The following is a 55,570-nucleotide window of genomic DNA, read 5'->3' on the forward strand; positions in this document are numbered from 1 at the left end:
GCTCGGGGGGGTTGGTTACGAGGTTTACCGCCGGGGGGGCCGGGGCGCCCGGGGGGGGGGGGGCGCACGGCCCAAGGGGGCGTCAGCGGTTGACGGCCTCAAGGGAACGGAGGGCGTTGTGGGCCTCGGCCACCACGCGCTCGGCGGTCAGGCCGAACTCCTCGAAGAGCACCTTGTAGTCGGCGGAGGCGCCGAAGTGCTCCAGCGAGACGATCCGGCCGTGGTCGCCGACCAGCTCGCGCCAGCCCTGGCCGATGCCGGCCTCGACCGACACCCGGGCCTTGACCGACGGCGGCAGCACACTGTCACGGTAGGCCTGGTCCTGCTCCTGGAACCACTCGAAGGACGGCACCGAGACCACCCGGGTGGCGATGCCCTCGGCCTCCAGCACCTCGCGGGCCTTGACGGCCAGCTGGACCTCGGAGCCGGTGCCCAGCAGGATCACCTGCGGGTCGCCGCTGGAGGCCTCGGCCAGGATGTAGCCGCCCTTCGCGGTGCCCTCGGCGGAGCCGAAGACCTCGCGGTCGAAGGTCGGGACGTTCTGGCGGGTGAGCGCCAGGCCGACCGGGCCCGGGTGGGTGGTCTGGCGCTCGATCACGGTGCGCCAGGCGACGGCCGTCTCGTTGGCGTCGGCCGGGCGGACCATGGACAGGCCCGGGATGGCGCGCAGCGAGGCCATGTGCTCGACCGGCTGGTGGGTCGGGCCGTCCTCGCCGAGGCCGATCGAGTCGTGCGTCCAGACGTAGGTGACCGGCAGCTTCATCAGCGCGGCCAGGCGCACGGCCGGGCGCATGTAGTCGGCGAAGACCAGGAAGGTGCCGCCGTACACGCGGGTCTTGCCGTGCAGCGCGATGCCGTTCATGGTCGAGCCCATGGCGTGCTCGCGGATGCCGAAGTGGATCGTCCGGCCGTACGGGCTGGCGCTCTTCAGCGGGTTGCCCTCGGGGAGGAACGAGCTGTCCTCGTCGATCGTGGTGAGGTTGGACTCGGCGAGGTCGGCCGAGCCGCCCCACAGCTCCGGGATGACCGCGCCGAGCGCCTTGAGGGTCTCGCCGGAGGCCTTGCGGGTGGCGACGTCCTTGCCGGCCGGGAAGACCGGGACGGTCTTCTTCCAGCCCTCGGGCAGCTCGCCGGCCTGGATGCGGTCGAACTCGGCGGCGCGCTGCGGGTCGGCGGCGCGCCAGGCCTCCAGGGACTGCTCCCACTCGGCATGGGCGGCCTTGCCGCGCTTGATGACCTCGCGGGCGTGCTCGATCACCTTGTCGGAGACCTCGAAGGTCTTCTCCGGGTCGAAGCCCAGGACCTTCTTGGTGGCGGCGATCTCGGCGGCGCCGAGCGCGGAGCCGTGCGCCTTGGCGGTGTTCTGGGCGTCCGGGGCCGGCCAGGCGATGATCGTGCGCATCGCGATGATCGACGGACGGGTGGTCTCGGCCTTGGCCGCGGCCAGCGCGTCGGCCAGGACGGCCACGTCGATGTCGCCGTTGGCCTTCGGGGCGACCCGCTGGACGTGCCAGCCGTACGCCTCGTAGCGCTTGAGGACGTCCTCGGAGAAGGCGGTCTCGGTGTCGCCCTCGATCGAGATGTGGTTGTCGTCGTACAGGGCGACCAGGTTGCCCAGCTTCTGGTGGCCGGCCAGCGAGGAGGCCTCGGCGGAGATGCCCTCCTCCAGGTCGCCGTCCGAGACGATGGCCCAGATGGTGTGGTCGAAGGGGGACTCGCCGGCGGCGGCGTCCGGGTCGAACAGGCCGCGCTCGTAGCGGGCGGCCATCGCCATGCCCACCGCGTTGGCGATGCCCTGGCCGAGCGGGCCGGTGGTGGTCTCCACGCCCGCGGTGTGGCCGTGCTCCGGGTGGCCCGGGGTGCGGCTGCCCGCGACGCGGAAGGCCTTGAGGTCGTCCAGCTCCAGGCCGTAGCCCGACAGGTACAGCTGGGTGTAGAGGGTCAGGCTCGTGTGCCCGGGGGACAGCACGAACCGGTCGCGGCCGACCCACGAGGGGTCGGTCGGGTCGTGGCGCAGGAAACGCTGGAAGATCAGGTACGCCGCGGGGGCCAGCGACATGGCCGTCCCGGGGTGTCCGTTGCCGACCTTCTGGACGGCGTCCATGGCCAGGACCCGCGCTGTGTCAACCGTGCGCTCATCCAGTTCGGACCACTCGAATGCGTTCGTCGGCGTCGTGCTCACCCTGTCTCAGGGCTCCTTCCGTTGTGAAGAGTGACCCCGTGAAAGGGGACCGGGTCGGCCACGGCGCTGTGGTCTCGACGCTGGGTGGTGCCGGTCACGGAGGGTAGATCCCGCTTCTGCGTGCGAGCCTACCGTCCGGCCCGGGGCTCACCCTCCGTGCTGGGACAACCAGGAAATCCGTATGGTGATTCCCACCAGGGCGGCCTGCCTGATTTTGTCCCAGACTCTCCTGTTTTACGGCACCCTGCCGCCCCGGTGGTCAGGACGGGTTGCGGCGGCGCGCCGGAACGGCTTCGTGGCTTCACCCAGTCGGTTCACCCGGGGGTGTGCCATCGGCCTCGCCGGGGGACCCCGGAGCCGGATGGGATATATGGAGCGTCTAAGGTGGCGTGGTACGCGCAGAGCGGACGATTTGGGACCCTTCGTTCCTGTGGACGCCTGCGAGGATTCATCTTCAGTTGGGGTGTTAGTGACCGCCGTCGAAACCCGTCCCGCCGGGGTCACCGGGGCGACTCCTGCGCACCGGCCCATCGGGGCCCGTGTCGGCGCCTTCGTCGCACTGACCAAGCCACGGATCATCGAACTGCTGCTGATGAGCACGGTGCCGGTGATGTTCCTCGCCCAACAGGGCGTCCCGAACATGCTGCTGGTGCTGAAGGTCGTGGTCGGCGGCTACCTCTCGGCGGGCGGCGCCAACGCCCTCAACATGTACATCGACCGCGACATCGACGCGGTGATGACCCGCACCGAGCGCCGGCCGATCGTCACCGGGATGGTGTCGCCGCGCGAGGCGCTGGTGTTCGGCATCGTCCTCGCGATCGTCTCGACCCTGCTGCTGGGCTTCGGCGTCAACTGGCTCTCCTCCGGACTGGCGCTCGGCGCGCTGCTGTTCTACGTGTTCGTCTACACGCTGGGGCTCAAGCGGCGCACCTCGCAGAACATCGTCTGGGGCGGCATCGCCGGCTGCATGCCGGTGCTGATCGGCTGGTCCTCCGTCACCAACTCGCTGTCCTGGGCGGCGGTCGCGCTGTTCCTGGTGGTGTTCTTCTGGACGCCGCCGCACACCTGGGTGCTCTCGATGAAGGTGCGCGAGGACTACGAGCGGGCCGGCGTGCCGATGCTGCCGGTGGTCAAGGGCAACGTCGCCGTCGGCAAGCAGGTCGTCGCCTACTCCTGGGTGATGGTGGCGACCTCGCTGGCAGTGTGGCCGCTGGGGCACATGAGCTGGCTGTACCCCGTCACCGCGGTGCTGCTCGGCGGGTTCTGGCTGCGCGAGGCGCACGCGCTGTACGGCCGGGCCAAGGCCGGGGTGGTGGGCGCGAAGCTGAAGGAGATGCGGCTGTTCCACTGGTCGATCACCTACCTGTCGCTGCTGTTCGTGGTGTGCGCGATCGACCCGTTCATGAAGTAAGGCCTGTCCGACGTCGAAGAGCCCCGGTCCGGTGGACCGGGGCTCTTCGCGTTCTCTTCGCGTTCTCACCGTGCCGGCAGCTCGGACGGGCCGACGTGGTCGTCCAGCCAGTCCCGGAGCGGCTGGGAGGCGCGCAGGAAGGCGGTGATCCGGGTGTGGGCGCCGCGGGTGCCGAGCCACTTCGCGGGCGCCCACTCCTGCCAGGCGACCAGGCCCTTGTGGCGCAGCAGCTCGATCCTCGGGTGGTCCTTGGGGAAGCCGCGCGGAGCGGTCTTGAGGGAGTCCCGGCCGTGCACCCGGGGGCCGTCCTGCTCCACCGCGGCAATCACCCGCTCCAGTTCGGCGCCGCTGACGTCCTCGGCGACGGCGGCGCGGTAGCGGTCCAACTGGTCGGGGGCGAGCTGGTACATCCCGTTGCCGCAGGCCAGGCCGTCGGCGGAGAGCTGGACGTAGCCGCCGGTCTCCAGGTGGGCGCCGATGTGTGTCTTGTACGGAGACTTGTCGGCGCTGAACCGGACGTCGCGGTTGGGACGGAAGATCTTCCCGGGCCCGAACTCCGGCTCCAGCTCGGCGAGCAGCAGCTCCATCGGGGTCCGTACGTCGTCGTCGTACTGCTCCTTGTGGGCCTGCCAGAAGGTCTTGGAATTGTCGGCTTCGAGGTGCTCGTAGAAGTCGAGGGCCTCGGCCGGCCAGCCGGAGAAGGTCACGCCTCCAGTATGTGGCCCGGTGCACAGGGCGCTCCCGTCGCCAGCTCGACTACCGGTGGGTAGCATGCGGGCATGAGCAGCGCAGAGACCGCCACCGCCGCCGCGCCGGACGCCCGTACCGAGCGCCGCGCCAAGCGCATCGCCAAGCACCTCAGCAGCTTCGCCCGCCAACACGGGGGCGGCGCCGACGCGGTCGTCGAGTACGTCGGCGCCGTGGCCACCCGGATCGTGGTGGTCGGCGCGGACGGCGCCTGGGGCGACCAGGTGGCCCCGAGCTACGCCGTCGGCCGCCGCGCCGCCGAACTGGCCGGGCTGACCCTGCACGACGACTTCGAGGGCGAGCTGGCCCTCAAGGTGAAGACCGGCCCGTACGAGTGGAAGCGGATGGCCGGCATCCAGCTCGGCGGCTGATCACTTCGGCGCCCACGGCAACGGCCCGGTCCCCTTCGAAGGGGACCGGGCCGTTGCCGTCGTTGGCCGCCCGAGTTGATACGGCGATGGCGCGAGACTGCGTTGAGGAACTTCGATCGCTCGGGGTTTCGGCCCGGAAACAGAGGACGGTGTGACGGTGGCGGTTCGGCTGTTGGACGGCGAGCAGGCGGTCGAGCTGGAGGGCCGGTTGAAGGAGCTGTTCTCGGAGGCGTTCGCGGAAGCCCCCTACGGCGAGGGGCCGACCGATGTGGGGCGGGCGTTTCGCCGGTTCCGCTCGCAGGCGCGTCGGCGGGGGTTCCGGGCGGCCATCGCCTTCGACGGCGACACCGTTGTCGGGATGGCGTACGGCTACCCGCTGTCGGCGAACACCGGATGGTGGGACACCCTGATCGATCCCGTGCCCGAGGACCTCAGGCATGAGGACGGGCAGCGCACGTTCGGTCTCTTCGAGCTGGCGGTTCGGCCCCGGTGGCGCCGCCAGGGCGTCGCCGCCCGCATGCATCGCGCCCTCATCGAGGGCATCGACAGCGCCCGGGTGATGCTGAACACCCGGCCGGAGGCGACTGCCGCCCAGGCGTCCTACCGAGCGTGGGGCTACAGGCGCGTCGGTTCGGCGATCCCGTGGGACGGCGCGGCTCGGCACGACGTGATGGTCCTCGACCTGATCCACCCGGTGGTGCGAGCGTGACGCCACTCCACTCGGTGTCCGTCGCGGGGGGGGGGCACGTCGCCGAGTGTCCGGAGCCACGACGGGCGGCGGTTGTTGTGACACGGCGAAGGCCCCCATCCGAGGATGGGGGCCTTCGACGATGCTCAGACGGTGGCAGCCTGTGGGGTCTGTGCGGGCAGCTGGTCGGGGGCCGCTTCTACCTCGCGGGTGCGTAGGGCGAGGGGGATGCGGAGGGCGGCGATCCAGGTGAGGGTGGCGCCGAGCATGTGGAGGCCGACCATCAGCTCGGGGGCGTCGGTGAAGTACTGGATGAAGCCGAGGACGCCCTGGAGGAGCAGGACCGCCAGCAGTTCCTTGGTGCGGGCCTTCGCCGCCGGCGGGGCCTTGATGGCGGCGAAGACGAAGATCATCGCGATGGTCAGGCCGACCGAGACGAACGCGAGGTCGGCGTGGAACTGGGCCAGCCTGTCGTAGTCGATCGGGATCCGGGGGACGATCTTGTTGTCCTTCGGCGTGCCCGGGTGGTGGCCGGCGCCGGTGACCAGGGTGCCGGCTGCGACCAGCAGGCCGACGACCAGGACCAGCACGTAGGAGAGCTGGTGGATGGGGCGGGCCACGCTGAGCTTCGGGGCTCCGTCGCCCTCCTTGGAGCGCTCCCACATCAGCAGGGCAACCCAGACCAGCGCCATCGCGGCGATCATGTGCAGCGCGACGGTGTAGGGGTTCAGGCCGGTCAGCACGGTGATGCCGCCGAGCACGGCGTTGCTCATCACCAGCCAGAACTGCGCCCAGCCGAGCTTGGTCATGCTGTGCCGCCAGGGGCGGTGGCAGCGGGCGGCCAGGATGGCCCAGCCGACGGCGGCGCTCAGCACGTAGGTGAGCATCCGGTTGGTGAACTCGACGACGCCGTGGAAGCCCATCTCGGCGGTCGGGGTCAGGCTGTCGGCGGTGCAGCGGGGCCACGTCGTACAGCCGAGGCCGGAGGCGGTGAGGCGGACGGCGCCGCCGGTGACGACGATCACCACGCTCATCACCAGCGCGGCGAACGCAGCGCGCCGGACCATCACGGCGGACGGCTGCCAGCGGTCGGCGAGCAGGGAGAAGGGATTAGGCACGGGGCCAATCGTAGGCGGCCTTACAGGGGATCTTGGGGCGGGGCGCGAGCGTGACCCGGGCGCGGGGGTTACCCGGGGTCGGGTGGGTGCAAAACGGACTCTTCGGTCAAGGCGGTCATTGGTCTTGACCAATCACCTGTGAGGCCGAAAGAGTGCGGATTGGTCCATACCTTTTTTCGGACCTCTCCCACTCCTCCCGCACAAGCGGAGACCTGCACATGCGCATACCCACGTCCGCCGCCGCGCTCGCAGTCGGCGGCTCGCTCGCACTGGCCGGCCTGATCGCCCCCGCCGCCGCCCACGCCGCCGACCCCGGCCAGGAGTGCCGCAGCCTCGGGGTCGCCAACCTCTACGGCGAGTTCATCGAGGGCGACGACACCCACACCCCCGACGCCGAGGGCGCCGTCGCGGTGGGCGGCAACGCCGACTTCACCGGCGGCTTCTCGGTCGGCCAGGAGCTGACCCCCGCCGAGGTCGACGCCCTGCCCGGCAAGAACGCGCTGGTGGTCGCCGGCCGCATCACCGGCCACAACACCCAGGTGATGAAGGGCAACGGCGTCTACGGCTCCAAGGCCGACGGCGCCGTCGTCCAGGCCCACCAGGGCGCCATCGCCCAGGGCGCCTCCCCGATCGACTTCAAGGCCGAGTTCGCCAAGCTGCGCGCCGCCTCCACCGCGCTGGCCGCCGCGCCGCAGACCGCCGGCGCCACCGTCCAGGCCAAGGGCGCCGAGCTCACGTTCACCGGCGGCGACGCGAAGTACAACAGCTTCACCGTCGACGCCGCGAAGCTCCAGGGCGCCAAGGACGTCTTCCTCAAGGTGCCGGCCGGCTCCGTCACCGTGGTCACCGTGACCGGCGGCTCGTACGACATGGCGGCCGCCGGGACCACCGGCTTCCACCTGTGGGACGAGGCCAAGGCGTCCTTCGTCCTGGACGACAAACTGCAGAGCGCGGCCGGCGGGGCGATCCGCGCCAAGCTGCTGTGGAACTTCCCCACCGCGACCAAGGTGGTCAAGAGCAGCAAGGCCGCCTGGGCCGGCACCGTGCTGGCGCCCAACGCCGCCTTCGACCTCGGCAGCGGCGGCCCGGTCAACGGCTCGGTCATCGCGGCCTCGCTGACCGGCAAGGGCGGCGCGGAGACGCACCACTACCCGTTCGCCGGCTGCCTGCCCGGCGTCGTCGTCCCGACGCCGTCCACCACGCCCACCACGCCCACCGTGCCGCCGGTGGTGCCGAGCGGGACGCCGTCGGCCTCCACCACGCCCGGGACGCCCGGCACCTCGGCCACCCCCGGGACCTCGGCGAGCCCCTCGGCCACGCCCTCCGCCCCGGTGAGCGGCAAGCCGAGCGCGGGTGCCTCGGCCAGCCCGTCGGCCACCGCCTCGGCGGGTGTGCCGGTCGCCTCGGCCTCGGCGAGCCCGTCCGCCCAGGCGAACGCGGGCGGCAACCTCGCGCACACCGGCTCCGGGCCCGTCGTGCCGCTGGCGATCGCCGGCGCGGTGGTGCTCGCGGCCGGTGGCGCGATCGTGGTCGTCACCCGGCGTCGGGCGGCCAAGAAGGCCTGATGGTTTCGCCGGTCGACCGGTGCTGCGCCCTCGGTGATTGAACCTGATCACCGGGGGCGCACGTATTTCAGTCAGGTGACGAAGTTCATTCAAGTTTGCCGAATCCGCGTTCCGCGAGGTGGCAGCTGTGATGGGCTGGTCATACACATCAGACGACGGACCAACAGACGAAATTCGGTCGTACGGCGGGGTGTGGAGAGGTGCGGGAGTGCCGGTAGAGTCCCCCGGACAGTCGTAGCGGGCCACCGCGAAACCTTCAACACGCCTGCTGCGCAAGACCGTTCTGAGGGGAACAGCGTAAATGGCGCGACAGCAGCGGCACATGCGGATCGGCGCGGCGGCACTCGCCGGGACGGCGGCGGCCGGAATTCTCCTGCCTCTGGCGCTGGCAACCAACGCCTCGGCGCACGTGCCGAGTTGGTCGGTGACCTGCGACAAGATCGTGATCGATCTGATCAACTACAGCCCCAAGCCCGACGTGAAGAACACCGTCAGCCTCACCATCGACGGCGAGAAGGTCCTGGATGCCAAGGCCTTCCCCGCGGAGTTCCACGGCACCTTCCCGGTGAAGGACCACACAGCCCCCGTCAAGGCGAACCTCGTGGTGAACACGACGGAGACCCCCAACGAAAAGGGCTGGAACATCAACGAGACCAAGACGATCGAGCCGTGCCACACGCCGACTCCGACGCCGACTCCCACCCCCACGCCCACCAAGACCCCGACCCCGACCCCGACACCCACCCCGACGCCGTCGCAGACCACGACTCCGACGCTGACTCCCACGCCGACGCCCACCAAGACCCCGGCCCCGTCGGCCTCGCCCACCGCGAGCAAGACCGCGACCCCGACCCCGACTGTGACCCCGGTCCCGACGCCCACCACCAGTGGCCCGGCGCTCGCCCAGACCGGTAGCAACGACGCCACCCCGATGATCGCGGCGGCCGGCGGCGGCGTGCTGCTGGTCGGTGGCGCGCTCGTCCTGCTGGCCCGCAAGCGTCGCGGCAGCCAGAGCTGACGTTCCGTCGGTGACGTGAGACCGCCCCCCGGCCGAAGCGGCCGGGGGGCGGTTCCCGTGTGGGGCGGTTCCCGTGTGGGGCGGCCTCACATGCGGTGCGGCCTCATGCACGGAGCGGTTCACGTGCGGGGCCGGGGGCTACTCCCAGCGGAAGAAGCGGGCCGCGGCGGCCAGCCCGAGGACGGCCCAGCCGGCCAGGATGCCGAGGTCGGACCAGGGCACCCCGGCGCCGTGCTGGAGGACCGACCGCAGGCCGTCCGAGAGCGCCGAGATCGGCAGCAGCTCCAGCACCGACTGCACGGCCGAGGGGAACTTGCTCAGCGGCACGATCACCCCGCCGGCCAGCAGCAGCAGGATGAACACCAGGTTGGCGGCGGCCAGTGTGGCCTCCGCCTTGAGCGTGCCGGCCATCAGCAGGCCGAGGCCGGAGAAGGCCGCGGTGCCGAGCACCAGCAGCGCGACGACCGTCAGCGGGTTGCCCTGCGGGGACCAGCCGAGCGCCAGCGCGATCACCGACAGCAGCGCGACCTGCAGCGCCTCGGTGACCAGCACGCAGCCGGTCTTGGCGGTCAGCAGCGCCCAGCGCGGGAGCGGGCTGGCGCCGAGCCGCTTCAGCACGCCGTAGCGGCGCTCGAAGCCGGTGGCGATGGCCTGCCCGGTGAAGGCGGTGGACATCACGGCCAGCGCGAGCAGGCCGGGGGCCAGGAAGTCGACCCGCTTGCCGGGGCCGTCCACCGCGACGATGTCCACGGCCGAGAACAGCACCAGCAGCACGGTCGGGATGACCACGGTGAGCAGCAGCTGCTCGCCGTTGCGCAGCAGCATCCTGGTCTCGAAGGCGGTCTGGGCGAGCAGCATCCGGCCGACCGGGGCCGCGCCGGGCTTGGGGGAGTAGTCGGTGGTGGTACTCACGAGCGCAGGTCCCGTCCGGTCAGGTCGAGGAAGACGTCTTCGAGGCTGCGGCGCTGGACGGACAGCCGTTCGGGCAGGACTCCGGAGGCCGCGCACCAGCCGGTGACGGTGGCCACCAGCTGCGGGTCGACGGGCGCCTCGACGCGGTAGCTGCCGGGGGTGGTCTCGGTGGCGGCGGCGCCCTCGGGCAGTTCCTTCAGCAGCGGGCCGAGGTCGAGCCCGGGCGGGCCGTCGAAGCGCAGGGCGTTCTCGGCGCCGCCGCGGCACAGCTCCTCGGGGCTTCCGGTGGCGATCACCCGGCCGCGGTCGATGACGGCGACCTGGTCGGCGAGCTGTTCGGCCTCGTCCATGTGGTGGGTGGTGACGACCACGGTGACGCCGTCCCGGCGCAGGTCGCGGACCAGCTCCCAGGTGGCGCGCCGGGCCTGCGGGTCGAGGCCGGCGGTGGGCTCGTCCAGGAAGACCAGCTCGGGGCGGCCGACCACGGCCATGGCCAGGGCGAGCCGCTGCTGCTGGCCGCCGGACAGGCGCCGGTAGGCGGTGCGGCCGCAGGAGCCGAGGCCGAGCCGTTCGACCAGTGCGTCGACGTCCAGCGGGTGGGCGTGCAGCGCGGCGGTGTGGCGCAGCATCTCGACGGCGCGCGCGCCCGCGTACACGCCGCCCGATTGGAGCATGACGCCGATCCGGGGGCGCAGCGCGGCGTTCTGGGCGACCGGGTCGAGGCCGAGGACGCGGACGGTGCCGGCGTCGGGGCGGCGGTAGCCCTCGCAGGTCTCGATGGTGGTGGTCTTGCCGGCGCCGTTGGGGCCGAGGACGGCGGTGATCGCGCCGCGTGCGATGGTGAGGTCGAGGCCGTCCACCGCGGGCTTGTCGCCGTAGTGCTTGACCAGCCCGGCGATCTTCACCGCGGGTTCGGAGTGCATACCGGCGAGTGTAAGAGGCCCCGACGCCGGGCCCGGACGGCGCCCTCGATGATCGTTTTCGCAGGTCAGGTAAGGCTTACCTGCGTGACAGATGACACGAGTGAGGCCTGCATCACGGCTTGTCCTGTCGGAAGTAATTACGCAACACTGGTGTTGTGAAAAACATGCGCGAGCACGCCACGCCCCAGGAGGCCGAGTCGGCCCCCGGGTGCGACGTGCCCGTGACGGCGGCCGAGGTGCTGCTGGAGGGCCACCGCGCCACCCGGGACCGGGTCGCCCGGTCGATCCTCGACCACGGCCCCTCCTCCGCCGCCGACCTGGCGAGCCGGCTCGGCCTCACCGCCGCCGCCGTCCGCCGCCACCTGGACGGGCTGGCCGCCGCCGGCCTGGTCGAGTCCCGCGAGCAGCGGGTCTACGGCAGCCGTGGCCGGGGCCGTCCGGCCAAGGTCTTCGCCCTCACCGACGGCGGCCGGGACGCCTTCTACCAGGCGTACGACCAGCTCGCCGCCGACGCGCTGCGCTGGATCTCCGACTCGGTCGGCGGCGGCAAGGCGGGCGAGGAGGCGGTCGCCGCCTTCGCCCGGGCCCGGTTCGGCAAGCAGGGCGAGAAGTACCTGGAGCTCCTGCGGCTGGCCGAGGCGGGGGAGCGCACCGAGGCGCTCGCCCAGGCGCTGAGCGCGGACGGGTACGCTGCCACGGTGCGGCGGGTCCCGCCGGCCGTGGCGAAGGCCCCGGCGGGCGCCCAGCTCTGCCAGCACCACTGCCCGGTCGCGCACATCGCCGAGCAGTTCCCGCAGCTCTGCGAGGCGGAGACCGAGGTCTTCTCGCAGCTGCTGGGCACCCATGTGCAACGGCTGGCCACCATCGCCCACGGCGACGGGGTCTGCACCACCTATGTGCCGGCACCCGGTGCCGCATCGTCGCCTGCCCGGCGTTCCGCGGGCCGCGGCTCCGATGCAGTGCCGACTGCCGGTACGTCCACCGAAGATTCAGCGTCCGCGCGTTAGGAAGCTCGCATGACTGACACCGTTTCGCACCCCGAGCTCGAGGGCCTGGGCACCTACGAGTACGGCTGGGCCGACCCGGACACCGCCGGTGCCGCGGCCAAGCGCGGGCTCAGCGAGGAGGTCGTCCGCGACATCTCCGCGAAGAAGAACGAGTCCGAGTGGATGCTGAACCTGCGTCTCAAGGGCCTGAAGCTGTTCGGCAAGAAGCCCATGCCGACCTGGGGCTCCGACCTCTCCGGCATCGACTTCGACAACATCAAGTACTTCGTCCGCTCCACCGAGAAGCAGGCCGAGTCCTGGGAGGACCTGCCCGCGGACATCAAGGCCACCTACGACAGGCTGGGCATCCCGGAGGCCGAGAAGCAGCGCCTGGTCGCCGGTGTCGCCGCCCAGTACGAGTCCGAGGTCGTCTACCACCAGATCCGCGAGGACCTGGAGGAGCAGGGCGTCCTGTTCCTGGACACCGACACCGCGCTGCGCGAGCACCCGGAGATCTTCAAGGAGTACTTCGGCACCGTCATCCCGGCCGGCGACAACAAGTTCGCCGCGCTGAACACGGCGGTGTGGTCCGGCGGCTCGTTCATCTACGTGCCCAAGGGCGTCCACGTCGACATCCCGCTCCAGGCCTACTTCCGGATCAACACCGAGAACATGGGCCAGTTCGAGCGGACGCTGATCATCGTCGACGAGGACGCGTACGTCCACTACGTCGAGGGCTGCACCGCGCCGATCTACTCCTCCGACTCGCTGCACTCCGCGGTCGTGGAGATCATCGTCAAGAAGGGCGGCCGCTGCCGCTACACGACCATCCAGAACTGGTCGAACAACGTCTACAACCTGGTCACCAAGCGCGCCGTGGCGTACGAGGGCGCGACCATGGAGTGGGTCGACGGCAACATCGGCTCCAAGGTCACCATGAAGTACCCGGCCGTCTACCTGATGGGCGAGCACGCCAAGGGCGAGACCCTGTCGATCGCCTTCGCGGGCGAGGGCCAGCACCAGGACGCCGGCGCCAAGATGGTGCACATGGCGCCGAACACCTCCTCCAACATCGTCTCCAAGTCGGTGGCGCGCGGCGGCGGCCGGACCTCCTACCGCGGTCTGATCGAGATCGGCGAGGGCTCCAAGGGCGCCAAGTCCAACGTGCTGTGCGACGCGCTGCTGGTGGACACCATCTCCCGCTCGGACACCTACCCGTACGTGGACGTCCGCGAGGACGACGTGTCCATGGGCCACGAGGCGACGGTCTCCAAGGTCAGCGAGGACCAGCTGTTCTACCTGATGAGCCGGGGCATGACCGAGTTCGAGGCGATGGCGATGATCGTCCGCGGCTTCGTCGAGCCGATCGCGCGCGAGCTGCCGATGGAGTACGCGCTGGAGCTCAACCGGCTGATCGAGCTGCAGATGGAGGGCGCGGTCGGCTGACGTCCAGCCGCTGACCGCCCACCGACTTTTCGAGCTTTTCGAGGAAGAGAGCACTACGACAGCCATGGCTGACGTCAACACCACCACCGGCTCCACCACCGCCGGGTCGATCGAGGTCGGCACCGCCGGCGCCGGCGCCCAGCTCGCCGGCCCCGGCACCGGCCGCGCCACCGTCCAGCAGCCGATCGACGCCCGGGTCGCCGTCAAGCCCTCGTTCGAGGTCGGCGACTTCCCGGTGCCCACCGGCCGCGAGGAGGACTGGCGGTTCACCCCGATGCACCGCCTGGGCGGCCTGCACGACGGCACCGCCGCCGAGGCGGCCAAGGGCGAGGACAAGGTCGAGCTGAGCCTGCCGGACGGCGTCACCGCCGAGACCGTCGGCCGCGACGACGCCCGCCTGGGCAAGGCCGGCAAGCCCGTCGACCGGGTCGCCGCGCAGGCGTTCAGCGCCTTCGAGCAGGCGCTCGTCGTCACCGTCCCCCAGGACGCGGTGCTCACCGAGCCGGTCAAGATCGACGTGCACGGCGAGGGCGGCACCCGCTTCGCCCACGTGGTGGTCGACGTCAAGCCGTTCGCCGAGGCCGTCGTGGTGATCAACCACACCGGTACCGGCACCCGGGCCGCCAACGTCGAGCTGCTCGTCGGCGACGGCGCCAAGCTCACCTTCGTCTCCGTCCAGGACTGGGACCGCAACGCCGTCCACGTCGCCCAGCAGACCGCGCTGGTCGGCCGGGACGCCTCGCTGAAGTCCGTGGTCGTCACCTTCGGCGGCGACGTCGTCCGGATCCACCCGCGGGTCAACTACGCCGGGCCCGGCGGCGAGGCCGAGCTGTTCGGCCTCTACTTCGCCGACGCCGGCCAGCACCTGGAGCACCGTCTGGTCATCGACCACGACACCCCGCACTGCCGCTCCAACGTGGTCTACAAGGGCGCGCTGCAGGGCCAGGACGCCCACGCCGTCTGGGTCGGCGACGTGCTGATCCGCGCCGCCGCCGAGGGCACCGACACCTACGAGCTCAACCGCAACCTGGTGCTCACCGACGGCGCCCGGGTCGACTCGATCCCCAACCTGGAGATCGAGACCGGCGAGATCGTCGGCGCCGGCCACGCCTCCGCGACCGGCCGCTTCGACGACGAGCAGCTGTTCTACCTGCGGTCCCGCGGCATCCCGGCCGACGAGGCCCGCCGCCTGGTGGTCCGCGGCTTCTTCGCCGAACTCGTCCAGCAGATCGGCGTCGCCGAGATCCAGGACCAGCTGATGGAGAAGATCGAGGCCGAGCTGGAAGCGGCGGTCTGATCCAGATGACCTTCCTCCGTGCCTGCGCGCTGAGCGACCTCCAGGAGGACGTGCCCAAGCGCGTGGACCTCAACGGCGTGCCGGTCTCCGTCGTCCGCACCGACGAGGGGGTGTTCGCGATCAACGACACCTGCTCGCACGCGAACGTCTCGCTCTCCGAGGGCGAGGTCGAGGACTGCATGATCGAGTGCTGGCTGCACGGCTCCAGCTTCGACCTGCGCACCGGCAAGCCCTCCGGCCTGCCCGCCACCAAGCCGGTCGCTGTCTACCCCGTAAAGATCGAAGGGGACGATGTGCTCGTCTCCGTCAACCAGGAGTCCTGAGTACCCATGGCAACGCTTGAAATCCGCGACCTGCACGTCTCCGTCGAGGCCGAGAACGGCCCGCGCGAGATCCTCAAGGGCGTCGACCTGACCGTGAAGCAGGGCGAGACCCACGCGATCATGGGTCCGAACGGCTCCGGCAAGTCCACCCTGGCCTACTCGCTCGCCGGCCACCCCAAGTACACCGTCACCGGCGGCTCGGTGCTGCTGGACGGCGAGGACGTCCTGGAGATGTCCGTCGACGAGCGCGCCAAGGCCGGCGTCTTCCTGGCCATGCAGTACCCCGTCGAGGTCCCCGGCGTCTCGGTGAGCAACTTCCTGCGCACCGCCGCCACCGCCGTCCGCGGCGAGGCCCCCAAGCTGCGTCTGTGGGTGAAGGAGGTCAAGGAGGCGATGGCCGCCCTCCAGATGGACCCGGCCTTCGCCGAGCGCAACGTCAACGAGGGCTTCTCCGGCGGCGAGAAGAAGCGCCACGAGATCCTCCAGCTGGAGCTCCTCAAGCCGAAGATCGCGATCCTCGACGAGACCGACTCCGGCCTGGACGTCGACGCGCTGCGGATCGTCTCCGAGGGCATCAACCGGGTCCGCTCGACCGGCGAGGTCGGCACCCTGCTGGTGACCCACTACACCCGCATCCTGCGGTACATCAAGCCCGACTACGTCCACGTCTTCGCGGGCGGCCGCATCGTCGAGTCCGGCGGTGCCGAGCTGGCCGACAAGCTGGAGAACGAGGGCTACGAGGCGTATGTGAAGGGGGGCGCGTCCGCGTGACGCATCCGTTCACGGGTCTGCTCGACACCGACGCGATCCGCAAGGACTTCCCCATCCTGCAGCGCGTGCTGCACGAGGAGAAGCCGCTCGTCTACCTGGACAACGCGGCCACCTCGCAGAAGCCGCGCCAGGTGCTGGAAGCCCTGACCGCCTACTACGAGCGGCACAACGCCAACGTCCACCGCGGCGTGCACGTGCTCGCCGAAGAGGCCACGGCGCTCTACGAGGGCGCGCGGGACAAGGTCGCGGCCTTCGTCAACGCGCCCAGCCGCAACGAGGTGATCTTCACCAAGAACGCCTCCGAGTCGCTCAACCTCGTTGCCAACATGCTCGGTTGGGCCGACGAGCCGTACCGGGTGGACGCCGACTCCGAGATCGTCATCACGGAGATGGAGCACCACTCCAACATCGTTCCGTGGCAGCTGCTGTCGCAGCGCACCGGCGCGAAGCTGAAGTGGTTCGGGCTCACCGACGAGGGCCGGCTCGACCTCTCCAACATCGACGAGCTGATCACCGAGAAGACCAAGGTGGTCTCCTTCACCCTGGTCTCCAACCTGCTCGGCACCGTCAACCCGGTCGAGACGATCGTCCGCAAGGCCCAGTCGGTCGGCGCGCTGGTCGTCATCGACGCCTCGCAGGCCGCCCCGCACATGGTGCTGGACGTCCAGGCGCTGGAAGCCGACTTCGTCGCCTTCACCGGTCACAAGATGCTCGCCCCGACCGGCATCGGCGTGCTCTGGGGCCGCCAGGAGCTGCTGGAGGACCTCCCGCCGTTCCTCGGCGGCGGCGAGATGATCGAGACCGTCACCATGGGCTCGTCCACCTACGCCCCGGCGCCGCACAAGTTCGAGGCCGGCACCCCGCCGATCGCCCAGGCGGTCGGGCTCGGTGCGGCCATCGACTACCTGTCGGACATCGGCATGGAGAAGATCGCCGCGCACGAGCACGCGATCACCGCGTACGCGGTCGAGCGCCTGCTGGAGGTCCCGGACCTGCGGATCATCGGCCCGCGCACGGCCGTCGACCGCGGCGCCGCGATCTCCTTCACCCTCGGCGACATCCACCCGCACGACGTGGGCCAGGTGCTGGACGAGCAGGGCATCGCCGTGCGCGTCGGCCACCACTGCGCGCGGCCGGTCTGCCTGCGGTACGGAATTCCGGCGACCACGCGGGCGTCGTTCTACCTGTACTCGACGCCGGGCGAGGTCGACGCGCTGATCGACGGCCTGCACCACGTCCGGAACTTCTTCGGCTGACGGGACTGGGCAGGACATGAAGCTCGACTCGATGTACCAGGACATCATCCTGGACCACTACCGCAACCCCCACGGCAAGGGGCTGCGGGACGGCGACGCCGAGGTGCACCACGTCAACCCGACCTGCGGTGACGAGATCACCCTGCGGGTGCGGCTCGACGGCTCGACCGTCGCCGACGTCTCGTACGAGTCCCAGGGCTGCTCGATCAGCCAGGCCAGCGCCTCGGTGCTGAACGACCTGGTCGTGGGCAAGACCGTCGGCGAGGCGCAGACCGTCCAGGAGGCCTTCCTGGAGCTGATGCAGAGCAAGGGCCAGGGCGAGGGCGACGAGGAGGTGCTGGAGGACGCGGTCGCGTTCGCCGGCGTCTCCAAGTACCCCGCCCGGGTCAAGTGCGCCCTGCTCAGCTGGATGGCCTGGAAGGACGCCACCGCCCAGGCGCTCGCCCAGCACCCCGCCGTGAACGACTGACCCGCAGAGGAGGACAGAACAATGAGTGACGAAACCCCCTCCGCTGCGGAGGAGCAGCCGAACGGCGTCGTCATCGTCGGCACCACCGCCGGCACCGTGTCCGTGGAGGACCTGACCGAGGCCCTGATGGACGTCGTCGACCCCGAACTGGGCATCGACGTCGTCAACCTGGGCCTGATCTACGGCATCCACATCGACGAGTCCGACGTGGCCACCATCGACATGACGCTCACCTCGGCGGCCTGCCCGCTGACCGACGTCATCGAGGACCAGGCCAAGACCGCCACCGACGGCCTGGTCCAGGACCTGCGCATCAACTGGGTCTGGATGCCGCCGTGGGGCCCCGACAAGATCACCGACGACGGCCGCGACCAGCTCCGCGCCCTGGGCTTCAACGTCTGACGGACGGCCCTTTTGTCAACTCGCTGCCGCGCAAACCTCTCCTTCGGGGGAAAGGTTTGCGCGGCAGTGGTATATCTGCCAGCGGGCGGCCAGGCTGGAGCCGCGACCTCGGAGGGAGCGAAGTCATGTCGGTAGTTGCGTTCGCGCAGTTGCTTCTGCCTGACTCGCCGTACGCCATGTGGGTCCGGGGAGAACTCGGCGAGTATCTCCGGCTCCCGGATGACGGCACGCGGGTTGAGGTGATCGGAGGGGAGATCGTTGTGTCACCAGCCCCGGTGTACCTCCATGAGGGGATCCTCACGGACATTCAGGAGTCGGTGCTGGCAGGCAAAATCGCTGACGCGAAGTTCCAATGGCGCGCCGTCCGGACGGTCAACCTGGACCTGGTCGAGGTCGAGGGCGGTTACATCCCGGACATGGTGATCGTGCGCAGGGACGTCGATGCAGAGAAGCGGGCCAAGGATGTGTTGTACGTCCACCCGGCCGATCTTGAGCTGGTGGTGGAGGTGACCTCCGCGTCCAATGCGCGCCATGACCGGCGCCCCATGTTCGGTCGACAAGTGAAGCCCACCAAATGGAGTGGTTACGCACGCACCGGGATCCCGTACTACCTGTTGGTCGACCGTGACCCGCGGCAGCCCGGCGTCACCTTGTTCGGCGAGCCGGACCGAGGCGAGGGGACCTACCAGGTGCTGGGTCAGTGGAAGTTCGGCGAGCCAGTTCGGTTGCCCAAGCCCTTTGATCTTGAGATCAACACCGATGACTGGGCCCCTTGGGCTGAGTAGCCCTGTACGAACGCCGCCCGGGACGAATGGTCGTCCCGGGCGGCGGTGTTTTTGGGGCTGGTCAGGACTGCTTGGGTTTGCGGGCGACGGCGATGGCCAGGGCCGTGCAGAGGGCGGCGGCGATGGCGGCGAAGCCGCTGACGGCGGGGAGGAGGCCGTAGTGCTGGACCAGGGCGCCGACGGCGACGATGGGGAGGGAGCTGCCGAGGTAGACGATGATCCACAGGGAGCTGAGCTCGGAGCCCCGGCGTTCCGGGTTCATCGCGGCGACGGCGGTGGTGAAGAGGGAGCGGAAGGCCACGCCCTGGCAGATGCCGCCGAGGACGCTGCCGATGAAGAGCAGCGCCGGGGTCTCGGTGTACTGGGCGGCGACGACCAGGGCGAGGCCGGCGGCGAGGCCGCCCATGCCGAGGGCGATGACCAGGCGGTCGGAGGTGGGTGGGACGAGGAGCTGGGCCAGTGCGGAGGAGCCGAGCAGCAGGGCGGCCACGATCGCGCCGGTCAGGTGCGAGGAGGTGTGCAGCAGCTTGGCGGAGAAGGCCGGGGCGAGCGCCAGGTAGACGCCGAACACCGCGTACGAGATGAAGCCGGCCGAGGCGGCGAGCAGGAACTCGCGGCGGCCGGTGCGGGGCAGGGCGAGCCGGCGGGGGCGCAGGTGGGTCGGGGTGGTGATGCGGGGCGGGGTGGCCGGCGGGCGGTTGCGGCCGGGCATCCGCGGGTGGACGAGGGCCAGCGGTACGCAGAGCGCCAGCAGGGCGATGGCGTGCAGCAGGAAGGGCGTCAGCAGCGGGTCCGTGCCGTTGGCGAGCAGGGCGCCGACCACCGGGCCGAGCGCGACGCCGCCGGCGGAGCAGGCCAGGGTGAGCTTGGCGGCGAGCGTCGGGTGGTCGGGCAGCAGGTCGCCGAGGGCGGCCCCGGCGGCGCCGGTGGAGAGGCCGACGGCGATGCCCTGGACGGCCCGGCCGGCGGCGAGCTGCCAGAAGCTGCCCGAGGTGGCGAACACGACGTCGCCGGCGGCGGCCAGGGCGACGGCGGGCAGGATCAGGGCGCGGCGGCCGAGGTGGTCGGACCAGTGGCCGACCACGGCGAGCACGGGGACCAGCGCGAACACGTAGATCGTGAAGAGGATCGTGGTGTCGAGCGGGCCGAGGCCGAGGCGCTGCTGGAGGAGCGGGTAGATCGGCGTCGCCAGGTTGGCACCGATCAGCATCAGCAGCAGGGCGGCGGCGACCAGGCCGACGCGGACACCGCGCAGCGCGTTCCAGCGGCTGACCGCGGCGAGCTGGAGCTGGGCGCGGGGCGCGAGCTCCAGGGGAAGCAGGGCCTCCGAGAGTCGGCGTCCGTCGAGCTGCGCGGTGCGCAGGCCGGAGCCGGCGGGGGAGAGGTCCGCCATGTAAGGGATCTCCTGTGGCAGGGCACCACCGGGTCGGCGGGGTGTGCCGGCGCGCCCGTCCTGAGGCGCTGTGGTGGTGGCCGAGGTGCGGGGCTCCCTGGTGGAGCGGGTGAGCTGAGTGGGCCCCTCCTGCCCGGTGTCGGGCGGGGAGGGCGAAGGGCTTCATTGCCCGGTGGCCCGCGCGGGGTGTGCACGGTGCCAATGCGAAGGATAAAGGGTGGGCGCACGGTTGCGGCGCGCGCCCCTTGAGGCCGGGCATCGGGGGTGCCCGGCCTATACGCTGAGGTGGTGGATCGGGACGCTGAGCTGATAGGCGGACCGCTGGCTGAGGGAGAACGCACAACGATGGCCGGACGACGTCGGAAGAACGCCGGGGCTTCGCCGGGAGAGAGTGCGGTCGAGCCGGTTCTGCCCGCCGACCTGGAGCTTCAGGACCTCTACGGGGCGTTCGCCGCGCACGGGCTGGACGACGAGGACCTGGACGACGCGGCGGTCCTGGTACCGCCGGTGAAGCTGCCCGCCGAGGAGGAGCTGGCCGCCCTGGCGAAGGCCGTGCCGATGTTCGGGTACGCGCTGGCGCTGGCCCGCTGGGCCGCCCCGCACCGGGTGGTGGACGAGTTCGGCGACCTGGTGGAGGAGGACCGGGCGCCCGCGGCGCAGCTGCTGGGCCTGGCGCCCGCCGAGGGGGAGGTGCCGGAGGAGGCGGAGGTCGAGGCGATGCGGGCCTGGTCGCTGGCCTGTGACCTGGACCTGGTGGAGATCGGGACGACGGCGGCCGGTGAGCACGTCGCCGTGCCGGGCCCGGATCTGGAGCCCGCCGAGGAGGGTGACCCGGAGACCGTCCTGGAGCTGTGGCTGACCGCCGCCGGGATCGTCCGGGAGCTGGCCGTGGAGGCCGACTCGCTGCCGGAGGAGGAGGCCGTGCGGGCCGCCGAGGGCGGGGAGGCCGGGGAGGCCGGGGAGGGCGGGGAGGGCGGGGAGGAGGACGAGGACGCCCTGAGCGAGGTCGAGGAGGCCCGGGACGCCGCCGCCGAGCTGTTGGACGAGGCGTTGCAGGTGCTGTACGAGACCACCGCCTTCGCCGATCCGGGCAACGAGACCGTGCCGCTGGGCGTGCTGGCCGCGCTGCTGGTGGTGCCGGAGGGCGAGGAGCCGAGCGAGGAGCTGCTGGGCGACATCACCGATGTGATGGTCGCATTGGACCCGATGCTGGGCGACCTGGCCGAGCTGGGCCTGCTGGAGTACCGGCCGATCGACCCGGAGCTGTTCGACGAGGAGGAGGGCCCGGAGGGCGAGGAGCCCGCCCTCGTCGGCGAGGCGCCGCTGGACGATGAGGAGTCGGCGCGCTTCGGGCTCGTCCGGCTCACCCCGCTCGGCCAGTACGGCATCCGGCAGTGGCTGCTGGAGGACGGCTACGACGCGCCGCTGGTCGGCGAGCTGGCCCAGGGCGACGCGGCCGAGCTGCTGCGCGCGGTGTGCGAGGCCGCCAACGTGCTGCCGGACGAGGAGCTGCGGGTCTGGATCACCGGCCGGGAGCCGGTGGCGGCGGCGCGCGAGCTGCTGGCGGCGGCGCGCGGCGACGACGCGTACGCCCCGATGCGGCGGATGCTCGGCGTCTCGGCGCTGAACATGCTGGGCGCGGCCGCCGAGCCCGCCGTGCGCGACGTGCTGGACGACCCCGAGCTGGGCGGCGCCGCCCGGGCCTGGCTGACCTCGAAGGGAGCGACGGACGTGCCGGTACCGGAGCGGACGATGGCACTGTGGACGGTGGTCGACACCTTCGCCGCCCAGCTGCTGGACAGCGGCGGCGACGCCGAACTGCTGCGCGAGCTGATCGCGGACCTGCCGGTGACCGGCAACCCTGCGTCCTACTTCGGCGAGCTCTGGCGGGTCGACCACCCGTACACGGCGGACGTCCTGGAGGCCGTCGGGGAGCTGCACCTGGACCGGGCGGTGGCCAAGGAGGCGCGCAAGGCGGCCTTCAAGGCGCGGTCCAAGGGCTGACGGGCCGACGGGGGGGGGCTTCGGGGGGCCGACGGGGCTTCGACGGGGCTTCGACGGGCTGATGGGCCGGCGAGTCAGGGGAGATCGAGGGAGCCGTCCTCGGCGAAGGGGAAGAACGGGTTGTGGGCCAGCTCCCAGAGGTGGCCGTCCGGGTCCTCGAAGTAGCCGGAGTAGCCGCCCCAGCTGGTCGGGACCGGCGGCTTGACCACCACGGCGCCGGCCTCGACCGCCGTCTTCAACGCGGTGTCCACCAGCGCGGGGGACTCCAGGTTCACCGCGAGGGTGACGCCGCGGAAGGCGGGCTCACCGGTGGCGGGCACGCCCGCGTCGGCGGCCAGCTCCTCGGTGGGGAAGAGGCCGAGCGCCGAGTCGGCGGTGCGGAACCAGACGATCTCCGGGCTGGAGGCGGAGGACCGCCGCCAGCCCAGGTCCTCGTAGAAGCGGGCGCTGCGGTCGAGGTCGGAGACCCCGAGGGTGACGATGCTGATCCGGGCCGGGAAGCTGCTGTCTGCTGTCATGCCGCCAGGGTAGGGAGGGCGGCTGACAACCGCGCGTCCTGACACGGCCGGTGCCGGCCGGCAACCAGCAGTCCTGACACGGCCCGGGACCGTCGGCGGCCGGGCGTCCCGACGCGGCCTGTGCCGGTGCCCGGTACCCGAGCTGATGACCCGGCAGGTCCCGGGCACTAAGGTGGCGTCGGCGGTGCGGGCGCGAGGACTCGGGGGTGCGGCACAGGATGATGCGGGAGAGTGGCGGCAGGCCCCCGGAGTGGAACGTCGGGCGGACGGACCCTGCGCGCGTCCCGGACCCGAGGAGCAAGGAGGAGCGTCTCGCCGCGGTGGAGGACTTCTCCCGCCGGACGGTGGCCGCGGCCGACTTCCCGGTGTACGGCGTGGTCGCGGGGCTGTTGCGCGGGGGCGGCGCGATGGGCGGCTGGGGCGAGGCGCTGGCCGCCTTCGAGACCTCCGGTGGCGAACTCGCCTGGGTCGAGGTGCAGTCCGGCGACTGGAGCTCGGTGGCCGGCCCGTACGTCAGCGTGCGCACCTACCGGCCGGACGCGGAGCGCGGCGAGGACCTGCCCGAGCTGGAGGACGTGGTCGAGGACGAACGGGACCGGGTCTACGACCACCTGGGGGTCGACGAGGGCGACGGGCCGGGCCGGGTACGGGCGTTGCGCGAGTGGATCACCGTGGACGGCGAGCCGTACCCGGTGGAGGTGCACGAGGACCGGCCGGTGCTCTGGCCCGGTGCGCCGGCCGCCGACGGGGCCGCACCGGTCTGGGCCGGGCGGCTGCGGATCGGCGGGCTGACCGTGACGGTGTGCGGGCGCGGGGTGCCGCCCGGCGGCGTGGAGCTCGGCGGGATCGCGGACTTCGAGCCGTACCTGCGCGGCCGGGCCGAGCTGCTGGGCGAGCTGGCCGCCCGGCGGGCCCGGCAGGTCCCGGTGGAGGAGCGTGAACTGCCGCCCGCCGTCGGGCTGGAGGCGCACCGGGAGCTGATCGCGCAGAGCGTCGCCGCGTCCGCCGCCGTCGAGGCGCAGGTCCGGGCCGGGCGGACGCCGCGGCGCCCGCGCGGGGACGCCTACGAGGTGCGCTGGGAGGTGGCGGTGCGCCAGCAGATGCGGCTCGCCACCGAGAACCGGGAGGAGGCGGTGACGGCGCTGACCGCGATGGTCAACCACCTCAACCGGCTTGCCCGGCACACGCATTGGCTGATCGGCACGCCGGAGGGCGGGGCGGCCGTCGAGGAGGTCGTCCGGTACACGGTGTTCGCCAGTGAGGTGGCGAGCCTGCCGGCGCAGCGGGCCTGGGAGCAGCTCTGGCGGGAGCGGCGGGGCGGCGGGCCGGAGGTCTGGGAGGAGCACCGGCTCGCCGAGCAGCTGTGGCTGTCGGCCTGGGAGCAGTGGCGGACGACGCGGTCGGGGTGACCCTCGGCGGGGCGTCGTGGGTCGGGGTGGCCCTCGGCGGGGCGCCGTGGGTCGGGGTGGCCCTCGGCGGGGCGTCGCAGGCAAAGCGGAGGTCATGTGTCGGTCATCGGTTGGCAAATGGCCGCCTGGGCGTGAGGTGGGCGTCATGCCTGGTTCATCCCCGCGGCGGAGTCTGCTGGGCGTCGACGCCCCGTCTCGACGCCCCGCCCGCCGGGCACCGGGCCCGCCCCCGGTCCGGCGGCCGATTCCTCAGGAGTTGCTGCCATGCCGCTGTCCCGCCGGGACTTCGTCAACCGTTCCACCCTCGTCGGGGCCGGCGTGCTGATCGCCGGCAGCGCGGAGGCGCTGGCCAGCGCCCCGGGCGCGATCGCCGCCCCGGCCGGCGGCGAGCTGCCGGCCGCGTCCGCGGCGGGTGACACCGGTGCGGTGCGCGCCGCCATCGGCTACGGCCCGCTGGTGCAGGACCCGGCCGGGCTGCTGTCGCTGCCCAAGGGCTTCGCGTACAAGGTCGTCAACCGCGCCGGCGTCACCCGGCTGCGCACCGGCGAGTTCACCCCGAGCAACCACGACGGCACCTCCGCCTTCGAGGACGAGCGCGGCGGCAACCTGCTCGTCACCAACCACGAGCTGCGCGGACCCCGGGCGAACTGGCCGAACCCGGTGCCGCTGACCGAGGGCCACGTCTACGACCCGGGCGCGGCCGGCGGCTGCACCATCGTGCACGCCAAGCGGAACGGCTCGGTCGAGCAGTGGGTCGGCATCGCCGGCACCTCCACCAACTGCGCGGGCGGCGTGACCCCGTGGGGCACCTGGCTGTCCGGCGAGGAGACCGAGGACAAGGCCGGCCAGAACGGCATGACCAAGGACCACGGCTACATCTTCGAGGTCGACCCGTTCGACGACGACTACAACCGCGACCCGCAGCCGGTGAAGGCCTTCGGCCGGTACGCGCACGAGGCCGTCGTGGTGGACCCGAAGCGCGGCCACGTCTACCTGACCGAGGACGCCTCGAACCCCAACGGCCTGCTGTTCCGCTGGACCCCGCCGGCCGGCTTCAAGCACGGCCGCTACAAGCTGCGCGCGCTGGCCGCCGACGCCGGCGTGCTGGAGGCCTTCAAGGTCTTCGACGCCCAGGGCAAGTTCGTCGACGACCTCTCCCGCGCCACCAAGGTCGGCACCACCTACGGCGCGGACTGGGTCAAGGTCCAGGACCGCGACGCCAGGACCGTCTCGGTCCGCAAGCAGTTCAAGGAGGGCGAGGTCACCCGGGCCCGCAAGCTGGAGGGCATGTGGTGGGGTGACGGCGGCTTCTACTTCGTCTCCAGCTTCGCCCGCTCGGAGAGCCCGGTGCAGCACGACGGCCAGGTCTGGTTCTACAACCCGGCCCGCCGCACCATCACCCTGAAGGTGCTGCTCGGCGTCAACACCGACGTGCTCGGCGACCACGACAACTACGACGGCCCGGACAACATCACCGTGTCGCCGTACGGCGGCGTGGTCATCGCCGAGGACGGCGAGGGCGTGCAGCACCTGTTCGGCGCCACCGAGGACGGGCTGACCTACCCGATCGCGCGCAACGAGCTGAACATCGGCAGCGCGGCCAAGCCCGAGTTCAGCGAGTTCACCGGGGTGACCTTCTCGGACGACGGCAAGACCCTCTTCGCCAACATCCAGGAGCCGGGCATCCAGCTGGCCATCACCGGCCCGTGGCACCGGCTGAACGAGCACAAGCGCGGCCAGGGCTACGGCGAGTGACGTAGCGGGTGTCGAAGGGGCTGCCCGCGGTCATTCGTCCGCGGGCAGCCTCAGTTGCAGCATCGCCAGCAGGCGCTGCTGCGGCTGGGCGAGGTCGATGCCGGTCAACTGCTCGGCGCGGCGCACCCGGTAGCGCAGGGTGTTGGGGTGGATGTGCAGGGCGTCCGCGGCGACCCGGACCTCGCCGAGCGCGTCCAGCCAGGCCAGCACCGACTCGGCGAGCCGGGTGCCGTGCCGGCGGTCGTACGCGGCGAGCGCGGTGAGCCGGGGGTCGCGCAGGCCGGAGCGCTCCTGGAGCAGCGCGAGCATCTCGCTGACCAGCACCTCGGCCTGGACGTCGATCAGCGCCGCCACGTCGAGGTCCACCCCGCCGCGGCTCATCGCGTCCAGGATGCGGTCCGCCTGCGCGCGGGAGTCCGGCACCTGGGCCAGGCCGTCCACGGTCGAGCCGATCGCGGCGCGCAGCGGGACGCCGAGGTGCTCCCGGGCGGCAGCCACCACCTCGTCCGCCCAGCCGCGCACGGTGGCCATCGGCAGGCCGGGCGGGAGTTCGGGCAGCAGCACGTACACCCGGGACTCGATCGGGGCGAGCAGGGCGGTGCGGTGCCGGGCGGCGGTGTGCACCGAGATCAGGCCGGTGACGTCGGAGCGGTGCAGCGCCTCGGTGGTGTGCGCGCCGTAGGCGAGCACGGTGGCCGGGCGGCGCAGGTCCAGACCCAGGTGGGTGGCGAGCGACTGCGGTCCGGTGGAGCCCTCCAGCAGGCCGGTGAGCAGCGTCCGGGTGAGCCGCATGTCGGCGGACAACTCGCGTCGGCGGCGCACCAGTTGGGCGGCAGCCACCCGGGCGGCGCCGACCAGGGCCTGATCGGCGAGCGGCGCCAGCGGCTGCGCCCCCTCCTGCACCCAGATGGTGCCGAGCGGCTGCGCCCCGGCCCGGATGCCGATCGCCAGGCGGCGGCGCAGGCCGAGTTCGGGGTGCGGTTCGACCGCGATCGGGGCGTCCGAGGTGCGCAGGTGCTGGAAGATGCCCCACTCGCGGAGCTTGGACAGGTACGGCTCGGGGCCCTGCCAGCCGAGGATGGAGAGCCGGCGCAGGTCGTCGACCTCGTCCGAGTCGGAGGAGCGGGAGTACGCCAGCACCCGGCTGGAGGTGTCCTCGATCGAGACGATGCCGTTGGTGAGCACGGCGACCGTCTGGGCGAGGGAGAAGAGGTCGCCCGCGTTGGGTTCGGGGGCGCCGGGGGTGTCCGGGGCGTCCGGGCCGGCGATGATCGCGCGGGCCAGCGAGTCGAGGTGCTCCCAGCGGGTCTCGCGGCGCACCGAGAGCAGGGCGACGCCCGCCTCGGTGGCGGCCTCGCGCAGTGCGTCCGCCTGGCCGGGGCCGTCCAGCTTGACCGCGACCGCCGCGGCGCCGGCCCGTCCGGCGGCGCGCAGGGCGGGGAGGGCGGCGCGGCCGCGGGCGCCGATCGCGAGGACGAGTTCGCCGGGGGCGGCGGTCGGCGGGTCCTCCGGGTCGAGGATCGCGACGTCGCGGACCGGGACGTCCAGGCCCTGCGGGGCGGCCTGGAGTTCGACCAGGGGTTCGCCGAGGGACATCAGCAGCTGGCGGAGCGGGAGGCCGGAGGTGGGCGGGAGTCCGGGGGAGCCTGGGAGGCCGGGGGTCGTCATCGGGCCTCCTTCATCCGTTCGGACAATGCCGTGTGGTTGATTTTAGCCGGGCGGACAGAGTCGCGGCCCGGCTTTCGTAAATAGTTGACTCTGACTATTCATGAGTGGATAGTCAGTACTGACCAAGAGATGAGGACGTCTCGTGGCGAAGCGACGCAAGGTGTCGAACCCGCTGGCCCTCGCGGTCCTGGCCGAACTCGTGGCCGGGCCGATGCACCCGTACGAGATGGGGCGCCGGCTCAAGGAGCACGGCAAGGACCGCAACATCAAGTACAACCGCAGCTCGCTGTACATGGTCGTGGAGCAGCTGCGGAAGGCCGGGTTCGTCGCCGAACAGGAGACCGTCCGCGACACCCAGCGACCGGAGCGCACCGTCTACGCCGTCACCCCCGAGGGCCGGGCGGAGCTCACTGACTGGATGCGCGAACTCGTCGCCGAACCGCAGCACGAGTACCCCGCGTTCGGGGTCGCGCTGTCGCTGCTCATGGTGGTCCCGCCGGCCGAGGCCGTGGAACTGCTGGAACAGCGGCGGGCCGCGCTGGCCGCCGAGGTGGAGGGCATCCGGGCGGCCCTGCGGAAGGCCTCGGACGACGGCGTGGCCTGGATCTTCCTGATCGAGGAGGAGCACCGGGTCGGCGCGCTGGAGGCCGAGGGCCGCTTCGTCGAGCACCTCGTCGGTCGACTCAAGGAGCCGGAGTTCATCCGGACCTGGCACGAGATCTTCGGGAGTCTGGAATGAGTACGAGCAACGGGGAGAAGAGGGCCCTCGTCATCGGCGGCGGGATCGCCGGGCCGGTGACGGCACTGGCCCTGCGCAAGGCCGGCGTCGAAGCCGTCGTCTTCGAGGCCTACGAGTCCTCCGCCGAGGGCATCGGCGGCACCTTCATGATCGCCCCCAACGGGCTCGACGCCCTGGCGACCGTCGGGCTCGGGGCGGAGGTCGGCGCGATCGGACAGCCGATCGGCCCGATGCTGATCGAGGACGGCCGGGGCGGTGTGCTGGCCGAGTTCGCCGGCCTCCCCGACCTGCCGCCCGGCCGGGTCATGCGCCGCGCCGAACTGTACGAGGTGCTCCAGCGGCGGCTGCGCGAGAGCGGCATCGAAGTCCGCTACGGCAAACGGCTGGTCGGCGCAGAGGAGGGCGCCGACGGCATCACCGCCCGCTTCGCCGACGGCGACACCGCCACCGGCGACCTGCTGATCGGCACCGACGGCACCCGCTCCACCGTCCGCACCCTGATCGACCCGGCCGCACCCGGCGCGCAGCACACCGGCCTGCTCGGCGTCGGCGGCTACAGCCCGCACCGGCTGCCCGGCCGGGCCGGACGCGGCGAGACCATGCACTTCGCCAACGGCGCCCGCGCCTTCTTCGGCTACTGGGGGCTGCCGGACGGCGCCGGGACGGCCTGGTTCAGCAACATCCCGCAGCCCGAACAGCTGACCGCCGAGCAGGTCCGCGCCGTCAGCCCGGAGGAGTGGCTGCGCCGGGTCCGCGACCTGCACGCCGACGACCTGCCCGCCCGGGACGTGCTGCGCGAGGCCGCCGCCGACACCGTCGAAGTCTTCCCGCGGCTGGAGATCATGCCGTCCGTCCCGCACTGGTACCGCGGCCGGATGGTGCTGGTCGGCGACAGCGCACACGCCCCCTCCAACAGCTCCGGCCAGGGCGTCTCGCTGGCCGTCGAGAGCGCCGTCGAACTCGCCCGCTGCCTGCGGGACCTGCCCGACCACACCGCCGCCTTCGCCGCCTACGAGGCACTGCGCCGACCCCGGGTCGAGAAGATCGCCGCCAACGCGGCGCGCACCAACAACCAGAAGTCCTCCGGGCCGGTCGGCCGGGCGCTGTTCCGGCTGCTCGCGCCGATCGCGATGCGGACCTTCCTGAGCCCGGAGAAGATGCTCCGCCCGGTGCACGGCCACCGGATCGACTGGGACCGGCCGGCGCCCCCGGTGGCCTCCGGCGCGACGGGCCGTCAACGGCGCGCCGTGACCGCGCCGTGACTGCGCCGTGACCCCTTCGTCGGGCCGGACAACGCCGTACGGGGGAATTTAGCCGCCCGGCCAATCAAGTGGCCCCAGGGGCAGGAATAGCGTTCGTGCTGTGGCCGACGTGCGACCCACGCCGGCATCCCCCCGCATCAACGAAGGAGAGCGTGCGCTCTATGGACGCTGTGACCCAGGTCCCCGCGCCGGTGAACGAGCCGGTCCACAGCTACGCCCCGGGCAGCCCGGAACGGGCCCGTCTGGAGGCCAAGCTGAAGGAGCTGGGCGGCCAGGAGCCGGTCCAGCTGACCATGACGATCAACGGTGAGCACCGCATGGGCGGCGGCGCCGAGATCCACGTCGTCCAGCCGCACAACCACGCGGCGAGGCTCGGCACCCTGCGCAACGCCACCCAGGCCGACGCGCAGGAGGCCATCGACACTGCCCTGGCCGCGGCCCCGGCCTGGCAGGCGCTCTCCTTCGACTCCCGCGCCGCGATCTTCCTCAAGGCCGCCGACCTGCTGGCCGGCCCCTGGCGCGAGACCCTGGCCGCCGCCACCATGCTCGGCCAGTCCAAGACCGCCCAGCAGGCCGAGATCGACACGCCCTGCGAGCTGGTCGACTTCCTGCGCTTCAACGTGCACTTCGCCCGCCAGATCATGGCCGAGCAGCCGATCTCCTCGGACGGCGTGTGGAACCGCAGCGACCACCGCCCGCTGGAGGGCTTCGTCTACGCGATCACCCCGTTCAACTTCACCGCGATCGCCGGCAACCTGCCGACCGCGCCCGCGCTGATGGGCAACGTGGTGCTCTGGAAGCCGTCCCCGACCCAGCAGTACTCCGCGCACCTGCTGATGCAGCTGCTGGAGGAGGCCGGCCTGCCCAAGGGCGTCATCAACATGGTGACCGGCGACGGCCTGGACGTCTCCGCCGTGGCGCTCAAGCACCCGGCGCTGGCCGGCATCCACTTCACCGGCTCCACCGCCACCTTCCAGCACCTGTGGCGCTCCGTCGGCGAGAACATCGCCGGCTACCGCACCTACCCGCGGATCGTCGGCGAGACCGGCGGCAAGGACTTCCTGGTCGCCCACCCGTCCGCCGACCCGGCCGTGCTGAAGACCGCGATGACCCGCGGCGCCTTCGAGTTCCAGGGCCAGAAGTGCTCGGCGCTCTCCCGCGCCTACGTCCCGGCCTCGATCTGGGCCGGCCTCAAGGACGAGTTCGCCGCCGAGGTCGAGGGCCTCACCATGGGCGACGTCACCGACCTGGCGAACTTCATGTCCGCCGTCATCGACGACCGCGCCTTCGCCAAGAACAAGGCCGCCATCGACCGCGCCCAGGCCGACCCCGCGGTCGAGGTCCTGGCCGGCGGCACCTACGACGACTCGGTCGGCTACTTCGTCCGCCCGACCGTCCTCGTCTGCGAGGACCCGGCGTCCGAGTACTTCCGCGAGGAGTACTTCGGCCCGATCCTCGCCGTGCACGTCTACCAGGACGACAAGTACGACGAGATGCTGGCCCAGATGGAGTCGGCCTCCGCCTACGGCCTGACCGGCGCGATCATCGCCCAGGACCGCGCGGCCGCCCAGGACGCCATGCACAAGCTGCGCTTCGCGGCCGGCAACTTCTACATCAACGACAAGCCGACCGGCGCCGTCGTCGGCCAGCAGCCCTTCGGCGGCGGCCGGGCCTCCGGCACCAACGACAAGGCCGGTGCCAAGCAGAACCTGGCGCGGTGGACCTCGACCCGCTCGGTCAAGGAGACCTTCGTCCCGCCGACGGACTACCGCTACCCGCACATGGGCTGAGTGCCTCTCCCGACCGTTCCGGTCGCCTGACCGTCTCGGTCACGTGGCCGCGCCGGTCACCTGACCGTTCCGGTCGCCTGACCACTGCGGTCGCCTGACCACTGCGGTCACCCGACCGCTCCGGTCGCCTGACCATTCCGGTCACCCGCGACGCCCGGCCCCGCAGCCGGGCGTCGCCCGCCGGGGCGGCGGTGCCACGTACCCGCCGCCCGCCGCCCCGGCCCCCCTTCTGCCACCCTTAGAAGCACCAGCTCCAGGAGTCACGATGCTCCGTTCCGCCCTTCTCGCGGCCTCCCGGTCGCCGCAGGTCCGCACCGTGGTCGAGAAGTTCCCGCCGACCCACGCGATAGTCGAGCGCTTCGTCGCCGGTGACGTCCTCGACGACGCCGTCACCGCCACCGACGACCTGATCGCCACCGGCCGCAAGGTCACCCTCGACCACCTCGGCGAGGACACCCAGGACGCCGCCCAGGCCGCCGGCACCGCCGAGGCCTACGAGTACCTGCTCACGGCGCTCAAGGAGACCGGCCTCGCGGCCGGCGCCGAGGTGTCGGTCAAGCTGTCGGCCGTCGGCCAGTTCCTCCCGGTGGACGGCGAGAAGATCGCGCTGGAGAACGCCCGCCGCATCTGCGAGGCCGCCGCCGACGCCGGCACCACGGTGACCCTCGACATGGAGGACCACACCACCACCGACTCCACCCTCGCCATCGCGCGCGAGCTGCGGGCCGACTTCCCCTGGCTGGGCGTCGTGCTCCAGGCCTACCTGCGCCGCACCGAGGCCGACTGCCGCGAGTTCTCCGGCCCCGGCTCGCGCGTGCGCCTGTGCAAGGGTGCCTACAAGGAGCCCGAGTCGGTCGCCTTCCAGGGCAAGCACGACGTCGACCTCGCGTACGTCCGCGCGCTCAAGGTCCTGATGGCCGGCGAGGGCTACCCGATGATCGCCTCGCACGACCCCAACATGATCAAGATCGCCGGCCAGCTCGCCCAGTGGAACGGCCGCAAGCGCGACTCCTTCGAGTACCAGATGCTGTTCGGCATCCGCCCCGAGGAGCAGCTGCGCCTCGCCGGCGAGGGCAACACCATGCGCGTGTACCTGCCCTACGGCCAGGAGTGGTACGGCTACTTCATGCGCCGCCTCGCCGAGCGCCCGGCCAACCTCACCTTCTTCCTGCGCGCCATGGCCACCCGCGGCTGACCCGCGCGCACCCGCACGACGACGGCCCGCACCCCCGGTGGAAGGGGGGTGCGGGCCGTTTGTCGCGTTCCCGGGACTTCTAGAGGAAGTCCTTGGTGTCCAACTCGAACTCGAACGGGGCGGGGAGGGCGAGCGGTTCGCCGAAGGCTGCCAGGTGCACCTCGGTGTACTCGTCGCGGTGGGGATTGCTGAAGAGACTGACCTGGGCCCGCTCGCGGTCGATCAGGAGGTACAGCGGGATCGCGGCGCGGGCGTAGCAGTGGCGTTTGGCGATGCGGTCCTGGTCGGGCTTGCTGGAGGTGACCTCCGCGACCATCGCGACGCCGTCGGGCTCCATCCAGGGCGGCGCGTCGCGGAAGAGGCGGAGTTCCCTTGGAGCGAAGGTCGTGTCCGGAATGACGTGGTTCTTCGGGCAGAGGCCGCCGCTCACCAGACGGAGGCCCTTATGGCCCGATGCCTGCATGTGGACCTGGGACTTTGCTTTCACCTGGTCGATCAGCAGGTCGATGTAGTCCTCGTGGTTGCCGTCCGGCGGTGGTGCCACGATGATCTCTCCCTCGATGAGCTCGGCCCGGAAGCCTTCGGGGGAGTGCAGGCTCAGGAAGCTCTCCAGCAGGATGTCCTCCTGCGATGGGGAGCCCGTGATTGGTTGCTCATGCGCCACAGCACTCATGATGCCCCTCCTTCAGGTTCGAGTCACGCTAGTCGTGGTGCGGAGGGGTTATGCCGTGCACGGTTGGTTTTCACTCGATGGTGTGAGTTTGAGGCCTGGCGTAGCATCCCGATGCTGATGAACTGGGGTGTTGGCGGGAGGAGTTGGGGATGCTGAAGGAGTTCGCGGGGTTGTCGACGCCGTTGGTGGCGGATGCGTGTGTGCGGTTGGGGGTGGGGCTCAGGGCGGCGCCGGTGGGGGTGGCGGCGGTGGTGGCCGGGGGGCGGGTCGCGGGGCGTGTGCTGCCGGTGCGGCACTACGGGAGCGTGGACGTGTTCCTGGAGGCGTACGGGGCGGCCCGGGACGGTGACGTGCTGGTGATCGACAACGGTGGGCGGACCGACGAGGCCTGCATCGGGGACCTCGCGGTGTTGGAGGCGCGGGCCGCCGGGATCGCCGGGATCGTGGTGTGGGGGCTGCACCGGGACACCCCCGAACTGGTGGAGATCGGGCTGCCGGTGTTCAGTTACGGCGCGCTGCCGTTGGGGCCGGTTCGGCTGGACGGGCGGGAGCCGGAGGCGCTGGTGACGGCGCGGGTCGGGCCGCACCTGGTGGGCGCTGGGGACGTGGTGTTCGGCGACGCGGACGGGGTGCTGTTCGTCCCGGCCGACCGGGCCGGGGAGGTGCTGGAGGCGGCCGCCGCGATCGCCGGGACCGAGCGTGCGCAGGCCGGGCGGATCGCCTCCGGTGACACGCTGCGCCGGCAGACCGCCTTCGACGAGTACCTGGAGCGCCGCGCCGCCGATCCTTCGTACAGCTTCCGGCAGCACCTGCGGCGGGTCGGCGGGGCGATCGAGGAGTAGCGAACTCCCTTACAGCGGCCGGTGCATGACGTGCAGGCCGACGTAGCCGTCGACGGGGTGGTGGAAGGCTTCGGGGACGGTGCCGACGATGTCGAAGCCGAGGGATTGGTAGAGCTTCACGGCGTGGTGGTTGTTGGCGACCACGGCGTTGAACTGCATGGCGCGGTAGCCGTTGGTGCGGGCCCAGTCGAGGGTGTACTCGACCAGGGCCCGCCCGATGCCGCGGCCGTGGTGCGCCGGGTCGACCAGGTAGCTGGCGCTGGCCACGTGCGCGCCGTTGCCGGGGCGGTTGCGGGTCATGTTGGCGGTGCCGACGACCGTGCCGGCCTCGTCCACCGCGACCACCGTGCGATGGGGCGCGGCGAGCATCCACCACTCCCGGCCGAGGTCGGAGGAGAGGTCGAGGGGGTAGGGGAACGTCTCGCCGGCGGCGATGACGGTGTGGAAGAAGGGCCAGACGGCAGGCCAGTCCTCGGGGGTGGCTTCGCGGATGAGCATCCGCTCAGCATGATCCGCGGCGGGAGGGGCCTGCCACTGGATTTCGACTGGTTCTCGGTGCGCGACCGTTTGCGGTGCGGCTGGTCAGTTCAGGACGGCGTCCTCGACCAGGGCGGCCGCGTGGGCCTGGCCCTTGGCGTTGGGGTGCACCAGGGCGTAGCGCAGCGGGATGATGCTGGTCAGCACGCCGTCCAACCAGTGGTCCTGGTCGCACACGCTGTGGCCGGTGGTGGAGGGGTAGAGGTCGACGAAGGCGTCGCCGCGGGCGGCGGTCCGCTGGGCGATGATCGCGTTGAGCGGTTCCAGGATGGCCGTCCGCGCCCAGGCGAGGTCGCCGGTGGTGAAGGTGGCGAACTGCTCCAGGTTGCCGTAGGTGCAGCGGGTGGCGTCCTCGGGGACGAGGTGGGGGTAGCCGACGGTCAGCAGCCGAGCGGACGGGGCCTTGGCGTGCAGGGCGCCGAGCATCTGGTCGAAGTCGCCGCGCAGTTGGTTGAAGCGGTCGGGCAGGCTCGCGTCGAACTTGTCCTTGCAGGGCGTGCCCTGGCCGAGGACCGCGGCGCCGAGTTCGATGCAGCCCTTGAGGATCTCGGCGAAGCCGAGGGTGTTGCCGCCGATCTCGACGGTGATCACGTCGGCGCCCGGGGAGACGGCGTCGATCTGCGACGGGACCGGTGGGAAGGGGGCGCCGGGGTTGGTCCCGAGCGGCGGGAGCGGGCGGCCGGGCGGGGCTTCCTTGGTCTGGTAGACGTCCTTGACGGTGGCGCCGGCACAGCTGACGTTGCGCAGCTCGACCAGGGGGCCGAGGCCGCGGCGGATCAGCTCGGGGTAGGAGCCGGTGGTGCGGGCGCAGCCGTCGCGGGGTTCGGTCTCGTCGCCGGCGGCCTCGACGAAGCCGGCCGTGTAGGAGTCGCCCAGTGCGGCCCAGGCGAGCGTCCGGACGCGGCCGGCCGGTTCGGCGGCGGCCTGGGCGGCGGACGGGGTGATCAGGCCGGCGGTGAGCGCGACGGCGGTGCCGGCGACGGCGAGGCGGGACAGGAAGCGTGGCACGGTCTCTCCCTCAACGAGTGCGCGGGAGAGCGCGATTCACCCCCCCCTAGAGGTAGATCGAGTCGGTGGGTGGACGACTTGATCCCTCAGGAGGGTGAATTCGCGTGTGCGGCCGTGACGTTGGGCCGATCGGCCCTGGGCGTCGGGGTGGGTCGGCGAGGGGTGGGGCGAGACGGTTCAGAGCAGGGCGGCGGACGGATCGACCATCGCCCGGGCGGTCTTGGCGTCGACGTACTCGCCGAGCGCGGTCATCACCCACTCGCCGGACGACTGCCGGACCAGCTTGCACATCACCACGCCGGTGTGCGGCTCGGAGTGGGTGAGGTCGAAGCGGACCAGCTCCTCCTCCGTCCGGGCGTCCAGCAGGCGGCAGTAGGCGTTCTTGACCTCGGTGAACCGCTGGCCGGAGAAGGAGTTGACGACGAAGACCAGGCCGGTGACCTCGGCCGGCAGGCCGTCCAGGTGGACGGTGATCGACTCGTCGTCGCCGGCTCCGCCGCCGGTGAGGTTGTCGCCGGAGTGGGCGATCGCGCCCTTGAAGACGGTCAGCTTCATGAACCAGGCCGTCTCCAGCTTCTTGCGCTGGGCGTCGAAGGCGAGGCAGGAGGCGTCCAGGTCGACGCTGCGGCCGCGGCCGGCGGGCTCCCAGCCGAGCGCCATCCGGACCGAGGAGAGGAACGGACGGCCGTTCTTCACCAGGGAGACCGAACTGCCCTTGACCAGGTTGACCCGGCCCTTGTCCAGGGTGATCTTGGCGGGGGCGGACGGGGCCGGCGGGGCGACCGGGGGCGCGGGGGGCGCGGGCGGGGTGGCGGCGAGGGCGATCCGCGGGTCGACGGGGGGAGCCGGGGGAGCGACCGGAGGGGCCGCGGGGGGAGTGGCGGGGGCGGGGGTCTGGGCGGCCGGGGCCGGGGAGTCGTCGACGGAGACGCCGAAGTCGGTGGCGATGCCCGCCAGGCCGTTGGCGTAGCCCTGGCCGACCGCTCGCACCTTCCAGGCGCCGCCGCGCTGGTAGACCTCGACCACGATGAGCGCGGTCTCCTGGCCCAGCTGCGGCGGGGTGAAGGTGACCAGGGCCTGCCCGGTGTCGGCGTCGCGGACGGTGGCGGTCGGCTCCATCCCGGCGAAGGTGGAGGACTGGTCGGCGGGGCTGGCGGTCACCACGATCTTGGTGATGCCGGCCGGGACGGCCAGGGTGTCGACGGTGATCGCGTCCGGCGCTCCGGCGGCGGCCGGGCGGTGGCTGACGCCGGGGCCGTGCGGGGCGTTGAAGAAGACGAAGTCGTCGTCCGAGCGCACCTTTCCGGCGTCGGTCAGCAGCAGACCGGAGACGTCCAGCGCCTTGGGCGCGGTGACCTCGACAGTCACCCGCGCGGCGGTCAGCGGGGCGTTGCCGCCTTGGGTCAGGACGGTGGACACGGACTCCTCCTCGGGTGCGGAACGGCGGCCGGCCGGGGCCGCTGGGACCGCCGGGCCGGGTGCTGCCCACAGTAACGAACGGGCGCGTCGGGATGAGCCCGGCCGGGGCGGTGACCTGTCGGATCGTCGGACGGTACGGCCGGGCGGCGGGGTTGGGTGGCGGGGTTGAGTGGCAGGCCCCGGCAAGGCCGCACGGTGGCAAGGCGGCAAGGTGGCGGGACAGCGCGGCCGGAGGTCAGCGGGGCGCGAAGGCCGTCGGCGTGCCGGGGCGCGGCGGGAGCCCGGGTGCCTCGGGCATGACCGGCAGCGGCGCGACCGGCGGCGGCGCGACGGGCTGCGGTGCGACCGGGCCGAAGGCGCCGAGGGCGGCGACCGCCCGGGGCCGGTCGATGCCGAAGGCGGCGGCGCTCCAGCTCTCCGCCGCGGCGGCCTTGCGGACCGGGCCGGACGAAGCGGGCCGACCGGACGGGAGCGAGGGGCCGGACGGGCCGGTGGGCCCCGAGGGTTCGGCGGCGGGGCGGGTGCCGCGCACGCCGAAGGCGTAGTGGCCGGGCGGGACGTCGGTGCCGGCCGGGGTGGTGAAGCGGTAGACCAGGGTGCCGCGCTCCTGTTGGGCGGTGACGACCGCGCCGGGCAGGTCGGTCCAGGCGGTGCCGCTGCCGGGGGCCAACTCGCCTGGGGCAAGCCGGAATTCGGTCTGAAGTGCGGTGAGCGGCTCGGTGACGGCGAGGTCGAGCTGGTGCCGGAGGCCGTCCCGGCCGAGCGGTGTGACCGTGGCGACGCCGGTCAGGGCCTGGTCGGTGTCCGGCTCGGTGTCCGGGCCAGGGGCGCCGGCGGTTGGGCCGTCGGTGCCCGGGGCGATTGCGCCGGGCGGCGGCGGTGCGGGCTGGGCCGGGGCGGCCGGGCGGGGTCCGGGTGCGTGCGGCGTGGTCGGCGAGGGGGAGGGCGAAGAGGGGTCGGCCGGCTGCTCGGCGACGGGCGCGACGGGCTGGGCCGACGGCGAGGGCGCGGCGGCGTCGGCCGGCGTGGCGGGCTCGCCGGTGCCGGCCGGCCGGGTGCCGGGGCCGTGGTCGGCCATGGGTTCGGCCGCGGCCTGTCCGCCGGTGGGCTCCGGGAGCGCCGACCGGGTGCCGGGCGCGTGGGGCGAGGCGCTGGGCGAGGCGGCTGCGGCGGCCGTGTCCTCCGCCGCCTCCGGGTGGTGCGCCGAGGGGCTCGGTACGGGCGGCCGGCCGGTGGCCGGGAGGTCGGCGGGGTTCAGCGCGGTGGGGTTGGGCGCGGTCGGGTTCGGCGCGGTCGGGGCCCGGTCGGCGGCGGCCTCGGCCTGGTCGCCCGCGGCGGGGGTGGGCGGCGGGGTGGTGCCGACGCGTGCGACCCCGGCCCGTCGGCCCACGCCCTGCTGCTCGTTGAGCAGGAGGGTGGTGGCGATGCTGATGCCGACGACGGTGGACATCGCCATCGCGGCACCGGAGAAGCGCAGGGTGGGCAGCCGGAACCGGCCGCCGAACGGGCGTGGCCGCCCGTGCCGGCCGTGCCGTTCGGGCTCGTGCCGAACGTCCCGCGCAGTGTCCTCGCGCGCAGCCACCGGACCCCTCCCTCCCCGAAGTCGCCGTCGCGGTCGCGGTATTCTCCCATGCGCTGCCACCGGGCCGGCATCGGCCGCCCGGGGTCGGTCGGCCGGGGTCCGGGTGGGGCCCGCGCCGGGAGGGGGAGAGCGTACCAGCGGCTCGTCGTGGCCTGGACGGTTTTGATCCATTTCGTGGACACCCGTTCGACGGAAGGAAGTTGACGATCCGTCTGATAAGTCGGCGATGGCGGCCGGGCTGCCCGGACAGGGATTAATGCAACCTCCTTGCAACCCTTGCCCGCCCGGACGGAAGTGGCCCAGGCTGAGGTCATCCCACGCCGTCCCGGAGAGACCGTCATGCCGCCCGACCCGCTGTCCGCAGCCTCCAGTGCACCCCTCGCCGCCACCCCCACGGGCGGCGATGGGGACGGCTCCACCGCCGCTCCGGCGGCGGTGGAGGAGGTGCTGATGCTGCGGATCTCGTTGGGCGAGGAGGTGGTCGGCGAGGTGCGCACCCGGTTCCGGTTCGAGGCCGCGCGCCCGTACGAGGTGCTGCTGACCTTCCATCTGGGGCGGCCGGACGAGGCCGACTGGGTGTTCTCGCGCGAGCTGCTGCGCGACGGCCTGCAGGCGCTGAGCGGCCAGGGCGACGTCAAACTGTGGCCGGCGTACTGCCCGTGCCACGGCTCGACGCTGCACCTGGCGCTCGAATCACCGCACGGCAGCGCCCTGCTGGAGGCCTCCAAGCCCCGGGTGCAGGCGTGGCTGGACCGTACCTACGCGCTGGTCTCCGCCGAGGCGGAGCGCGTCTGCGGCCCGACCGACGCCCAGCTGGCCGCGCTGCTCGCCGGCGGCTGAGGCCCGGTCGGGGTACCGGCGGGCCCGCGCGGCGGGGGGACGGGCGCCGCGCTCGGCAGCCGGACCGTCCCCGCGGCCAGCCCGGCCCGCAGCCGCCGGACGGCCGGGGCCGAGGAGGCCGGCAGCAGGTCGTACGGGTCGTCCGGCCCGTCCACCGTGACCAGCACCGACTCGGCGATGCGGTACGGCCGGTGGGCCAGCAGGCCGCCCAGGTAGCGGCGCAGCCGGGACAGCTCGGCGCGGACCGTCACCGTCCGGCCCGGGTCGCCGAACAGCGCCTCCGCGAGCTGCGCGGCCGTGCTGCCCTCGCGTCCGGTGGCGAGCAGGAGCAGCAGTTCGGCGTGGCGCGGGCTGAGCGGGTGCGACCAGCTGCCGGCCGCGCCCCGGACGGTCAGCTCCGGGCGGTCCTGGCGGCGCAGGTCGAGCCGGAGCCGGGCGCCCTCGGCCTGCTCGGCCTGTTCGGCCGTCACCGTGCCGGAGCCGTCCGCCTCGGGCGGCCGGACCGGGCGCACCAGCCAGCCGTCCGCGAGCGGCTCCAGGGCGCATTCGCCGAGGCCCGGCACCCAGTGCACGGCGGCGGTTCCCCAGCCGCCGACCGGCACCCGCAGCCGGCCGGGCGGCGGCAGCCCGGCCGCGGCGGCGGTCCACCCGGCGGAGTCCACCACCAGGGCCGGGCCGGCCACCCGGGCGAGCATCGGGGCGGCCAGGGTGCGCAGTTGGTGCAGCGCCTCCAGCCGGTGGGCGCGCAGCTCGGTCTCGGCGAGCCGGGCGGCGGTAGCGGTGAGCTGCAGCAGGTACGGGCGGACGTTGCGGGCCGGGCCGCTGAGGTTGATCGCGCCGACCAGCCGCCCGGTGCCCGGGTCGTGCACGGGGGCGGCGACGCAGGTCCAGGAGTGGTGGCTGCGCAGGTAGTGCTCGGCGGAGTGGACGTGCATCGGGCGCTGGGCGCGCAGTGCGACGGCGATGCCGTTGGTGCCGACGCTCTCCTCGATCCAGCGGGCGCCGGTGAGGAAGCCGATCCGGTCGGCGCTGCGGCGCAGGGCGCGCTCGCCCTCCTGCCACAGCACGTGGCCCTCGGCGTCGGCGATGGCGAGGATCAGCGGACTCTGGCCGACCGGCTGGAGCAGGGTGTCGCGCAGCACCGACAGGACCGCGTCCAGGCCGCTGGTGCGGCGGCGCTGCTCGATCTCGGCGGGGCCGAGGTGGACGGCGGCGGCGCCGGCGTCGGGGTCGAGCCCGAGGCGGCGCAGCCGGGCCCAGGAGTCGCCGATCTCGGGGCGGGGTTCGAGCCGGCCGGGGGAGCCGGGGTCGGGGTAGGGGGGCTGGACGAGTTCGCGGGCGGCGGCTTCGGCGAGGGTGCGGTCGTGGACCCTGGCCAGCTCGGCCGCGCTCGGCGCGGTGCGGCGTTCTGGTCGTCGGGACTGCCGTCCGGTCTGCCGCACTCGCGTTGCTCCTCGCCGCCGTTCGAGGCCGCGCCGGGGTCGACGCGCTGACGAAAGCGTACGGGGGCGGTGAGGGTCTGGGGACGGGGTCTGCCAACTCGGCATACCGGACGGTATGACCGTGGACATGCCGAGGTGTGATGACTAGCGGGGGTCCTGGTGTGGGCCTGGTGTGGGCCCGACGCGGGCCTGGTGCGAGGCCTGGTGCGGGACCTGATGCGGGCCTTCCGTGGGCCTGGTGCGGGCCTTGCGTGGGCCTGGTGCGGTGCTGGTGCGAGGCCTGATGTGGGCCTGGTGCAGGCTCGGCGGTCAGCGTTCCGCGCCGGTGCCGCGCTGGGCCGCCTCGACGGTGTGGTGCAGGTCGGCGGTGGCCTCCAGGGAGGCGGCGGTGCTCAGCGCCAGGCAGGCGGCCAGCGCGATCGCCACCGCGCGCAGGCGGGTGCCGGTGGCGGTGGCCGCCGGGCGGGGCTGGAGCAGGGCGGCGACCCGGCGCGGGACCGGCCCGGAGTGGGCGGCGGGGACGAGTCGGGGCCGGGCCGGCCAGGGGGAGCGGCTGGCGGCCAGGGCGGCCCGGCCGACCGCGCGGGCGGTCACGGTGCGGTCGCCGACCCGGGCGGCCGCCACCTCGTCGGCCCAGCGCTCCAGGTGGTACCCGAGGGGCGCGCGCAGTGGCCGCAGCGCCGGGTGGAGGTCGGCGGCGTGCTCCGCGAGGGCGAGGAAGACGTGGTGGCGGGCGGTCAGGTGGGCGCGCTCGTGGGCGAGCAGGGCGGCCCGCTCGGGCCCGGTGAGGATGCGCAGCATGCCGGAGGTGACCACGATCCGGCCGGGCTCGCCGGGCCGGCCGGGAAGGGGCAGGCGCCCCGGCAGGGCGAAGGCGTCGGCGCGCTCGTCGTCGAGGACGGCGAGCGGGTGCTCGCCCGGCTGGAGCAGGGTGCGGGCGCCGGCCAGGACGGCCTGCGGGGTGCGTGCCCGGCGCATGGTGGCGTGCCCGGGGCGCGCGTCCGGATGCCGGCCCTCGGCCGGCGCGGGGCAGGCCGTCGCGGCGCAGGCCGGGAGGGCGGCCCGGGCCTCGCGCAGTTCAAGCCGGTGGCGGCGGGCGGTGCGGACGGCCTGGGCGGTCAGCGCGGCGAGCACCAGACCGGCCGCGGCGGCCGCCACCGGTGCGTCGGGTGCGGCGGCGGTGAGCCAGGGCAGCGACAGGTGGCCGATCGCGGCGACCGGCGGCAGCTGGAGCAGCCCGGCGGCGGCGAGCAGGCCGAGCGAGCAGAGGGTGCCGCCGGCCAGCACGGCGGACGTCCCGGCGAGCATCCAGGCGGCGGCCCGGGGCGGCAGCGCGTCGGCGAGGCGGCGGGCCAGCGGGGCGGCCAGGAACGGCAGCAGCAGCGGGGCCCAGACGGCGATCATCACGATCCGGCCGCCCCGGGGGTGCGGTGGCCGGGGGCGGGGGCGGTGCCCGGGATGGGGTCGAGACCGGGGGTGCCGTCGTCGGTGCCCGGGGCGGAGCCGAGGCCCGGGGCGCCGTCGCCGAGCAGGTCGCGCAGCAGCTGCTCGTCCTCGGCGGAGAGGTCGGAGACGAAGCGGGCGAGCACGGTGGAGCGGTCGGCCTCGCGGCCGAGCTCGGTGTGCATCCGGCGGGCGGCGAGGCCTGCGGTGTCCTGGACGGTCGGGATGTAGGCGTAGGCGCGGCCGGCCCGGGTGCGCTCCACGGTGCCCTTGTCGTGCAGGCGGGCGAGGATCGTGGCGATGGTGGTGCGGGCGAGGTCCCCGCCGAGTGCCGACTGGACGTCCTGCGGGGTCATCGGCTGCCGGGCCGACCAGAGCGCGGCCAGCACCTCGGCCTCCAGCTCCCCGGCAGGCCGGCGGGCGGACGGTACGTCGGACATGGCGGCGCTTCCTCCAGGTTTCGTCTACAGTCATGTAGACCGTCTACGTCACTGTAGACGGTCGGGGCGGGTTCCGCTGTGAACCGCCCCCCAACGTACGGGAGGTCCGCCAGCCTTGCTTCAGTTCCTCGCCGATCCGGCCGCTCACCTCGCGGTGAACCCGCTGGACGCGTCCTCGCTGCTCGCCGCCTTCGGCGCACTCGGCATCGCCGTCGTGCTCTTCGCCGAGACCGGCCTGCTGGTGGGCTTCTTCCTGCCCGGAGACTCGCTGCTGTTCACCGCCGGCCTGCTGTGCGTGCCCGGCGCCACCAAGGGCCCGCAGCTGGAGCTCTACCAGGTGCTGCCCGCCGCCCTGGTCGGCGCGCTGGCCGGCGCCCAGGTCGGCTATCTGATCGGCAAGCGCGGCGGCCGCGCGCTGCTGCGCCGCACCGAGCGCAAGAGCCTGCTGCAGGGCGTCGAGCGGGCCGAGGAACTGCTGGGCAAGTACGGCCACGGCAAGGCGATCGTGCTCGCCCGCTTCATCCCCGTGGTCCGAACGGTGCTGAACCCGCTCTGCGGAGTGCTCGAAGTGCCGGTCCGCTCGTTCACCTTCTGGCAGGTGACCGGCGGCGCCCTCTGGACGGTCGGCGTCGTGCTCGCCGGGTACGGGCTCGGATCGTCGATCCCCAGCATCGACAGATATCTGCTCCCGATCATCGGTCTGGTAGTAGTTGTCTCCGTGCTCCCCATTGTTCTCGAACTGTTCCGCGCCCGTAAGGCGCACCGTCACGGAGGTGACAAGTGACGTCCTCCCGGGCTCTCGCCGTCTACGACGGCAGCGGCATCGACGGCAGCCTCTACACCCGGGTGAACGGGTGGGCGCAAGCCGCCCCGCACTGGCTGGACGAGCTGATCAAGGTCTGGTCGGCGCTCGGCCTCGGCCTGTTCGCGGTCTTCATGCTCTACGCCTGGTGGCGGGCGCGCGGCGCCGACTCGGCCGTGATGGCCAAGGTGCTCGCCTCGCCGGTGATCGTGGTCGTCGCGTACGGCGTCAACTCGGTGCTCAAGGGCATGGTCGAAGAAGTCCGGCCGTGCGCCCAGATCCCCGGCAGCATCTCGCTGGAGACCTGCCCCGGCGCCGGTGACTGGTCCTTCCCCAGCAACCACACCGTGATCGCCTTCGCCGCCGCCACCGCACTCTGGTTCGCCGACCGGCGGCTCGGCTGGATCGCCGGGATCTTCGCGGTGCTGATGGGCGCCTCCCGGGTCTGGGTCGGCGTGCACTACCCGCACGACGTGGCCGTCGGCGCGCTGGTCGGCCTCCTGGTCGCGGTGGTGCTGGCGCCGCTCGCCGGCCGCTGCGGGCCGCTGGTGGACCGGATGCGGGCGGGTGCGCTGCGCCCGCTGCTCGGTCCGGGCGCGATGCCGGCGATGGCGGGCCGCCACGCGGCGTACGGGACGCGGCAGCACTGACGGCGACGGCCGACAGTACTGACGGCGGGTGCCGGCAGCGCTGAACGGCGGGTGCCGGCAGTACTGGCGGCGAGACCCGACAGCGCTGATTCCGTAGCCTCCCCGTAGCCCGTCCGACCCTTGTCTGGCCGGGGTGGCGGGTAGAGCATGTGAGCCGGGCGTGGGGCCCCTTCGCGGGGAACCCGCCCGGCTCAGTCGTGCCGGGGCGCGGGAGCGCCGGGCGTGCCAGCGGAGGGAGTGCCAATGCCGTACCGACTCGACATCACGCAGGGGGACTGGCCGGGCGAGTCGCCGCACAAGGGCGTCGAGGGCCTGCTCGCCGAGGCCATGGTGCTCACCCTCGCCACCGCCGGCCACGAGCACGGCCCGCACGCCAACCTGGCCTTCTTCGCGTACGACGACGACCTCGTCCTGTACTTCGTCAGCGAGCGCTCCACCCGGCACAGCCACCACCTCGCCGAGGAGGCCCGGGCCGCCGCCACCGTCTTCCTGCCGCCGCCGGTCTTCGGCGAGCAACTGCGCGGCCTGCAACTGACCGGCGGCGCGAGCGAGGCCTGGGGGCGGCAGGCCGAGGCGGCGCTGGCCGCCTACCAGGGGCGGTACCCGTCCTTCGCGCAGGACGAGCAGGTGCGGCGGCAGTTCCTCACCGGGGGCGGGGCGGCGGCGCTGTACCGGTTCCAGGTGGAGGAGCTGACGGCGGTGGACGAGCCGAACTTCGGGCGGCGCAACTACCTGCGGGCGCGGGTGCTGCGGCCGTAGGCCCTACCCGGTCCCCAGGGTTGTCTGTACAACTTTTCGGGTGATTCATCTGCGGGACGCTACCGGGACGCCCCCAGGACACCTGGGCGCACCAGCCTGGCCGCATGAGAGTCATCGTCGTAGGAGCAGGCGTGCTCGGCACCATGCACGCCTGGCAGGCCGTCGAACGCGGCCACGAGGTCGTCCACCTGGAGCGCGAGACCGAGGCGCGCGGCGCCTCCGTGCGCAACTTCGGCCTGGTCTGGGTCAGCGGCCGCGCACAGGGCGAGGAACTGGACACCGCGCTGCGCGCCCGCGAACTGTGGGAAGGCATCGGCGCCCGCGTCCCCGACCTCGGCTTCCGCGCCAACGGATCGCTCACCGCGATCCGCACCCAGGCCGAACTCGCCGTCGCCGAACAGGCACTCACCCTGCCCGACGCCGCCGCCCGCGGCTACCGGCTGCTCGACGCCGACCAGACCAGGGCCGCCAACCCCGCCCTGCGCGGCGAACTCCTCGGCGCCCTGTGGTGCGAGCGCGACGCCGCCGTCGAACCCCGCACCGCCCAGCCCGCGCTGCGCGCCGCCCTCCAGGCCACCGGCCGCTACACCTTCCTGCCCGGCCGCGAGGTCCGCGACGTGATCGGCGAGAACGCCGTCCGCGACGACCACGGCGACGTCCACACCGGCGACCTCGTCATCCTCTGCACCGGCGCCTGGCTCGGCGGCCTCGTCCGCGAACTCGCCCCCTCGCTGCCCGTGCGCAAGGTCCGGCTGCAGATGATGCAGACCGACCCGCTCGGCGAGACCCTCACCACCTCCGTCGCCGACGGCGACAGCTTCCGCTACTACCCGGCCTTCGCCGGCACCGCCCTGGACCGCCTCCGCGACACCCAGCCGCAGCCCGACGTCGCCGCCGAACACAAGATGCAGCTGCTCATGGTCCAGCGGCGCGACGGCGGCCTCACCATCGGCGACACCCACGAGTACGACCAGCCGTTCGGCTTCGACGTCGTCGAGGACCCGTACGACCACCTGGTCGGCGTGGCCGAGGACCTGCTCGGCCGCCCCCTGCCGCGCGTCCGCCGCCGCTGGGCCGGGGTGTACGCGCAGTGCGTCGACACCACCCGGGTCGTCCACCGCGAACAACTCCGCGACGGCGTCTGGCTCGTCACCGGCCCCGGCGGCCGCGGCATGACCTGCTCCCCGGCCATCGCCGAAACCACCGCCGAACTCGCAAACCTGTAAGGGTAGTTGACATGTCCTTTGATATCCGTCTGGTCGTCCTCGACATGGCCGGCACCACCGTGGCCGACGACGGCCTCGTCGAACAGGCCTTCACCGCCGCCGCCCGGACGCTCGGCGTCGAGGCCGGCAGCCCGGGCTTCGGCCCCATGCTGGACCACGTCCGCGCCACCATGGGCGAATCCAAGATCTCCGTCTTCCGGCACCTCTTCGGGGACGAGGACAAGGCCCAGCGGGCCAACACCGCCTTCGAGGCCGCCTACCACGACCTCGTCGACGCCGGGCACTGCGCCGCCCTGCCCGGCGCCGCCGACGCCATCGCCGAACTGCGCGGCCAGGGCCGGAAGGTCGCCCTCACCACCGGCTTCTCCCGGGCCACCCAGGACCGCATCCTCACCGCCCTCGGCTGGCAGTCCGTCGCCGACCTCACGCTCAGCCCCGCCGAGGCCGGCCGCGGCCGTCCCTACCCGGACCTCGCGCTCACCGCGCTGCTGCGGACCGGAGTCGAGTCGGTGCGGCAGATCGCCGTCGCCGGCGACACCGGCTACGACATGCTGACCGGCGTACGGGCCGGAGCGTCCGTCGTCGCCGGCGTGCTCACCGGCGCCCACGACGAGGCCCGGCTGCGGGCCGACGGGGCGACGCACGTGCTCGGCTCGGTCGCGGAACTGCCCGGACTGCTGGGCTGAACGATCCCCCGGTGAGCAGGAAGTCGGCCCGGCCGACTTCCTGCTCACCGGGGTCAGGTCAGGACACCGGCCCGGCCGCTCCGCCGCCTCGCCGCCGGGCCGACTCGCGGCCCAGCCAGGCGACGGCGAGCATCAGGGCGGCCGTCAGCCCGACGGCGAGCCCGAGATCCCGGGGAAGACTGATGTCCCCCGGGCGCTGCGGGTCGGCGCGGCCGGCCGGATCGAAACGGACCGTCACCCGGTCGCCGACCGCGAGCGCGCGCAGCCCCGTCGACAACTCGCCGCCGGGCAACGCAGTACCGTCCTCGGCCGCGAGGTCGTACATCGAGGACGGGTGCTTCCCGGCGAGACGGTCCGTCTCCCCGGTGACCCGGGCCGTCACCGTCTCGCCGGACAGCCGCAGGATCACGTCGTCCCGCGCCATGGCCACGGCCCCCGTCGCCAGGCCCGCGAGGAGAACGGCGAACAGCGCCACCCAACAGCCCACCCACCGCCCCAGCAGCCGCACCAGACCCACCACCCAGGCCACCACCAGCACCAGCCCGAGCAGCGACGCGGCGCCCCCGCCGAGGTAGGTGCCCGCGAGCACCAGCCCGAACGTCCCCACGGGGACGCCCAGGACCAGGACAGCGCTCAGCACGGTGGCCCGGCTACGGTCCCTGGTCGTACCCATGACTCTCCCCGCGTGCGTCCGATCGGGCTGGAAGAGTGCGACGCGTCCCCTCGCCCCCGGACACGGGGGCTGGCCGGGCGGGAGGGGGACTTCCTCGGGGTGGAGGGAGAAACAGGCGTGGGCCTTCTACAGGCATGGCGCAGGGCAGCGAGCATCGAGCCAGAGCGCGGCCCGTCGGAAGTACTCCTTCATGAGCGCCGCGCGAGAAAAGGCCCTCCGCTCCCCCTCCCGATAGGCCGTCCACTGGATGGCTTCGAGGTGGTCGACCATCAACTGAACATTTTCCGTGCTCACTTGAGATCACTTTCGCGCGGAGTGGGGATTCAGTGGCATCGAGCCCGTAGCGCTTTCAGTGGTCGAGTGATCCGTCCGCTGACGGCGGCGACGTTCTTCAGGACACTGTGTGCACCACGGGGTCGGAGGGGTCGTGTGGCGGTGTGGGTCTGCGTGCGGACCAGAGCAGGGTGCCGCCGATCAGGGTGTTGCAGGCGAGGAATGTCAATAGGTAGGCGGTGGAGTCGACTTCGCCGGGGAGTTTGGGGGCGACCTGGCCGGCCGGGTCGATGCGGACGGTGATGACGTCGCCGGGTTTGAACCGGGTGGAGCTCTCTTCGAGGTCGCCGCCGGGGATCTCGCCGGCCGGGTCGGTCGAGGCGAGGGCGTAGGCCCGTCCGGAGCCGTGGAGCGAGTCGGTCGTCTTCTCGTTGAGGACCACGGCCTGCACCGTCCGGCCCGATCCCAGGATCAGGTTGGTCCAGGCGACGGAACCCGACAGGTAGGCGACGAAGGCGACGGCGGCGATGCCTGCGCCCCAGGCGAACGCCTTGCGCTGGAACGCGGGGTTGCTGTCGGCGTCGCGCCGTAGGGCGAGGGCGAGCAGCATGACCACGGGGTAGGCGAAGCCCACGATGGTGGCGACGAACGAGTTGACGTACACGTTCAGTGCCGTGACGCCGATGAGGATGGCGGTGGAGAGGGCGATGAGGGCCAGTGTGCCGCGGAGGCGGCGGAGCCCGTCGGGCGGGGCCGAGTTGGTGGTGGTCGTCATCCGAAGGCCTTTCGGATGTTGTCCCACTGGTCCGGTGGCAGCGCGTCGGCGCTCTCGTCCCGGGGCGGGTGGAAGGAGATGCCGCGGAACGCGGTGGCCAGGAGCGGCAGCCACTCGTCCCAGTGGTCGAGGTCCTCGGTGGTGAAGACGGCGGCGACCACGTGCGGGCTCCACGGGTGCGGGATCAGCAGTTCGAGTTGGCGCACCGTGTTGACGGTGGAGTCGGGCACGCCGAACACCGCGCCCGGCACCGGGACGGCCAGGTCGCGGGCGGCGAGCGCGGCGCGGCCGGTCGGCAGGTCCACCACGCCGACGTCGGCGTCCGGCCAGGCCTCGGCCAGTTGTTCGGCGATTCGGGCGGGGTAGCTGCCGGGCGCGCCGAGGTCCTGCGGGCGGACGAAGACGGTGAGCATGCCGTGGATGGGTTCGCCGTCCTCGGCCCGGACGAGGCAGCTGGAGACGTGGACCGCGCCCTCGCGCAGTTGGGTCTGCAGCGCGGTCTCGGCGGCGATCACGGCGCTGAGCTTCTGTTCGGGCCGGGCGTCGGGGAAGGCCGCGTCCAGGCCCTCCGCCGTGCGGGCCATCCGGTCGCCGAGGTCCTCGTCGAGGTCGAGGGGGGTGAAGCCTGCGGGCAGGGTGAGCCAGAGCGGCGGAATCCCGGTGGTCTCAACGGCCATAGCCGGCCGCCCATCCGCCCATGCCGAGCAGGTTGCCGACGGCGGACACGGTGCCGATGACGGCGGAGCCCTTGCCGCCGGCGGTGCCGACGCCGACGGACCCGATGACGTTGTTGCCGCCGGTGGTGTAGTTGACGGCGTCGGTGAGGCCGCCGCTCGGATTGTCCTGGCTGAGGGCGTACGCCGTCGGGACGTTGAGCCCGAAGGTGGTGGCGGCCTGGACGCCGTCGGAGACGTTCATCGCGGTGGCCTTGGAGACCCCGAGCTTGATGGCGGGCTTCTCGATCGCGGTGGTGAAGATCGGGTTGGCCGGGTCGACGGCGCGGGCGGCGGCCCGGACCTCGGTCGTACCGGCGCTCATGGCGCCGCGTACGCTCCCACCGGCGGCGCGCGCCCCCCGGGTGGCGTTCAGGCCCTTGGCCGCGACGCCCACCCCGGGGATCGCGCCGATGACGTCGCCGCCCAGCGTCAGCCAGTTGCCGATGTTCTTCTGCGGCGGCCACAGCTTGCCCTCAAGGGCGTACTTGGTCGCGTGCGTGCCTGCGGCGGCGGCGCTCAGCAGGAGGGCCGGCAGCGCGAAGGCGGGGAAGAAGATCGCCGCGACGCCGCAGAGGCCGGCGGCGACGGTGAGCATGTCGGCGCCGTGGTTCTTGAGCCAGGTGCCGACCTTGCTGAGCCAGCCGGGCTCCGGCGGCGCCTTGCTGTCGGCGGCCTTGCGGATGGCGGCCGCGGTCTTGTGGGCGTCGGACTTGTGGCCCCCGGCGAGTTCGTGGGCCTGCTTCTGGAGCTCGGTGAGGTCGTTGGCGGCGCTGCCGACGAGTGCGGCGGCCGCGTCCAGGTGGTCCTTCGCCTTGGCGTAGCGCTGCTCGGCGGCGGCGAGGCCGGCGTCGTCGGGGAAGGTCTGGCCGGCGAGCTTGAGGTCGGGGGCGGCGGCCGCGGCGGTGTGCGCCTGTTCGGCCTGCTCCTTCTGCTGCTTGGCGGCGACCGCGGCGCGGGCCAACTCGGCGGCCTTGGGCTGGTGTTCGGTCAGTGCCGTGTACCAGACGTCGAGGGCCTGGTAGGCGGCGGTGATCGAGTCGGCGGCGTCCTGGAGGTACGTGGGGAGCTTGCCGAACTGGCCGGCGAAGGCCTTGGCGGCCTCGCCGGTCCACTGGCCCTGGTTGGCGGAGAGCTGCGAGAGCGTGGTGTGGACGTCGGTCAGGTGCTGGCCCACTCGGCGCAGGCTGCCGCTGAGGCCGGTGACCGCGGCGGTGTCGCCGGGGGTCGGGTTGAAGCCGAGGCCGGACCAGTCCGGCGTGGGGGCGGTCACGACCGCCCCTGGGGGGTGAGGGCCTTGGTGGTGTCCTGTTCGGTGCTGTCGTAGCCCTGTTGCACCTGCTCCAGGCCGTCGTCAAGGATCTTGACGCACTCGCGGACCTTCTTCAGCCCGTACTCCCACGTGCCCTGGAAGTGTCCGCAGGCCTCGTCGAGGAAGTCGTAGCCCAGTCCGCTGCGACTCGCTTCCTTGAGCGCCTTGAGTCCTTGGTCGAGTTCGTCGCCGCAGCCTTTGAGGTCCTTGGCCAGCTTGGCGAGGAACTCGGTGCTGACCGTGAAGTCGGCCACTGCTCCCCCGATGTGTCGATGGCGTGACCGGCCGAGCATAGCCGCAGTCGGTACGCGGGCGACCTGTTGTGACGGGTGCTTCACGTTGCGGTGACGGGATCTTGACGATGCGCCAGCGTGCGGCGGCGTTGGCGGCGGCCGGGAGGCGGCCGGGCGCCGTCGGGGTCAGCGGCGCCAGAAGCCGCGCTTCTTCGGGGCGACGAGCTTCGCCACCGCGGCGACGAACAGTTCGGCGACGGGGGAGGGGCCTTCGCCGTGGTTGAGGTGGCCTTCGGAGGACCACTCGCCGAGGACGGTGCCGGGGCTGCCGTCGAAGGGGTTGAGCGCGTGCTCCAGGGTCACGTAGCGGACGGTCTTGGTGCCCTGGGGGTGGACGGCGGCGACGAAGTGGGCCTCGGTGGCGCCGGTCGGGGTGGGGAGGGTGACGAGCAGCAGGGGGTGGCCGTCGGCCCGCAGGTGCCGGCAGTCCAGGCCGTGGCTGGGCAGCCGGTCCTCGGGCGGGAGTGTCTGGCCGAGGTTGTCCCAGATGCCGGTGAGGACGGGCAGGAGGCTGCCGCCGGCGTCCGGGACGGTCAGCCGCGGGCCGAATTCGAGGACCTGGCGGGCGAGCTCGCGGTGGACGAAGCGGTAGTGGTGGGGCCGTGGTTCGGTCATGGGGCCCACGGTAGCGAACCACTCGGAGCGGGCGGTCGGCACATCCGACTTCCCGCTCCGAAAGGGCAGTTGACCAGCACCGTGGGCCGGGGTGGCGGCCCGTCAGTGACTGTTCTTGAGGTTGAGCACGACCACTCCGACGATCACCAGGGCGATCCCCAGCCACTGGAGGCGTCCCAGTGATTCGCCGAAGGCGACCACGCCTATTCCGGCGACCGCCGCCGTCCCGGCCCCCGACCAGACGGCGTAGGCGATCGAGACCGGGATGTGCTTGAGCGCGCGCCCGAGCAGCACGAAGGACAGCACGTAGCCGACCGCGACCCCCAGGCTCGGCCAGAGGCGGGTGAACCCCTCGGTGAGCTTGAGGCAGCTGGTCGCGCAGACCTCGCTCAGGATGGCGAGGGAGAGCAGGAGATAGGGCATGCCGGTCAAACGGCCCGGGCGGCGCCGAGCTTCCCCAGCAGGGCGAGGTCGGCCTGTTCCAGGCTGGCGAGCAGGGTGATCCGGCCGCCGTCGGGCATCGGCGTCGAGGTGGACGGCACGGCGAGCACGGCGCAGCCGGCCGCGGCGGCGGAGGCGACTCCGGTCGGGGTGTCCTCGACGGCGACGCAGGCGGCCGGGTCCAGGCCGAGCCGTTCGGCGGCGGCGAGGTACGGGTCCGGTGCGGGCTTGGTGCGCGGGGTGTCCTCGGCGGCCAGGGTGACGGCGAACCAGTCCCGGCCGATGGCGGCGAGGACCAGGTCGACCACCTGGCGCGGGGAGGCGGAGACCAGGGCGGTGGGCACCTGCGCGTCCCGCAGGGAGGCCAGCAGGGCGAGCGCGCCGGGGCGCGGGACGGTCTCGGCGGCGACCTTGGCGGCGAAGGACTCGCCGAGCCGGGCGGCGAGTTCGGCCTCGGTGAGGTTGGTGCCGCTGACCTTGTGCAGGTGGGCGGCGGTGTGCTCGACGGCCTGGCCGAGCACTTCGGGGGCGTCCTGGTCGGTGAGCGCGTGGTGGAGCTCGTCGGCGAGTTCGGCGGCGGCCTGCCACCAGAGCTGCTCGGTGTCGACCAGGGTGCCGTCCATGTCGAACAGGACGGCGGCGGGGCGGGGGGCCTCGGGCGCCGGAGCGCCGGGGGCCAGGGGGTCGGGCGTCACGGAGGATTCGGGCGTCAGGGCGGAGTCGGGCGTCAGGGCTTCAGGCATGGCGGTACCTTCGGTGGTTCATCAGATGGTGCTACGCAGATGGGGTTCGAGGCTCTCAGACGGTGCGGCGGTCCACCAGCACCGGACGCTCCGGCAGCAGGAGCTCGGCGCGCGAGCCGGCCGGCAGCGCGGCGGCGGCCTCGGTCGGCAGGTCGGCCTTGACCTCGGTGCCGTCGTCGAGGCGGACGGTGAGCCGGGTGACGGCGCCCAGGAAGGACGCGGTGACCACCAGGGCCGGGCCGGTCTCGGACGGGGTCAGGGTGACGTTCTCCGGGCGGACCAGCACCTGGAGCTCGCCGTCGGCGGGCAGGTCGCCGTCCACCGCGTGCCGGCGGCCGAGCACCTCGACGCCGTCGGACGTGCGGGTGCACGGGATGCGGCTCATGGTGCCGACGAACTCGGCGACGAACGCGGTGGCCGGGCGGCCGTACAGCTCGGACGGGGTGGCGCACTGCTCCAGCCGGCCCGCGCGCAGCACCGCGACCCGGTCGGCCATCGACAGCGCCTCCTCCTGGTCGTGGGTGACGAACAGGGTCGTGATCCCCAGTTCCTGCTGGAGCCGGCGGATCTCCTCGCGCAGCTGGAGGCGGACCTTGGCGTCCAGCGCGGACAGCGGCTCGTCGAGCAGCAGCACGCGCGGCTGCAGGGCGAGCGCCCGGGCGAGCGCGATGCGCTGCTGCTGGCCGCCGGACATCTGGTGCGGGTAGTGCTCGGCGCGGTGCGGCAGGCCGACCAGCTCCAGCAGCTCCTGGGCGCGCTTGCGGCGCTCGGCCTTGCCGGCGCCGCGCATCCGCAGCCCGAAGGCGACGTTGTCCAGCGCGCTCAGGTGCGGGAAGAGGCTGTACGACTGGAACACCATGCCCGCGTCGCGCTTGTGGGCGGGGATCGCGGTGATGTCCTGCCCGTCGACCAGGACCTCGCCGGAGTCGTGCTGCTCGAAGCCGGCCAGGATGCGCAGCGCGGTGGTCTTGCCGCAGCCGGACGGGCCGAGCAGGGCGAGCAGTTCGCCCGGGTGGACGGTCAGGTCCAGGCCGTCGAGGGCGGTGGTGGCGCCGAACGAGCGGCGCAGCGAGCGGAACTCGACGGTGGCGCCGCCGGGGGCGAGCGCGGCACCGGCGACGGGGGCGGAAACCGTGGTCATGGCTGGTGACTCCTGGAAAGCGTGGGGTGGTTCAGGACCGTGCGGCCAGGGCGCGGGACGGCCGCGCGGCGGGGTGTCTCAGGCCCGCGCGCCCTTGCGGCCGCGGCCGACGGCGGACATCAGCAGCAGGACGAGCCAGACGATCAGCAGGCTGAGCATCGAGACGGCGACGGACATCTGGCCGTCGCTCTTGCCGTTGGAGTTGATCCACACCGAGAAGGGGGCGAAGCCGAGGATGGAGGCGGTGGTGAACTCGCCGAGCACCAGGGCGACGGTGAGGACGGCCGCGTTCAGCAGCGCGCTGCGCAGGTTCGGCAGGACGACGGTGAACACCGCGCGCAGCCAGCCGGCCCCGCAGTTGCGGGCGGCCTCGACCAGGGTGGCGACGTCCACGCCGCGCAGCCCGGCGTCCAGCGCCCGGTAGGCGAACGGCAGCGCCATCAGCACGTAGGCGATGACCAGGACGATCGGGAACTTCGGGTCCTGGATGGCCACGATGGTCTGGAACAGCGGGGTGTCCTGGAGGTAGTCCGGGCCCCAGCGCAGCACGCCGATGATGCCGGTGGTGAGCGCGACCACGGGGACGACCAGCGGCATCGAGCACATCACCTCGATCACCGGGCGCAGCTTCGGCGCACCGAGCCGGGCGGCGAGCATCGCCGGGACGAGCAGGAGCAGCAGCACCGCCACCGTGACGCCGGCCAGCTCCAGGCTCAGCACCAGGCTGTCCAGGAAGCCGGGCGCGTTCAGCAGCTCGGTGTAGGCCCGGAAGGTGGTGCCGCCCTTGTTGTCGTCGACGCTGAAGATCACCGAGGAGGCCAGCGGTACGGCGAAGTAGACGCCGCAGAGCAGCAGGACGAGGCCGCGGCCGAAACGGATGCGATTGATCAGGCGAGCCACTTGGCACTCCGGCGCTGAAGGGGCAGGTACACGGCCATCACCAGACAGGCGACCACGATCATGTCGAGGCCGAGGGCGAGGGCGAGGTTGCCCTGGCCGACCAGGACGTTGCCGGACAGCGCGTCGCCGATCTGCATCGAGATCAGCGGCACCGAACTGCCCACCATGGCCTCGGCGGTGGCGTACGCGGCGAAGGAGGCGCCGAACAGCAGCACGAAGCCGCCGAGCAGCGAGGGCACCAGGACCGGCAGGGCCACGTGCCGCCAGTACTGCACGACGGTGGCGCCGTTGTTGTACGCGGCCTCGCGCCACTGGGTGCGCAGGCCCTCCAGGGCCGGGGTGATGGTGATGACCATCAGCGGCACCAGGAAGTACAGGTAGACCACGGAGAGGCCGGTGAAGGTGTAGAGGTTCCAGCCGTGGCTGGTGAGGCCGAACTTCTTGGTGACCTCGCCGGCGTTGCCGAGGGTGGCGACGAACATGAAGGCGAGCGGCACGCCGCCGAAGTTGGCGAGCACGCCGGAGGCGGAGAGCACCGCCTCGCGGAACACCCGGAACCGGGAGGTGGCCACGGCCTGGGCCAGCGGCAGGCCGACCACGGTGGCGATCAGAGCGGTCAGCAGGGAGAGCTTGACGCTGCCCCACAGGGCGGTCCAGTAGGCGCCCTGCAGCGAGCCGGTGAGGTTGTCGGTGGTGAAGGTGCCGCCGCCGTCGGGGGCGTCGGGCGAGGTGGTGAACGCGCCGATGGCGATCGCGACGGCGGGCAGGCCGAAGCCGACCAGGAAGAACAGGAGCAGGGGGAGGGCGGCCAGCCAGGCGCGGCCGCGGCCGGCCCGGGGCTTGCCGGGGCGGGGGGCCCTGGCGGTCTTGGCGGTCTTGGCGGTCTCGGTGCTCTTGGCCGTGGTGGCCGTGGTGGCCGTGGTGGCCGTGGTGTCCGCG

The 55,570-nt window shown here is 72.7% G+C and carries 54 protein-coding genes and 1 pseudogene (1 of these 55 cut by a window edge); 28 read left to right on the forward strand and 27 right to left on the reverse strand.

From position 1 onward, the window contains the following. Positions 1-82: 82 nt before the first annotated feature. On the reverse strand, positions 83-2,182 hold the full coding sequence (tkt, locus tag ACFVHI_RS05615; RefSeq protein WP_063349515.1) for a transketolase: 2,100 nt from the start codon (positions 2,180-2,182) through the stop codon (positions 83-85). 463 nt (positions 2,183-2,645) lie between these two features. On the opposite strand from tkt, the gene ACFVHI_RS05620 reads away from it, so the two are divergent. Further along, on the forward strand, positions 2,646-3,593 hold the full coding sequence (locus ACFVHI_RS05620; protein ID WP_380336071.1) for a heme o synthase: 948 nt from the start codon (positions 2,646-2,648) through the stop codon (positions 3,591-3,593). Between the two features lie 65 nt (positions 3,594-3,658). On the opposite strand, the gene ACFVHI_RS05625 is transcribed toward ACFVHI_RS05620, so the two are convergent. Beyond that, positions 3,659-4,300, reverse strand: coding sequence for a DUF2461 domain-containing protein (locus tag ACFVHI_RS05625; RefSeq protein WP_380336074.1), 642 nt, complete (start codon positions 4,298-4,300; stop codon positions 3,659-3,661). A gap of 72 nt (positions 4,301-4,372) precedes the next feature. Between ACFVHI_RS05625 and ACFVHI_RS05630 the strand changes: the two genes are divergently transcribed. Both ACFVHI_RS05630 and ACFVHI_RS05635 read left to right on the forward strand, forming a co-directional pair. Next, entirely contained in the window at positions 4,373-4,711 is a 339-nt protein-coding gene (locus ACFVHI_RS05630) for a hypothetical protein (protein ID WP_063349518.1), read from the forward strand. Positions 4,712-4,868: 157 nt separating this feature from the next. Then, positions 4,869-5,420: a GNAT family N-acetyltransferase gene (locus ACFVHI_RS05635; protein WP_380336077.1), complete on the forward strand. Its 552-nt coding sequence runs from the start codon at positions 4,869-4,871 to the stop codon at positions 5,418-5,420. A 125-nt stretch (positions 5,421-5,545) separates the two neighbouring features. Here the strand turns inward: ACFVHI_RS05635 and ACFVHI_RS05640 are convergent, their stop codons facing one another. After that, positions 5,546-6,517 (reverse strand): heme A synthase, encoded by a 972-nt coding sequence (locus ACFVHI_RS05640; RefSeq protein WP_380336079.1) that lies wholly within the window; start codon positions 6,515-6,517, stop codon positions 5,546-5,548. Between the two features lie 218 nt (positions 6,518-6,735). Here ACFVHI_RS05640 and ACFVHI_RS05645 point away from each other — a divergent pair, with 218 nt between their 5' ends. Together ACFVHI_RS05645 and ACFVHI_RS05650 are read left to right on the forward strand one after the other, a co-directional pair. Beyond that, positions 6,736-8,082 carry a choice-of-anchor A family protein gene (locus ACFVHI_RS05645; protein ID WP_380336082.1) on the forward strand — a complete coding sequence of 449 codons (1,347 nt, stop codon included), beginning with the start codon at positions 6,736-6,738 and terminating at the stop codon, positions 8,080-8,082. A 301-nt stretch (positions 8,083-8,383) separates the two neighbouring features. Beyond that, entirely contained in the window at positions 8,384-9,100 is a 717-nt protein-coding gene (locus tag ACFVHI_RS05650) for an LAETG motif-containing sortase-dependent surface protein (RefSeq protein ID WP_380336084.1), read from the forward strand. A gap of 138 nt (positions 9,101-9,238) precedes the next feature. Here the strand turns inward: ACFVHI_RS05650 and ACFVHI_RS05655 are convergent, their stop codons facing one another. Further along, positions 9,239-9,958: an ABC transporter permease gene (locus ACFVHI_RS05655; RefSeq protein ID WP_063351445.1), complete on the reverse strand. Its 720-nt coding sequence runs from the start codon at positions 9,956-9,958 to the stop codon at positions 9,239-9,241. Between the two features lie 50 nt (positions 9,959-10,008). Next, the gene (locus ACFVHI_RS05660; RefSeq protein WP_063349523.1) at positions 10,009-10,935 is read right to left on the reverse strand and encodes an ABC transporter ATP-binding protein; all 927 of its coding nucleotides are present in this window, start codon (positions 10,933-10,935) and stop codon (positions 10,009-10,011) included. Positions 10,936-11,099: 164 nt separating this feature from the next. Here ACFVHI_RS05660 and ACFVHI_RS05665 point away from each other — a divergent pair, with 164 nt between their 5' ends. From ACFVHI_RS05665 to ACFVHI_RS05705, 9 genes are all read left to right on the forward strand, one after another. After that, positions 11,100-11,942, forward strand: a complete 843-nt coding sequence (locus ACFVHI_RS05665) for a metalloregulator ArsR/SmtB family transcription factor (RefSeq protein WP_107452933.1) — start codon at positions 11,100-11,102, stop codon at positions 11,940-11,942. 9 nt (positions 11,943-11,951) lie between these two features. Continuing rightward, positions 11,952-13,367 (forward strand): Fe-S cluster assembly protein SufB, encoded by a 1,416-nt coding sequence (sufB, locus tag ACFVHI_RS05670; protein WP_063349524.1) that lies wholly within the window; start codon positions 11,952-11,954, stop codon positions 13,365-13,367. A gap of 64 nt (positions 13,368-13,431) precedes the next feature. Continuing rightward, positions 13,432-14,664 (forward strand): Fe-S cluster assembly protein SufD, encoded by a 1,233-nt coding sequence (gene sufD / locus ACFVHI_RS05675; RefSeq protein ID WP_063349525.1) that lies wholly within the window; start codon positions 13,432-13,434, stop codon positions 14,662-14,664. Positions 14,665-14,669: 5 nt separating this feature from the next. Next, positions 14,670-14,987 (forward strand): bifunctional 3-phenylpropionate/cinnamic acid dioxygenase ferredoxin subunit, encoded by a 318-nt coding sequence (locus tag ACFVHI_RS05680; protein ID WP_063349526.1) that lies wholly within the window; start codon positions 14,670-14,672, stop codon positions 14,985-14,987. 6 nt (positions 14,988-14,993) lie between these two features. Continuing rightward, positions 14,994-15,758, forward strand: a complete 765-nt coding sequence (gene sufC, locus ACFVHI_RS05685) for a Fe-S cluster assembly ATPase SufC (RefSeq protein ID WP_063349527.1) — start codon at positions 14,994-14,996, stop codon at positions 15,756-15,758. Next, positions 15,755-17,014: a cysteine desulfurase gene (locus ACFVHI_RS05690; protein ID WP_063349528.1), complete on the forward strand. Its 1,260-nt coding sequence runs from the start codon at positions 15,755-15,757 to the stop codon at positions 17,012-17,014. The genes sufC and ACFVHI_RS05690 overlap by 4 nt, the downstream gene beginning before the upstream one ends. A gap of 16 nt (positions 17,015-17,030) precedes the next feature. Beyond that, complete coding sequence (gene sufU / locus ACFVHI_RS05695) at positions 17,031-17,483, forward strand: Fe-S cluster assembly sulfur transfer protein SufU (protein ID WP_063349529.1); 453 nt, start codon at positions 17,031-17,033, stop codon at positions 17,481-17,483. 21 nt (positions 17,484-17,504) lie between these two features. Further along, positions 17,505-17,885 (forward strand): metal-sulfur cluster assembly factor, encoded by a 381-nt coding sequence (locus ACFVHI_RS05700; RefSeq protein ID WP_279634938.1) that lies wholly within the window; start codon positions 17,505-17,507, stop codon positions 17,883-17,885. Between the two features lie 125 nt (positions 17,886-18,010). Continuing rightward, a complete protein-coding gene (locus ACFVHI_RS05705; protein WP_063349530.1) occupies positions 18,011-18,670 on the forward strand; it encodes a Uma2 family endonuclease in 660 nt (219 codons plus the stop codon). A gap of 61 nt (positions 18,671-18,731) precedes the next feature. Here the strand turns inward: ACFVHI_RS05705 and ACFVHI_RS05710 are convergent, their stop codons facing one another. Further along, positions 18,732-20,063, reverse strand: coding sequence for an MFS transporter (locus ACFVHI_RS05710; RefSeq protein WP_079135921.1), 1,332 nt, complete (start codon positions 20,061-20,063; stop codon positions 18,732-18,734). Between the two features lie 345 nt (positions 20,064-20,408). Between ACFVHI_RS05710 and ACFVHI_RS05715 the strand changes: the two genes are divergently transcribed. Continuing rightward, a complete protein-coding gene (locus ACFVHI_RS05715; protein WP_380336093.1) occupies positions 20,409-22,067 on the forward strand; it encodes a hypothetical protein in 1,659 nt (552 codons plus the stop codon). Positions 22,068-22,141: 74 nt separating this feature from the next. Here the strand turns inward: ACFVHI_RS05715 and ACFVHI_RS05720 are convergent, their stop codons facing one another. After that, positions 22,142-22,585 (reverse strand): VOC family protein, encoded by a 444-nt coding sequence (locus tag ACFVHI_RS05720; protein ID WP_380336096.1) that lies wholly within the window; start codon positions 22,583-22,585, stop codon positions 22,142-22,144. A gap of 206 nt (positions 22,586-22,791) precedes the next feature. Between ACFVHI_RS05720 and ACFVHI_RS05725 the strand changes: the two genes are divergently transcribed. After that, positions 22,792-23,994: a hypothetical protein gene (locus tag ACFVHI_RS05725; protein WP_380336099.1), complete on the forward strand. Its 1,203-nt coding sequence runs from the start codon at positions 22,792-22,794 to the stop codon at positions 23,992-23,994. Between the two features lie 264 nt (positions 23,995-24,258). Beyond that, complete coding sequence (locus tag ACFVHI_RS05730) at positions 24,259-25,749, forward strand: alkaline phosphatase PhoX (RefSeq protein ID WP_063349533.1); 1,491 nt, start codon at positions 24,259-24,261, stop codon at positions 25,747-25,749. 30 nt (positions 25,750-25,779) lie between these two features. On the opposite strand, the gene ACFVHI_RS05735 is transcribed toward ACFVHI_RS05730, so the two are convergent. Then, the gene (locus tag ACFVHI_RS05735; RefSeq protein ID WP_380336102.1) at positions 25,780-27,417 is read right to left on the reverse strand and encodes a PucR family transcriptional regulator; all 1,638 of its coding nucleotides are present in this window, start codon (positions 27,415-27,417) and stop codon (positions 25,780-25,782) included. A gap of 142 nt (positions 27,418-27,559) precedes the next feature. Between ACFVHI_RS05735 and ACFVHI_RS05740 the strand changes: the two genes are divergently transcribed. The 4 genes from ACFVHI_RS05740 to ACFVHI_RS05755 all read left to right on the forward strand — a co-directional run bounded on the left by ACFVHI_RS05740 (position 27,560) and on the right by ACFVHI_RS05755 (position 32,403). Continuing rightward, positions 27,560-28,156, forward strand: a complete 597-nt coding sequence (locus ACFVHI_RS05740) for a PadR family transcriptional regulator (RefSeq protein WP_380336105.1) — start codon at positions 27,560-27,562, stop codon at positions 28,154-28,156. Further along, entirely contained in the window at positions 28,153-29,418 is a 1,266-nt protein-coding gene (locus ACFVHI_RS05745; protein ID WP_380336108.1) for an FAD-dependent oxidoreductase, read from the forward strand. The genes ACFVHI_RS05740 and ACFVHI_RS05745 overlap by 4 nt, the downstream gene beginning before the upstream one ends. A gap of 161 nt (positions 29,419-29,579) precedes the next feature. Further along, positions 29,580-31,208 carry an L-glutamate gamma-semialdehyde dehydrogenase gene (gene pruA, locus ACFVHI_RS05750; protein WP_063349536.1) on the forward strand — a complete coding sequence of 543 codons (1,629 nt, stop codon included), beginning with the start codon at positions 29,580-29,582 and terminating at the stop codon, positions 31,206-31,208. Between the two features lie 265 nt (positions 31,209-31,473). Then, entirely contained in the window at positions 31,474-32,403 is a 930-nt protein-coding gene (locus tag ACFVHI_RS05755; protein WP_380336111.1) for a proline dehydrogenase family protein, read from the forward strand. A 79-nt stretch (positions 32,404-32,482) separates the two neighbouring features. Here ACFVHI_RS05755 and ACFVHI_RS05760 read toward each other — a convergent pair whose 3' ends face one another. Further along, positions 32,483-33,076 (reverse strand): Uma2 family endonuclease, encoded by a 594-nt coding sequence (locus tag ACFVHI_RS05760; protein ID WP_380336114.1) that lies wholly within the window; start codon positions 33,074-33,076, stop codon positions 32,483-32,485. A gap of 149 nt (positions 33,077-33,225) precedes the next feature. Here ACFVHI_RS05760 and ACFVHI_RS05765 point away from each other — a divergent pair, with 149 nt between their 5' ends. Beyond that, positions 33,226-33,918: an RraA family protein gene (locus ACFVHI_RS05765; protein ID WP_063349539.1), complete on the forward strand. Its 693-nt coding sequence runs from the start codon at positions 33,226-33,228 to the stop codon at positions 33,916-33,918. A 9-nt stretch (positions 33,919-33,927) separates the two neighbouring features. On the opposite strand, the gene ACFVHI_RS05770 is transcribed toward ACFVHI_RS05765, so the two are convergent. The 4 genes from ACFVHI_RS05770 to ACFVHI_RS05785 form a co-directional block, all read right to left on the reverse strand. Beyond that, positions 33,928-34,416 (reverse strand): GNAT family N-acetyltransferase, encoded by a 489-nt coding sequence (locus ACFVHI_RS05770; protein ID WP_363368956.1) that lies wholly within the window; start codon positions 34,414-34,416, stop codon positions 33,928-33,930. 84 nt (positions 34,417-34,500) lie between these two features. After that, positions 34,501-35,463: an SGNH/GDSL hydrolase family protein gene (locus ACFVHI_RS05775; RefSeq protein WP_380336118.1), complete on the reverse strand. Its 963-nt coding sequence runs from the start codon at positions 35,461-35,463 to the stop codon at positions 34,501-34,503. 177 nt (positions 35,464-35,640) lie between these two features. Beyond that, a complete protein-coding gene (locus ACFVHI_RS05780) occupies positions 35,641-36,870 on the reverse strand; it encodes a TerD family protein (RefSeq protein ID WP_380336300.1) in 1,230 nt (409 codons plus the stop codon). 247 nt (positions 36,871-37,117) lie between these two features. Beyond that, positions 37,118-38,464 carry a hypothetical protein gene (locus ACFVHI_RS05785; RefSeq protein ID WP_380336121.1) on the reverse strand — a complete coding sequence of 449 codons (1,347 nt, stop codon included), beginning with the start codon at positions 38,462-38,464 and terminating at the stop codon, positions 37,118-37,120. A gap of 339 nt (positions 38,465-38,803) precedes the next feature. On the opposite strand from ACFVHI_RS05785, the gene ACFVHI_RS05790 reads away from it, so the two are divergent. Further along, on the forward strand, positions 38,804-39,304 hold the full coding sequence (locus ACFVHI_RS05790) for an SsgA family sporulation/cell division regulator (RefSeq protein WP_380336124.1): 501 nt from the start codon (positions 38,804-38,806) through the stop codon (positions 39,302-39,304). Here the strand turns inward: ACFVHI_RS05790 and ACFVHI_RS05795 are convergent. The 3 genes and pseudogenes from ACFVHI_RS05795 to ACFVHI_RS05805 form a co-directional block, all read right to left on the reverse strand. Then, entirely contained in the window at positions 39,223-40,746 is a 1,524-nt protein-coding gene (locus ACFVHI_RS05795) for a GAF domain-containing protein (RefSeq protein WP_380336127.1), read from the reverse strand. The genes ACFVHI_RS05790 and ACFVHI_RS05795 overlap by 82 nt on opposite strands. Before the next feature lie 309 nt (positions 40,747-41,055). Further along, positions 41,056-42,150, reverse strand: coding sequence for a M56 family metallopeptidase (locus ACFVHI_RS05800; protein WP_063349545.1), 1,095 nt, complete (start codon positions 42,148-42,150; stop codon positions 41,056-41,058). Positions 42,151-42,263: 113 nt separating this feature from the next. Continuing rightward, positions 42,264-42,629: pseudogene (locus tag ACFVHI_RS05805) on the reverse strand (BlaI/MecI/CopY family transcriptional regulator); the annotation flags it as partial. A 115-nt stretch (positions 42,630-42,744) separates the two neighbouring features. Between ACFVHI_RS05805 and ACFVHI_RS05810 the strand changes: the two are divergent. The 5 genes from ACFVHI_RS05810 (at position 42,745) to ACFVHI_RS05830 (ending at position 46,752) form a co-directional block, all read left to right on the forward strand. Continuing rightward, positions 42,745-43,413, forward strand: a complete 669-nt coding sequence (locus ACFVHI_RS05810) for a DedA family protein (protein WP_063349547.1) — start codon at positions 42,745-42,747, stop codon at positions 43,411-43,413. Then, the gene (locus ACFVHI_RS05815; RefSeq protein WP_380336131.1) at positions 43,410-44,081 is read left to right on the forward strand and encodes a phosphatase PAP2 family protein; all 672 of its coding nucleotides are present in this window, start codon (positions 43,410-43,412) and stop codon (positions 44,079-44,081) included. Before ACFVHI_RS05810 ends, ACFVHI_RS05815 begins: the two co-directional genes overlap by 4 nt. 243 nt (positions 44,082-44,324) lie before the next feature. Continuing rightward, the gene (locus ACFVHI_RS05820) at positions 44,325-44,840 is read left to right on the forward strand and encodes a pyridoxamine 5'-phosphate oxidase family protein (protein ID WP_063349549.1); all 516 of its coding nucleotides are present in this window, start codon (positions 44,325-44,327) and stop codon (positions 44,838-44,840) included. Between the two features lie 104 nt (positions 44,841-44,944). Further along, positions 44,945-46,066: a TIGR03364 family FAD-dependent oxidoreductase gene (locus ACFVHI_RS05825; protein ID WP_380336134.1), complete on the forward strand. Its 1,122-nt coding sequence runs from the start codon at positions 44,945-44,947 to the stop codon at positions 46,064-46,066. Positions 46,067-46,077: 11 nt separating this feature from the next. Next, complete coding sequence (locus ACFVHI_RS05830; protein WP_063349551.1) at positions 46,078-46,752, forward strand: phosphonatase-like hydrolase; 675 nt, start codon at positions 46,078-46,080, stop codon at positions 46,750-46,752. Positions 46,753-46,810: 58 nt separating this feature from the next. Here the strand turns inward: ACFVHI_RS05830 and ACFVHI_RS05835 are convergent, their stop codons facing one another. The 11 genes from ACFVHI_RS05835 to ACFVHI_RS05885 all read right to left on the reverse strand — a co-directional run. Then, complete coding sequence (locus tag ACFVHI_RS05835) at positions 46,811-47,425, reverse strand: hypothetical protein (RefSeq protein WP_063349552.1); 615 nt, start codon at positions 47,423-47,425, stop codon at positions 46,811-46,813. Between the two features lie 391 nt (positions 47,426-47,816). Next, complete coding sequence (locus ACFVHI_RS05840) at positions 47,817-48,473, reverse strand: hypothetical protein (protein ID WP_380336139.1); 657 nt, start codon at positions 48,471-48,473, stop codon at positions 47,817-47,819. Then, a complete protein-coding gene (locus tag ACFVHI_RS05845; protein ID WP_063349554.1) occupies positions 48,470-49,150 on the reverse strand; it encodes a hypothetical protein in 681 nt (226 codons plus the stop codon). The genes ACFVHI_RS05840 and ACFVHI_RS05845 overlap by 4 nt, the downstream gene beginning before the upstream one ends. Then, the gene (locus ACFVHI_RS05850) at positions 49,140-50,459 is read right to left on the reverse strand and encodes a putative T7SS-secreted protein (protein WP_380336142.1); all 1,320 of its coding nucleotides are present in this window, start codon (positions 50,457-50,459) and stop codon (positions 49,140-49,142) included. Before ACFVHI_RS05850 ends, ACFVHI_RS05845 begins: the two co-directional genes overlap by 11 nt. Beyond that, complete coding sequence (locus tag ACFVHI_RS05855; RefSeq protein WP_063349556.1) at positions 50,456-50,752, reverse strand: hypothetical protein; 297 nt, start codon at positions 50,750-50,752, stop codon at positions 50,456-50,458. Before ACFVHI_RS05855 ends, ACFVHI_RS05850 begins: the two co-directional genes overlap by 4 nt. Before the next feature lie 165 nt (positions 50,753-50,917). Then, the gene (locus ACFVHI_RS05860; RefSeq protein WP_380336145.1) at positions 50,918-51,406 is read right to left on the reverse strand and encodes a hypothetical protein; all 489 of its coding nucleotides are present in this window, start codon (positions 51,404-51,406) and stop codon (positions 50,918-50,920) included. Between the two features lie 102 nt (positions 51,407-51,508). Beyond that, on the reverse strand, positions 51,509-51,829 hold the full coding sequence (locus ACFVHI_RS05865; RefSeq protein WP_380336148.1) for a DMT family transporter: 321 nt from the start codon (positions 51,827-51,829) through the stop codon (positions 51,509-51,511). Positions 51,830-51,834: 5 nt separating this feature from the next. Beyond that, entirely contained in the window at positions 51,835-52,590 is a 756-nt protein-coding gene (locus ACFVHI_RS05870) for an HAD family hydrolase (RefSeq protein WP_380336151.1), read from the reverse strand. Positions 52,591-52,645: 55 nt separating this feature from the next. After that, positions 52,646-53,731: an ABC transporter ATP-binding protein gene (locus tag ACFVHI_RS05875; protein ID WP_063349559.1), complete on the reverse strand. Its 1,086-nt coding sequence runs from the start codon at positions 53,729-53,731 to the stop codon at positions 52,646-52,648. A 78-nt stretch (positions 53,732-53,809) separates the two neighbouring features. Beyond that, positions 53,810-54,619 (reverse strand): ABC transporter permease subunit, encoded by an 810-nt coding sequence (locus ACFVHI_RS05880; protein ID WP_063351452.1) that lies wholly within the window; start codon positions 54,617-54,619, stop codon positions 53,810-53,812. Further along, positions 54,619-55,570, reverse strand: partial view of an ABC transporter permease gene (locus ACFVHI_RS05885; protein WP_380336154.1) — the 3' portion only. 134 nt of this gene lie beyond the right edge of the window; only the last 952 of its 1,086 coding nucleotides appear in the window; the start codon falls outside the window, past its right edge; it ends in the stop codon at positions 54,619-54,621. The genes ACFVHI_RS05880 and ACFVHI_RS05885 overlap by 1 nt, the downstream gene beginning before the upstream one ends.

The organism is Kitasatospora sp. NPDC127121 (assembly GCF_042677305.1).
Taxonomy (GTDB): Bacteria; Actinomycetota; Actinomycetes; order Streptomycetales; family Streptomycetaceae; genus Kitasatospora.

Bases quoted from the DNA above. Each gene is read 5' to 3' on its own strand.
- sufB (WP_063349524.1), top strand. From the start codon at position 11,952: ATGACTGACACCGTTTCGCACCCCGAGCTCGAGGGCCTGGGCACCTAC.
- sufU (WP_063349529.1), top strand. From the start codon at position 17,031: ATGAAGCTCGACTCGATGTACCAGGACATCATCCTGGACCACTACCGC.
- ACFVHI_RS05835 (WP_063349552.1), bottom strand. From the start codon at position 47,425: ATGGGTACGACCAGGGACCGTAGCCGGGCCACCGTGCTGAGCGCTGTC.
- ACFVHI_RS05870 (WP_380336151.1), bottom strand. From the start codon at position 52,590: ATGCCTGAAGCCCTGACGCCCGACTCCGCCCTGACGCCCGAATCCTCC.
- ACFVHI_RS05745 (WP_380336108.1), top strand. From the start codon at position 28,153: ATGAGTACGAGCAACGGGGAGAAGAGGGCCCTCGTCATCGGCGGCGGG.
- ACFVHI_RS05765 (WP_063349539.1), top strand. From the start codon at position 33,226: ATGCTGAAGGAGTTCGCGGGGTTGTCGACGCCGTTGGTGGCGGATGCG.
- ACFVHI_RS05710 (WP_079135921.1), bottom strand. From the start codon at position 20,063: ATGGCGGACCTCTCCCCCGCCGGCTCCGGCCTGCGCACCGCGCAGCTC.
- ACFVHI_RS05830 (WP_063349551.1), top strand. From the start codon at position 46,078: ATGTCCTTTGATATCCGTCTGGTCGTCCTCGACATGGCCGGCACCACC.
- sufC (WP_063349527.1), top strand. From the start codon at position 14,994: ATGGCAACGCTTGAAATCCGCGACCTGCACGTCTCCGTCGAGGCCGAG.
- ACFVHI_RS05820 (WP_063349549.1), top strand. From the start codon at position 44,325: ATGCCGTACCGACTCGACATCACGCAGGGGGACTGGCCGGGCGAGTCG.
- ACFVHI_RS05700 (WP_279634938.1), top strand. From the start codon at position 17,505: ATGAGTGACGAAACCCCCTCCGCTGCGGAGGAGCAGCCGAACGGCGTC.
- ACFVHI_RS05665 (WP_107452933.1), top strand. From the start codon at position 11,100: ATGCGCGAGCACGCCACGCCCCAGGAGGCCGAGTCGGCCCCCGGGTGC.
- ACFVHI_RS05735 (WP_380336102.1), bottom strand. From the start codon at position 27,417: ATGACGACCCCCGGCCTCCCAGGCTCCCCCGGACTCCCGCCCACCTCC.
- ACFVHI_RS05865 (WP_380336148.1), bottom strand. From the start codon at position 51,829: ATGCCCTATCTCCTGCTCTCCCTCGCCATCCTGAGCGAGGTCTGCGCG.
- ACFVHI_RS05655 (WP_063351445.1), bottom strand. From the start codon at position 9,958: ATGCTGCTCGCCCAGACCGCCTTCGAGACCAGGATGCTGCTGCGCAAC.
- ACFVHI_RS05650 (WP_380336084.1), top strand. From the start codon at position 8,384: ATGGCGCGACAGCAGCGGCACATGCGGATCGGCGCGGCGGCACTCGCC.
- ACFVHI_RS05680 (WP_063349526.1), top strand. From the start codon at position 14,670: ATGACCTTCCTCCGTGCCTGCGCGCTGAGCGACCTCCAGGAGGACGTG.
- ACFVHI_RS05800 (WP_063349545.1), bottom strand. From the start codon at position 42,150: ATGATCGCCGTCTGGGCCCCGCTGCTGCTGCCGTTCCTGGCCGCCCCG.
- ACFVHI_RS05720 (WP_380336096.1), bottom strand. From the start codon at position 22,585: ATGACAGCAGACAGCAGCTTCCCGGCCCGGATCAGCATCGTCACCCTC.
- ACFVHI_RS05730 (WP_063349533.1), top strand. From the start codon at position 24,259: ATGCCGCTGTCCCGCCGGGACTTCGTCAACCGTTCCACCCTCGTCGGG.
- ACFVHI_RS05660 (WP_063349523.1), bottom strand. From the start codon at position 10,935: ATGCACTCCGAACCCGCGGTGAAGATCGCCGGGCTGGTCAAGCACTAC.
- ACFVHI_RS05840 (WP_380336139.1), bottom strand. From the start codon at position 48,473: ATGACGACCACCACCAACTCGGCCCCGCCCGACGGGCTCCGCCGCCTC.
- pruA (WP_063349536.1), top strand. From the start codon at position 29,580: ATGGACGCTGTGACCCAGGTCCCCGCGCCGGTGAACGAGCCGGTCCAC.
- sufD (WP_063349525.1), top strand. From the start codon at position 13,432: ATGGCTGACGTCAACACCACCACCGGCTCCACCACCGCCGGGTCGATC.
- ACFVHI_RS05825 (WP_380336134.1), top strand. From the start codon at position 44,945: ATGAGAGTCATCGTCGTAGGAGCAGGCGTGCTCGGCACCATGCACGCC.
- ACFVHI_RS05790 (WP_380336124.1), top strand. From the start codon at position 38,804: ATGCCGCCCGACCCGCTGTCCGCAGCCTCCAGTGCACCCCTCGCCGCC.
- ACFVHI_RS05755 (WP_380336111.1), top strand. From the start codon at position 31,474: ATGCTCCGTTCCGCCCTTCTCGCGGCCTCCCGGTCGCCGCAGGTCCGC.
- ACFVHI_RS05875 (WP_063349559.1), bottom strand. From the start codon at position 53,731: ATGACCACGGTTTCCGCCCCCGTCGCCGGTGCCGCGCTCGCCCCCGGC.
- ACFVHI_RS05845 (WP_063349554.1), bottom strand. From the start codon at position 49,150: ATGGCCGTTGAGACCACCGGGATTCCGCCGCTCTGGCTCACCCTGCCC.
- ACFVHI_RS05760 (WP_380336114.1), bottom strand. From the start codon at position 33,076: ATGAGTGCTGTGGCGCATGAGCAACCAATCACGGGCTCCCCATCGCAG.
- ACFVHI_RS05705 (WP_063349530.1), top strand. From the start codon at position 18,011: ATGTCGGTAGTTGCGTTCGCGCAGTTGCTTCTGCCTGACTCGCCGTAC.
- ACFVHI_RS05770 (WP_363368956.1), bottom strand. From the start codon at position 34,416: ATGCTCATCCGCGAAGCCACCCCCGAGGACTGGCCTGCCGTCTGGCCC.
- ACFVHI_RS05715 (WP_380336093.1), top strand. From the start codon at position 20,409: ATGGCCGGACGACGTCGGAAGAACGCCGGGGCTTCGCCGGGAGAGAGT.
- ACFVHI_RS05645 (WP_380336082.1), top strand. From the start codon at position 6,736: ATGCGCATACCCACGTCCGCCGCCGCGCTCGCAGTCGGCGGCTCGCTC.
- ACFVHI_RS05860 (WP_380336145.1), bottom strand. From the start codon at position 51,406: ATGACCGAACCACGGCCCCACCACTACCGCTTCGTCCACCGCGAGCTC.
- ACFVHI_RS05630 (WP_063349518.1), top strand. From the start codon at position 4,373: ATGAGCAGCGCAGAGACCGCCACCGCCGCCGCGCCGGACGCCCGTACC.